This is a genomic window from Serratia sp. N21D137, assembly GCF_047530005.1.
In the GTDB taxonomy this organism is placed as follows: domain Bacteria; phylum Pseudomonadota; class Gammaproteobacteria; order Enterobacterales; family Enterobacteriaceae; genus Chania; species Chania fonticola_B.
In genome coordinates, this window is the sequence record NZ_JBLJAJ010000029.1 from 1 (window position 1) to 57,671 (window position 57,671).

Consider the following 57,671-nt stretch of genomic DNA (forward strand, 5'->3'; position numbering starts at 1 on the left):
GTACGTAATGACATGGCAGATCTCTCATCCCACGGCATAAGCAACTCCACTCAGAAGTACTCATACCTATGTTGTAAGTGTCTACCATGTCCCCGAACAAGTGTTCATGATGTCCCCGGTCTGTACAGGGAGAGGGTTGGGGTGAGGGGGAAAATTAATTGACCCAGTCTTTCAGGGTATACACCAGTTGGTGATCGCTGCCGCTCAGGGTCAGCTGTTGGCCGTTGAGAGAGACTTTTGCACCGTTAGCCAGCAGTGTGCCGATGGTTTGATCCCATTGGTTACGTTGCGGATCCGCGCACATCATGCGGGTCGTAGCGAGGTTTTTCACCGTCAGCACGCCGTTTTCTAACTGGCCCTGGCCGAAGAAACGGTTGCACATAGATCCGGAAATATTCATTTTCTCGCCGAACTCAATGCTCGGGCCGCTGCCTTGTTTCGCCTCAACCGCTACACCATCCACGCTTTGCAACACAAAGTTGTGATGCAGCAGATCGCTTTCTACTACGGTTTGTTGTTTGGTTTGCGCGGAACCACAGCCAGCCAATAGCGCACAGGCCATTGCTAAAGGGATCAGTTTTTTCATCATTGTGAACCTGTTCAGGTTTTGTCGGAAGGATCAGGGGCGCTAAGCGCGCCCCAAAGTATTAGGCATTAAGCTGATTAGGGCAGGCTTCACCCCGCGTAAGCTGTTCAATATTTTTCAACGTGGTTTGCGAGATACTGGTCAACGCCTCTTCCGTCAGGAACGCCTGGTGGCCGGTAAACAGCACGTTATGGCAGGCGGACAGGCGGCGGAAAACGTCGTCCTGGATCACGTCGTTGGATTTGTCTTCAAAGAACAGGTCGCGTTCGTTCTCGTATACGTCCATCCCCAGCGCACCAATCTTCTGCTGTTTGAGGGCATCGATAGCGGCGGAAGAGTCGATCAAGGCACCGCGGCTGGTGTTAATCACCATCACGCCGTCCTTCATCATGGAAAACGCGTCCGCATTCAGCAGGTGATGGTTTTCCGGCGTCAACGGGCAGTGCAGGGTGATCACGTCCGCCTGGGCATACAGCGTCTTAAGATCGACATATTCGGCACCCAGTTCTAACGCCTGCGCGCTTGGGTAGGGATCGTAGGCCAAGAGCTTCATACCAAAGCCTTTCAGAATACGCATGGTGGCTACGCCGATCTTACCGGTGCCAATCACGCCTGCGGTGCGGTTATGCATATTGAAGCCGATCAGCCCTTCCAGCGAGAAGTTGGCATCGCGGGTGCGCTGATAAGCACGATGAATGCGGCGGTTCAGGCACATCATCATGCCCACGGCGTGTTCGGCGACGGCTTCAGGTGAATAAGCCGGAACGCGCACCACCTTGATACCCAGCTCTTTCGCCGCATCCAGATCGACGTTATTGAACCCGGCGCAACGCAGGGCGAGGATCTCGACCCCAAGCGCGGCCAGCTCTTCCAGCACTTCCCGGCTACCGTCGTCATTGACGAAGATGCATACGGCCTTACAGCCGATAGCCGTTTTGGCGGTTTTCTTGCTTAGCAGAAAGTCGAAAAACTCCAGCTCATAACCAAACTGCTGATTTACCAATTCAAGATACTTACGGTCATACTGTTTGGTGCTGTAAATCGCCATTTTCATCGTGGTTTCTCCCGCGTGATTATGTGATCAAATTAACATATTTTGCCAAATACGACAATGGTTTAGCGACCTGCGGCGGCGCAGGCCTTTTAGGGTTTTATGCTGATAATCAGTGTATTAGCCATTTTCTGTATTCACTGGGTAAATATCAAAATTGCGAAACCTGCTCTATAAATGATGAGATGGGTTCACCTTCACCTGCCAGGGGATCCGTGTCATCATTGCGCCTGGCTAATCGATGTTTATCAGGAACTAAACCTGCGCTTAATGACCAAGAGATTAAAAGTATTCGTAGCGATCGTAACGGGCATCATCCTGTTGATCATCGCGCTGTGGCAAACCTTGCCTCGTTGGTTGCCGCGTGCGATAGCGCCTTGGTTACCGCAGGGTAGCCAGCTGGTTTTGCAAGGGCCCTTGCGTTGGCAGCAGGGGGCTTTGCATCTTGATGGGCTGAAGTTCAGCGCCCAAGGCTGCGCCATCGCCAATGTCAGTGAACTGCAACTCGCCTACCAAATGGGAAGTTGGCATTTAAAGGGTGAACGAGCGGACGTGGATACCGCCTGCCTGTCAAAATTGCCCGCCTCCGAGGGGGACAGCACTCCATTGGCGCTAGACCAATTGCAAGCGATGCTGCCGCCGTTTGACCTGAATATCAATCTTCTCACGCTCACCCCATGGCAAGCCTACGCCGGTAAATTGCAACTGTCGTCTGCGGCCACTGGCCAACGGTTGCATTATCAAGGTAAGAACGTCACCGCCGAGGCGCAGTTGGATGAACATCAGCAACTGACGCTAAGCAAGCTTAGCATCACGCCACCCAACAGCACGGTTCCTGTACAACTGACAGGCAAAGTCACCGTACCGCTGGATATGGACAGTTTGCCGATCCAAGGGGCGTTGCAAGGTGAGATACAAACCGCCTATCTGGAAAAACACTTGCTGCTGGATTTGCACTGGCAACAGCAGCAGGGCGTATTGACCCTGACGGAAAAGGGCAGCGACCAACCGTTGGCGACGCTCCCTTGGGCACTAACGCCAAAACAGATCAGCATCGAAAAAGGCGAATGGCGCTGGCCTTATCTGGAGCAACCGCTCAGTGGTGGTTTGAATGTGGCGTTGCATGACTGGAGCCAGGGGTTTGACGAAACCCAAATTACCGCACGTTTGAACGTGATCACTGCCGGGCACAACGGCAAGGGTAACGCGGTGCTGACGTTGGGGCCGGGTAGCCTGAGTCTGACCAACAGCGATCTGGGATTCCAGCTGACCGGGCAGGCAAACCTGGCCAATCTCTCGCTTACGGCGTCAATTCCCGGCATTATCAGCGGCTCGGTCCTTAACCCAACGCTGGTGCTACAGCCGGGGTCTTTACTGCGCGCCTGGGGCCGCCCGGCACCGGACATAAAACTGGAAGAGGCTCGGCTGCCGCTGGCTGGAGTAAAAGTCACCGCTCTTGGGATCAGTGGCCGTTTGCAGGCGATTATCAGCGCCAGCGAAAGTTACTGGGGCCGTTTCAAGCTGCATTTGGACGGCCAGGCACAAGATTTCTGGCCAGATCATGGTCAGTGGCAATGGCGCGCTTGGGGTAACGGCAAGTTACCCCCGCTACAGGCCGCCTGGGATGTTGCAGGCAGTGGGCGTTGGCAGGACACCAGCATCACCCTGGATCGTCTTTCCACCGGTTTTGATCGGTTGAAATACGGCATGGTCACGGTCGCGACGCCGCGCATGACGCTCAGCCAGCCGATCCAGTGGCAGCGGGATAGCAAAGCACCGAGCCTTACCGGCGGTGTGCAACTGGTGGCTGACAAAACCAGTTTTGGTGCAGGCCGTTATTTGCCGCCTTCGGTACTGGATTTGCAGTTGCAAGGTACGGGGCCAGACAGTTTCCAATGGCAAGGCGCGTTGCAGGCCGAGCAGATTGGGCCAATCAAGTTGCGTGGCCGCTGGGATGGTGAACGCCTGCGGGGTGAAGGCTGGTGGCCAAAACAGTCGTTAACGGTATTCCAACCGCTGATTTCACCCGATCTGAACATCAAACTGCGGGCAGGCGAGTTCTATGCACAGTCGGCATTTTCTGCTGCGCGAGTGCAGGGGTTTGAAGCCGGTGGCCACTGGGTGGTGCGCAATGGCGGCATGTGGCTGCAAGATGGCGAATTGAGCGGGCTGGACTTTGTCTTGCCCTATCGGTTTAAGAACCACCTGTGGCAGCTTGGGGCCAAACGGCCGATCATGCTGCGCATCAAATCTATCAAGACGTTGTTTGAGATGCAGAATATTACCGCCGATCTGCAAGGTACCTATCCCTACAGCGAAGCGTATCCGTTGACGTTGAGCAACATCGGTGTGGATATGCTGAACGGTCATATCAGCCTTTCGGCATTACGGATGCCGCAGCATGATGCGGCGGTGCTCAAACTGGAAGAAATCGACCTCAGCGCACTGTTTACCGCGCTCAAACCGAAGCAGTTCGCCATGTCTGGTCGCATCAACGGCGAGTTGCCGCTCTACCTGAACCACCCCAAATGGCTGGTGCAAAATGGCTGGATCGCCAATGCGGGGGTCATGACGCTGCGGCTGGATAAAGATATGGCCGATGCCATTGGCAGCAATAACCTGGCCACCGGTGCCGCCATCGACTGGCTACGCTACATGGAAATCAACCGCTCAAAGGCGCGGGTCGATCTCGATAACCTGGGCGAATTGACGCTAAAGGCGCATATCGATGGCGTAAATCCGCAGAAAAATGCCAAGCGTGAGGTTATCCTTAACTATAGCCATCAGGAAAACGTGTTTCAGCTGTGGCGCAGCCTGCGCTTCGGCGACAATTTACAAGAGTGGCTGGAGCAGACGCTCTCTAAACCCGAGGAACAACAATGAAGAACGCGACAGGGCCATTGCTGGCCGCCGTGTTGGGCGCATCCTTGCTGAGCGGTTGCGTACCGCGCATTGAGGTGGCGACGCCTAAAGATCCCATCACCATCAATATGAACGTCAAAATTGAACATGAGATCCGTATCAAAGTGGATAAGGACGTTGAGAACCTGCTGAAAGACCAAAGCGGTCTGTTCTAGGAGCCAGCATGAAAAAACGTTATCTGTGGTTGATTGCCGCCGGTTGGTTATTCAGTGGGATGGCTCAGGCGTTGACGCTGGATGAAGCCAAACAGCAGGGGCGGGTTGGTGAAACGCTCAGTGGTTATATCGCTCCGGTGAAGCAGGACGCGGAGACTCAGGCGTTGGTGAAAAAAATCAATGCCGGACGCGCCGAGAAATATCAGCAGGTGGCCGCCAGCAATCATATCGCCATCGATGAAGTTGCGCGGATGGCCGGGCAGAAGCTGGTGACACGAGCGCCAGCAGGGGAATATGTCCGTGGCATTAACGGCCAGTGGTTGCAGAAATAAAAAAAGCGCGCCTCTAGGCGCGCAACGGAATTTAAACGACTTATTGTTATGAGGGTAAAACGGATTTTGCAGGTGTGTGACTTACCAGAGCGCAATCTCTGCGCCCTGGCATCGCTAATTAAGCGGCGATCACTTCGGCCAGTAACGCTTTGGCATCGGCCTGGGCTTTGGTCGCAACGTCTGGACCGTAGGCAATCCCTTCGGCAAAGACGAACTCAATCTCGGTAATACCGATAAAGCCCAGGAACAGACGCAGGTAAGGTTCTACCAGGTCGGTTGGGGTGCCTTTATGGATGCCGCCACGGCTGGTCAGAATGATGGCACGTTTGTTTTTTACCAGGCCTTCCGGGCCGTTCTCGGTGTAACGGAAGGTCACGCCGGCACGGGCAATCAGGTCAAAATAATTCTTCAACTGAGTTGGGATGTTGAAGTTGTACATCGGAGCGGCGATAACGATAGTATCGTTGGCTTGCAGCTCGGCAATCAGTTCGTCTGACAGGGCCAGAGCTTCTTTCTGGCGTGGAGTCAGCGGGGCATCTGAAGGACGCATTGCGCCAACCAGTTCGCCATCCAGCACCGGGATTGGCTGTGCAGCCAGGTCACGCACGGTGATGGTATCGTTGCTGTGAGCATTGGCCCACTGCTCAACGAAGAAATCAGCCAATTGGTTAGACTGAGAATAAGTTGCCAGGATGCTGGATTTTAGAACCAATACGTTGCTCATCGATAATTCCTTTCGTGTTGACTGTGACATCAGGGCTGGTCGCCCGTTGCATGAGGTACACTCTATTCATATTGTTCCAACAGGGATAGCGGAATATTTCGAGATCTACGTTCGATTTTATTGAATAAGAAAACCCAGGTTAAATGGATGGATTATGGGGAGAAATGCCATTGTGGTATCCTGCTGCGCTAAGTCAAAAAATCGATAAACCTAATTTAATAAACGCAGTTATTGGCACCGACACGTCAGCTATAACATCAAACCTAGTCCCTGACGTTAAGCAGTAGTTGCGAAGAAACAAGGAACACCGAACGTGAAATCTACGCTCGCGGCATTGTCATCCCAACTGGGAGACTTGATGCTCCGTGATCAGCAGCGCCTGCAACGCCGGTTGCAAGGTGCGCGCAAAGTCAAAAGCCCCGAAGCTCAACAGGCGGTTGCCGCAGAAATAGCGGGTGATATCGAGCAAGCCATGCTGAAGGTGCGCTCCCGCGCGGCCTCGTGCCCGAAAATCACTTACCCGGAAAGCCTGCCTGTCAGCCAGAAGAAGCAGGACATTCTTGCCGCCATCCGCGATCATCAAGTGGTGATCGTGGCGGGTGAAACCGGCTCAGGGAAGACTACACAGCTACCGAAAATCTGCCTGGAGTTAGGGCGCGGCGTCAAAGGCCTGATTGGCCACACGCAACCGCGCCGCCTGGCTGCACGCACCGTTGCCAACCGCATTGCCGATGAGCTGGAAACCCCGCTGGGTGGCAGCGTCGGTTACAAGGTGCGCTTCAACGATCAGGTGGGTGAAAATACCCTGGTCAAACTGATGACCGACGGGATCTTGCTGGCCGAAATCCAGCAGGATCGCCTGCTGATGCAGTACGACACCCTGATCATCGATGAGGCGCACGAGCGCAGCCTGAACATCGATTTCATCTTGGGTTACCTGCGGGAGCTGTTGCCAAAACGCCCGGATCTGAAGGTGATCATCACCTCGGCCACCATCGATCCGCAGCGCTTTTCTCGCCACTTCAACAATGCGCCGATCATCGAGGTTTCTGGACGTACCTATCCGGTCGAGGTGCGTTATCGGCCGGTGGTGGACGACGCCGATGATACCGAACGCGATCAGCTTCAGGCTATCTTCGACGCAGTGGACGAATTGGGGCGTGAAGGGCCAGGCGATATCCTGATCTTTATGAGCGGTGAACGTGAAATCCGTGATACCGCCGATGCGCTGACCAAGCTCAACCTGCCGCATACCGAGGTGCTGCCGCTGTATGCCCGCTTGTCCAACAGTGAACAGAACCGGGTGTTCCAGTCGCACCACGGCCGCCGCATCGTGCTGGCGACCAACGTGGCAGAAACCTCGCTGACCGTGCCGGGTATTAAATACGTTATCGACCCAGGTACGGCGCGTATCAGCCGCTACAGCTTCCGTACCAAAGTGCAGCGTTTGCCGATCGAGCCGGTGTCGCAAGCTTCTGCTAACCAGCGTAAGGGCCGCTGTGGGCGTGTTTCGGACGGTATCTGTATCCGCCTGTTCTCGGAACAGGATTTCCTGTCGCGCCCGGCGTTTACCGATCCGGAAATTCTGCGAACTAACCTGGCCTCGGTCATATTGCAGATGACCTCGCTGGGGTTGGGCGATATTGCCGCCTTCCCGTTTGTCGAAGCGCCGGATAATCGCAATATCCAGGACGGCGTGCGTCTGTTGGAAGAGTTGGGGGCGATCAAAACTGCGGAAAACGGCCACTATCAACTGACCCCACAGGGCCGTCAGTTGGCGCAGTTGCCGATCGATCCACGTTTGGCGCGAATGGTGCTGGAAGCCCAAAAGAGTGGTAGCGTGCGCGAGATGATGATCATCACCTCGGCGTTGTCGATCCAGGATCCGCGCGAGCGGCCGATGGATAAGCAACAGGCCTCCGATGAAAAACACCGCCGTTTTGCCGACAAAGACTCCGATTTTATGGCGTTCGTCAACCTGTGGGATTATCTGAAGGAACAGCAGAAGGAAAACTCTTCCAGCCAGTTCCGCCGCCTGTGCCGCAACGATTTCCTTAACTATCTGCGGGTGCGTGAATGGCAGGATATCTACACCCAATTGCGCCAGGTGGTGAAAGAGTTAGGCTTGCCGGTCAACAGCGTGCCTTCGGACTACCGCAGCGTGCATACCGCGCTGCTGAGCGGCCTGCTTTCGCACATTGGCCAAAAGGATGCGGATAAGCAAGAGTTTACCGGTGCGCGCAACGCCCGTTTCTCCATCTTCCCGGGCTCCGGGCTGTTCAAGAAGCCGCCTAAGTGGACGATGGTGGCAGAACTGGTGGAAACCAGCCGCCTGTGGGGCCGTATTGCCGCGCGTATCGAGCCAGAATGGATTGAGCCGATGGCTCAGCACCTGGTCAAGCATCATTACAGCGAACCGCACTGGTCCAAATCCCAGGGCGCGGTGATGGCCAGTGAAAAGGTCACGCTGTTTGGTCTGCCGATCGTCGCAGCTCGCCCGGTAAATTACAGCACCATCGATCCGCTGCTGTGCCGTGAACTGTTTATCCGCCATGCGCTGGTGGAAGGTGACTGGCAAACGCGGCACCCGTTCTTCGCCGCCAACCTGAAGCTGCGTGCCGAAGTGGAAGAGCTGGAACACAAATCGCGCCGCCGTGACATTCTGGTGGATGACGAAACGCTGTTCAGTTTCTACGATCAGCGCATTCCGAGCGATGTGGTGTCCGGGCGTCATTTTGACCAGTGGTGGAAAACCGCCGGGAAGCAGAACCCTGAGCTGCTCAACTTTGAAAAAGAGATGTTGATCAAGGATGGAGCCAATAAGGTCAGCGCGCTGGATTATCCGAACTACTGGTATCAGGGCAACCTCAAGTTGCGCCTGACCTACCAGTTTGAGCCGGGTACTGACGCCGATGGCGTTACCGTGCACATCCTGTTACCGATCCTCAATCAGGTGGAAGAGGCCGGTTTTGAGTGGCAAATCCCCGGTATCCGCCGTGAACTCGTGATCGCACTGATCAAATCCTTACCCAAGCCGGTACGGCGCAATTTTGTGCCAGCGCCGAACTACGCTGAAGCTTTCCTTGGCCGGGCAACGCCATTGGAGATGCCGCTGCTGGATTCGTTGGAACGCGAGTTACGTCGTATGACAGGTGTGACAGTGTCACGTGATGATTGGCAGTGGGATCAGGTGCCCGATCATCTGAAAATGACCTTCCGCGTGGTGGGTGAGAAACACAAAACCCTGCGCGAAGGCAAAGATCTGGCCGCGCTAAGGGTCCAGCTCAAAGACAAGGTACAAGAGACGCTGTCGGCCGTGGCTGATGATGGTCTGGAACAGAGCAATCTGCATATCTGGAGCTTTGGCAAACTCCCTGAGTTTTATGAGCAGAAGCGTGGTGGTTACTCGGTCAAGGCCTATCCGGCGCTGGTGGACGAAAAAGATAGCGTAGCCATCCGTCTGTTTGACAGCGAACAGGAGCAGCAGCAGGCCATGTGGCAAGGTACGCGCCGTTTGTTGCTGTTGAACATCCCGTCGCCGATCAAATATCTGCATGAGAAGTTGCCGAACAAGGCCAAGCTTGGGCTGTATTTCAACCCGTATGGCAAAGTGCTGGATCTGATCGACGACTGTATCTCCTGCGGCATCGACAAGCTGATTGCCGAACACGGCGGGCCGGTGTGGGCGGAAGAAAACTTTGCCCGGCTGCAAGAGTTGGTGCGGGCCGAGCTGAACGAAACCGTGGTGGGCGTGGCCAAACAGGTGGAACAGATCCTGACGACGGTCTTCAACATCAACAAGCGTCTGAAAGGGCGCGTTGATATCTCGTTGGCGTTGGCGCTGTCCGATATCAAGGCCCAGCTTAATGGCCTGGTTTACCGTGGCTTTGTCACCAATAACGGTTGGAGCCGCCTGCCGGACACCTTGCGTTATCTGCAAGCGATTGAGCGCCGCCTGGAGAAGCTGGCGATCGATCCGCACCGCGATCGCGCTCAGATGATCCGGGTGGAGCAGGTCCAACAGGCGTGGCAGCAGTGGCTGAACAAGCTGCCGCCAAAACGCCAGCAGGATGAAGAGGTGAAGGCGGTACGCTGGATGATTGAGGAGCTGCGCGTTAGCCTATTCGCTCAGCAGTTGGGTACGCCTTACCCGATTTCTGAGAAGCGTATCTTGCAGACCATCGATCAGCTCTCTGCGTAACCTTGAAGCTTTGCTGAACAGGCGAGGCTTAACAGGCTACATCCCAGCAGCGTTAACGGCAGGTGCTGACCCATGGCGGCCAGTGCCAGGCCGCCAGCGATCAGCAGATAATAGAGTAATCCCAATACCGCTCCGGCAGCACCCAGCCGGTTGCGGTAATGCTTCAGTGCCTGGCTGAGAATATTGGGAATGGCCAAGCCAAAGGCAACGGTCACCGCCATGCAGGGCAGCAGGATCATCAGACTTGCCTGCCAATACCATGCAGCAACAGCGGCCAATAGGGCTAACAGACTGGCCATTTGGATCTGCCGGTAATCGCATAATCCTTTTTGCAGAAGATAGCGGTTTGCCGCTGCGCCGCACAGGCTGCCAAAGGCCAAAACAATCCCCGAATACCCAAACTGCTCGCTGGTCAGCCCCAAGGTCTCAAAAATAAACGGGGCCAGGCTGAAGTAGCTGAACGCCATGATGTTAAAACTGGCAACCAGTAACACCGAGCACCAGATTTGCCTATCGCACAGCATCTCCTGCAAACAGGGGAGTAAAGCGATACCGGCGGTTTGCTGACGGGTTTCTGGCAACGCTCGCCAGCACCAGATCAGCAACAACAGCGCCAATCCTGCTTGCGCGGAGAAAATGGCCATGCGACCGCCCCAAAACACCAGCATTCCGCCGCTAAACATCCCCAACACCGGGCTTATCGACAATGCCATACCAATTATCGCAAACATCTTGCCTAACGCCTGCCCCTGATAGACATCGCGCAGCATGGTTTGCGTCACCACAGAACCAACGGCGGCACCAAAGGCGATAATGGCGCGCGAGACGATGAGCAACGTGAAAGAGTTGCTCAGCAACGCCAGCAAGGCTCCTGCCGTATACAGCAGCAAACCGGCGAGCATGGCGGCTCTACGGCCATATTTGTCGCTGATCGTTCCCCAAAACGCCACGCCGAAAGCGAAGGCGAAAAAATAGACCGACAGCGTGTGGCCGGCCTGCGTGGCATCGATATGGTAATCAAAGCGGATAGCGGTTAACGCCGGGCTATAGAGCGTTTCCAGGATTTGTGGTGCCATGATCATCACGATGATCAGTCGCAGAGGCAGATTTTTGACGGACATAGCATTCTCCCAAATAAGTGACAGCAGTATAGGGAGATGGCGATTGTTCGATTACAATCATCAGGACAAAAAACAATGAAAATGGGACTGCGGCATGGCACTGATCCTGCAACATCAGGTTTTTGATCCGGATAGTTACTTCGCTCCGGTGGTGGGAATTAGTGCCGAACTGGCGGAACATGATTCTGGCGTACATCAGCATCAACGGGCCCAGATCCTCTATGCTCCACGTGGTTGTATGACGGTGACGTTAGCCGAACGCTGGCTGATCCTGCCGCCAACGCGCATTATCTGGATACCGAGCGGCGTGAGGCATCGCGTGCAACTGCGCGGGCAGGTGGCTTACCGTTCGCTCTATTTTACGGATGCCGCGATGCTGGCAATGCCGCACAGTGCGGTGTTAGCCGCCAATCCGTTACTGGCCGCGGTGATAGAACGCATCGCACATTGGCCGTTTGACTACGCGCAGCAGCATCCCCAGGCGGAAGATCTGCTGAGAGTCTTGCGCAATGAACTGAGGGTGGCGGAGCAGGAAAATACCAGCTTGATACTGCCGAGCGAACCGCGCATAGCGGCCTGGATTGATAGCTTAAACGGCGTCGATCAGCTCCCTGGGCTGATGGTATTAGCCAAGGCGATCAATCTCCATCCTAAAACGTTAACGCGAATCTTCCAGCGGGAAACCGGGCTGAGCTATCAGCAGTGGTGCCAGCAATGGCGTTTGATGCACGCCATTGAGTTACTGGCGCAATTGCCTTCCGTAAGCGCGGTTGCGCAGCGGTTGGCCTTCTCAAGCGACAGCGCATTTATCGCCTTTTTCCGCCAGTATACCGGCACCACGCCAAAGCGGTTTATGGCGGGTGGGATACGAAGTATTGAGTAATTCCTGCTATTTTTCTTGATTGGCAATACTGCAACGGTGATTAATGTCACAATATTTATATTTTTATAAAATTAGTTAAATGCAATATTGGTCACATTTTAACTATTGACAAATATATAATTTGAAAATTTCAATCAATTTTTTGTGAACCAGATCTTCAATTGCAATGTATTTCACATTAAAAGTGATTTCAATCACGAAATGGCATCGGATTGCGTTTCCCATTATTACTCCATAAGCTGCAAAGCAATTCCCAATCCTCTTGGAATAACGATAGGAAAAACACATGAATGGATTGATAGATTACTTCCCGGAAAATGCATTTACCGTTCACCAGCAAGATTGCGACTGGCAGCAGGCTATTGATTTATCGATGTGCTGTCTGCTGGAAAATAATATCGTTGAGCCACGTTATGTGGCGGCAATAAAGCACAGTACGCAAAATAATGGCGCCTATTATATTCTTACACCGGAAGTGGCTATGCCCCATGCACGTCCGGAAGAAGGGGCTTTGGGCACGGCATTAACCCTAACGGTATTGCCGCAGGGGGTTTATTTCAATGATGACAATCCGCAGGTGAAAGTGTTAATCGGCCTGGCGGCAAAAGATGCCGACAGCCATATCAATGCCATCCAGTTATTGAGTGAAATGTTCTGTGATGACCAGGCAATTGAACAGCTTACTCAGGCAACCAAGGTATCAGAAATAAAAGAAATCATTCTGCGCTTCTGATTTTATACACTCAAGGATCATTATAATGGCCAATAAAACAATGCGAGCCAGAGTGCAAGCTTTTGGCGGGTTCCTGACGGCTATGGTAATCCCTAATATCGGCGCATTTATTGCGTGGGGATTTATTACGGCACTGTTTATTCCCACCGGCTGGATGCCTAACGCACACTTTGGGCAACTGGTCGGTCCGATGATCACCTATTTGCTACCGCTGATGATCGGCTCCACCGGTGGCTACCTGATCGCGGAAAAACGTGGCGCGGTGATGGGGGGGATTGGCACCATCGGCGTGATTGTGGGGGCAGATATTCCTATGTTCATCGGCGCGATGGTGATGGGGCCGCTGGGCGGGGTGATCATCAAATATATCGACACCAAGCTGGATAAGCGTATCCCCGCTGGCTTTGAGATGGTGGTCAATAACTTCTCACTGGGGATTGTCGGCATGTTCTTGTGCCTGTTTGCCTACGAGGTGATTGGCCCAGCGGTACAGCAGGCTAACCATTTGGTACGTGCTGGCATTGAATCTCTGGTAGCCACTGGATACCTGCCGCTGTTGTCGATTATCAACGAACCGGCGAAGGTGTTATTCCTGAATAACGCCATCGACCAGGGGGTGTATTACCCGCTGGGTATGCAGGATACGGCGGTGAACGGCCGCTCGGTGTTCTTTATGGTGGCCTCTAACCCTGGGCCAGGGCTTGGTATCCTGCTGGCGTTTTCGCTATTTGGCCAGGGTATGAGCAAAAAGTCGGCACCGGGCGCGATGATTATCCATTTCCTCGGGGGTATTCACGAACTCTACTTCCCGTATGTGCAGATGAAGCCGCTGATGATTATTGCCATGATTGCTGGCGGGATGGCGGGGATCTACGTGTTTGATCTGATGGGGGCTGGTTTGGTTGCCGGGCCAAGCCCGGGTTCAATCTTTGCCTATCTGGCTCTGACGCCGCGTGGTGGCTTTGCTGGTACCTTGGCAGGCGTCGCCGCCGGGACGCTGGTTTCGTTCCTGATTGCCGCACTGATCCTGAAAACCGAGAAAAAGCAGGTGACCGAAGATAGTTTTGATGACTCACAGCGGCAGGTGAAAGCCTTGAAAGCTGCGGGCAAAGGGCAAACACAACCGATCCGTCACATCGCATTTGTTTGTGATGCAGGCATGGGTTCCAGCGCGATGGGGGCAACCACCTTCCGTAAACGTTTGGAGAAAGCCGGGGTGCCGATCAGCGTGAAGCACTACGCCATTGAAAATATTCCGCCGGAAGCCGACCTGATCGTGACGCACTCTAGCCTGGAAGGGCGAGCCGAACGGGTGAGCGATAAACCCAAAGTATTGATCAGCAATTATCTCGGTGACAGCAATCTCGATCGTTTGTTGGAACAACTGGTTGCCACACACTCAGAAAAGGAAGCCGTATGAAAACCCAAGCCGCCGCTATTTATGGCCAAAACGACGTTCGCCTGCGTGAGTTTGAATTGCCGCCGCTAGGTGATGATGAACTGTTGGTTAAGGTCATTTCTGACAGTGTGTGCCTGTCTACCTGGAAGGCCGCCAAATTGGGGGCTAACCACAAGCGGGTGCCTGATGACGTTGCCGAACACCCGGCGATCACCGGCCATGAATGTGCCGGGATCATTGAGCAGGTGGGTAAAAATCTGCAGCAACGCTACCGGGCTGGGCAACGTTTTGTGCTGCAACCAGCGATGGGATTGCCGAGTGGCTATTCGGCGGGTTATAGCTACGAGTTTTTTGGCGGTAATGCTACTTATATGATTATTCCACAGCAGGCTGTGGAGCTAGGTTGTGTATTACCGTATGAAGGCAGCTATTTTGCGGCGGCCTCTTTGGCAGAGCCGATGTGCTGCATCATAGGTGCCTACCATGCCAATTACCATACGACGCAATATGTTTACGAGCATCGCATGGGGATCAAACCCGGCGGCAACGTGGCGTTATTGGCCAGTGCCGGGCCGATGGGCATTGGTGCGATCGATTATGCCATCAACGGCAACATCCGCCCTGCGCGGGTAGTGGTCGTGGATATCGACGAGGCGCGTTTGGCGCGGGCCAGATTGCTATTGCCGGAAAGCGTAGCGCGTGAAAAAGGCGTAGAACTGGTGTATTTCAACAGCAGCAAGGTTACCGACCCGGTGGCTGCCTTACGTGACCTGACGCAGGGCCACGGCTTTGACGATGTCTTCGTTTATGCTGCGGTGGCCGATGTGCTGGTGCTGGGGGATGATCTGCTGGCTGAAGACGGTTGCCTGAATTTCTTTGCGGGCCCAACCGACAGTGAATTCAAAGTGCCGTTTAACTTTTACAACGTGCATTATGCATCCACACATGTCGTGGGCACTTCGGGGGGCTCGACGGGAGATATGTTGGAGGCGCTGCAACTGACCGCTGAAGGCCGCATTAATCCTTCGGTGATGATCACCCATATAGGTGGGCTGGATGCCGTGCCGGAAACCATCATCAATCTACCTTCGATCCCCGGCGGGAAAAAGCTGATCTATAACTTTGCCACCATGCCGTTAACCGCAATTGCCGACTTCCCAGAACTCGGGAAAACAGACCCATTCTATGCCCGCTTGGCGGAACTGGTGGCTGAAAGCCACGGCGTTTGGAACGAACAGGCCGAGCGTTTCCTGCTGCAACATTTTGGCGTGGAAACAGGGGTATAACTGCCGATGAAATCGCTGGCTTATGACATTGTACGCACCACTCAACAGGCTGCATTGGCTGCCTGGCCGCTGCTGGGCTGTGGTGATAAAAATCAAATCGATGGGGTGGCCGTCGCGGCCATGCGTCAGCAACTGAGTGGTATGGCCATGCAGGGGCAGATTGTGATCGGTGAAGGCGAAATCGATCAGGCTCCCATGCTGTATATCGGTGAGCGGTTGGGGAGCGGGAATGGCCCGGCCGTGGACATTGCTGTTGATCCTATCGAAGGCACGCGGATGGTGGCCATGGGCCAATATAATGCGCTGGCCGTGATCGCCTTTGCCCCACACAATGCTTTGTTGCATGCCCCAGACATGTATATGCGCAAGATGGTGGTGGGGCCAGAAGCTAAAGGGGCTATCGATTTGCGGTTGCCTCTGGAGCAAAATCTGCGGCAAGTAGCGCAGGCATTGGGTAAGCCATTGCATCAACTGCGCATGATCACGCTGGATAAACCGCGCCATGAACTGATCCGCCAACAGGCGCAGGCGCTGGGGGTGAAGATTTTTGCCATTCCTGACGGTGACGTGGCCGCCAGCCTGATGACCTGCCTACCAGGTGGTGAAGCCGACATCATGTATACCTTGGGTGGCGCGCCGGAAGGGGTCATATCGGCCTGTGCGGTGCGTCTGCTGGGCGGAGATATGCAAGCCGAGCTGATCGATTTCTGCCAGGCGAAAGGCGATACGCCAGAGCACAGATTATTGGCGCAGGAAGAACGGCGGCGCTGCAGCAATATGGGAATTGAGATTAACACCATTTTGCCGCTCAATGCCCTGATCGCCAGTGATGAGGTGATTTTTTCGGCAACCGGGATAACCAAAGGTGACATTATCGGCGGAATAAAACAAAAAGAGGGGTACTTGAGCACAGAAACCCTTATGATTAATGGTACCGACGGGTCGTGTAATAGAATTCATACGTTACACTTGCATTGATGGTATCGCAGGACGAATGAAAACGCTGACAGAAGATGAAATAATTGAACAACTGGACGAGCAGGAACAATTGCTCAATTGGTTACAGAAGGCAAATGAGATTTTATTTTCTGCTGTCAAAACCTATTTGCCACAGGTGTTTGTCAATAACGATCCCGACATACTCGAATATGCGGTAAAGCCATTGCTGGCAAAATCCGGCCCTTTGGACAATATAGATGTCTCCCTGCGCTTATTGTATGCACTGGGGAAAATCAAAAAAACCGTTTATGCCGATATCATCTGTCTTTCACAATTTAGCCAGCATGTGCAGGCGGAAAATAGCTCGCTGAGCTTTCATGATGAAATGACCTTTGATTTTATTGCAAACCTGAATGCCATTACGGAAAACGAACAACTTTTCAGTGCGATAAGAAAGATGAAGTTTTCCAGCTTTGAGGTTTTTAATAACGAGCGCTACGGCAACATGATTAAAACCGGATTAACGCTGGCGGTGACTTCGCTGTTAAAGGAACTGACCAATGAAAATAGCGCTAACAGTTAATGGGCTGACGATCGATGCCTTTTTTAACGATGAGGAGGTCGAACAGGTGCACTTACCTTTACTGCGCCTGTTGGCCCAAAAGCAGCAGCAAAAGGGGGCGCGCCTGGTGGTTTTCCTGGCGGCACCTCCTGGCAGCGGTAAATCGACGCTGACGGCCTTCTGGCAGCATTTATCGGCACAGCATGATGAATTACCGGCCTTGCAAACTCTGCCGATGGATGGCTTTCACCGTCCTAACTCCTGGCTTGATGCGCAAGGGTTGCGCAGCAAGAAGGGAATGCCAGAAACCTTTGATCGTCAGCAGCTTGAGTTGGCGCTGGCTTCACTCGATCAACCACGTGTATTGTGGCCTACCTACGATCGCGTGTTGCACGATCCGGTACCCAACGCTATCGAGGTGACTGCACCGGTAACGATCGTAGAAGGTAACTGGTTGTTGCTTGATGAGCCAGGTTGGCGCGATCTGGCCCGTCACAGCGACTTAACGCTATTTATTCAGGCACCAGCACAGCAACTGCGGGCACGGCTGATCGAGCGTAAAATGCGTGGTGGTTCATCACTGGAGCAGGCCGGCACCTTTTATCAGCAAACCGATGGGCCAAACGTTGATAGGGTATTGCAGCACAGTTTGCCCGCCACCATTACCCTCCGGTGGGATAACGGTAGCCTGCGCTGTTCGGAGGAGTTACTTACCGGCGGCTAAGAGATCCAAAGCATCGCGAATGCCGGTAACTGACAGTGCGCGGTTATCAGCCCGGTAGCGGTCTTGTGCTGCGGGTGCAGAGCTCTGGATAGCGATAAGTCGCCAGCCTTCGGCGGTCTTTAATATCAATGGGGAGCCGCTGTCACCGGGTAAGGTGTCGCACTGGTGTGATAACACGCCTTGTTGTGCCCAACCGGTGACTTTACAATTTTGATGGCTGTACAGATCGTCCAGATGATCTTCTGGATAACCGGCCTGGGTGACCAGGCGCTTTGCCAACTTTAAGGTTTGCGTTAACGCTTTTCCGTCACCTTGCCATAATGGCAACGGTTTAATCGCCAGCGGTTTGTTATCTTTTAGCCTGATCAACGCAAAATCATATGCGGCCGCCGCTGGTGGCACGATCCAGCCGTCGCCATCCGCCTTCAGCTTTTTACCTAATGACTTATCGACCAGCGTTTCGATATTTTCCGTCTGGTATTGCCAGCCTTTGCTACCGGAAATAAAGCGCAGCGCCACGGCCTTATCAAGATTGCCAGGAGGGGCCAGTACGCAGTGGCCTGCGGTTAGCGCCAGATGGGGAGAGATCAGCGTAGCGGTACACAGGTTACCACTCGCGGTTTCTACCTGACCAATAGCCTGCCATGGCCAACCGCTGGTTTCGGTGACTTTAATACGGTTATCTTTGCCAAAAAACAGACGGGTTTGATCGGCCGCAGACGCCTCGGAAGGGCTATCAGCATGCGCAGAATGGGATAAAGCCAAAGGAAATGAGCACAACAACAGTAAAACAGAGATGCGCATAGGTTTCTTGCCTGACAAATTCGGATCATCCATAGACACACTGAATGCTAACTATAGACTGATTTAGCCGCGGTGTAGATGGTCGGTGATTGATTTTCCGATAATTTCCTGAGAAAAATCGGAGATTACAGATAAAAAAAGCTGGCGATGAGCCCGCAAACGATCAGGGTGCCAAGGATGATTTCGAACCGATAGCGACGCAGCATAGACAACCCCCGATGAAAAAACACCCGGCGAACCGGGTGTTGGACAACGCTTACCAGAACAGGTGAGGGGTGCCTCACGCCGGTTGACTATCAGGCTGCCGGAGTTGCTGCTTTGTTGCTGGATTTTTTGTGATGCTTTTTAGCAGCCTGTGCCTTCTGGGCCGGGGCTTTTTTACCGTTGGCATTGTGATGCTTCTTGGCTGCCTGAGCTTTCTGCTCGATCGTTTTCTTGGCGTGATGTTTTTTCACGTGGGTGGTTTTCGCTGGTGCGGCTTGGGTAGTGGCGGCTGGTGCAGCAGCAGGAGCGGCGGCCTCAGCGGCGAAAGCGATAGATGACAAGCCCATTGCAGCGGCAACAACCAGAGCTAATACTTTTTTCATCGGTAGATCCTCAACTATCTGTTGGTTTGTAACCCCACTGCGGGGCCGTTGAAACAATCTTATGCAAACAGAAGAATACTTTCCGTGAGTGATTGGTTTCGGCGTGTAACCTAATGTACGAGTGCTGAACTTGTGTAACGGTAGGTCAGGAGGATTTTATTGGTCTTCTTTATCTCTTTTTAGTTACAACATACATTATGGGTGTTATAAGCCAGCAACCTGCAGCCCCGGTGCTCTGGGGAAGGGCGTGCACTATGGAACATCGTTGGCTGTTAAGGGCTAATTCAGCAACATTGCCAATTTGTCACCAGTTTGATGAATATCTTTTTTTGCGTAGTGGTACGCATATAAATGAGAATGATTTCTATTCATATTGACGAGCAAAAAGAGGCGCCATAAGGTGGATAAGGCCGTATTTATATACGGTTGATATCACTGAAATCCGTCTATTATTTGAAAAGGAAATTTAATGATGGCTCGATATGAAGATACAACACAGTACGAACGCGATGTTTTGACTTCAATGGGGTATTACTGGAATGGTCATGGCTGGCAGCGTGGGTTTGATCTGTCAGATGGCAACATGGTGGTTGAAGCATGGTCTGGTAATCGCTTACCGGAGAGGCAAAAAGAAATTAGTAACATTACGCATCTGTGGGATCAGAAGATTTCCGATATCAATAAACCGATAAGCGCTTTTGATCCGGAAGATGATGATGTTGTCCCATTCAGTAATGAAGCCAAAGAAAGTTTCCGCCAAGACTCCGATAAGGCTATTGAGTTTGCGGCGAACAAGGTCAAAGACCTTGATAATCAAATTAAGGAAATGCAACAGGATATTGATGAGTTAAACGGCCAGTTAGCGAAAAACAATCAGACGATATTAGAAAAAGCTAACCTTAACGCCATTATCAGTAAACTTAAAGTTAGTAAGGAACGCTTAACCGTGCTGCGCCATGAAGCTAACAAAAGGCGAGTGCAACAAGAATACTTGAAACGGAATAATGAAGATTGGTTCTATTCTAGAGAGAAGCCTACTCCGTGGGTTAGGGAACAGCAATCCTTGAACAGAAAGGAAATGGGAAAAACGCTGGAACAGGTGAAAACTATTCAAGCGGATATCGATGCGGCAAAACAAAAATTAGAGCAACTGGAACATGAACAGCGTCAAAAAGAAAATGAAGTCAATCGCCTCAAAGATTTAGATCTTACTACCGAAGCGGGTCTGTTACGTACTGAAAATGATGCGCATCAAAATGAACAAACCGCCCAAAATGCGCTGAATGATGCGAATGGTCGTATTAATCAGGCCGCTAATGATAAAGCGATTGCTGAAAATAGTGCCCGTGACTATGAGTTTAAAGCGGCTCAGGCCGAAGCTAAAAGGAAAAAACATGATGATTTGCTGGATAACTTTGTTAAATGGAACACCGAGGTTGATTACGGAAAACAGGCGTGGTGGACCGAGTTTAATGGCGCGATGGATTTGATCTCAAATTTGACGAGAGAACGTGATACTGCAATAAATCAGATGAATGCCGCGAGAGAATCGGCAAATCGTGCGGCAAACCGCCTTGAACAGGCAAAAAAGGATAAAGCCAACGCGGAGAACGTACTCAATAACGCCAGAAAAACGCTGTCTGATGTACAAACCCAGAAGCAGGCTAACACTAAAGCTAAACAAGAGGCAGAAACCAAGGCCGAAGAAGACCGTGTTAAGGATGCAGTCAAGTACACGGCTAATTTTTATACGGAATTAACCGGTAGATTTGGTGAGCAGTCGGCTAAAATTGCACAAGAGTTGGCGGACGCGGCTAAAGGCAAGCAGATCCGCAGTGCAGATGAAGCACTGAGAGCCTTTAATAAGTATAAGGATGTACTAAATAAAAAATTCAGTGTTAAAGATCGTGAGGCGATAGCCAAAGCGCTTGAATCGCTTAATCGTGATCAGATGGCCAAAAGCTTAGCCAAGTTTAGTAAGGCTTTTAACTATGTTGGTTGGACAATAGTTGGTTACGATACCGTGAAAGAAATAGAGAATGCGCTTGATAGTAATAATTGGCGACCAGTTTTTGTTCAGTTGGAATCTTTAGCCGCAGGAAGGGCTGCAACGGCGCTAACTGCTTTTGCTTTTAGTGTTATTCTTGGCTCTCCATTAGGAGTGTTAGGCTATGCCATTATAATGACATTGGTTAGTGCTTTTATCGATGATTCTTTAATGGAAAAAGTGAATAAATTAATTGGCATTTAAAATGCGAAGCTCTAAGGTTTATGCCTTAGAGCTTTGAATATATGCATACGTAAGTAAAGGGCTGCTAAAGGTATGGAAAAAATAAGACAGACTAAATCATAGATCACTTGCACACTCCCGCCGACAGAGCTTACAAAAAAATCCTGTTGCCAAAATTCTTTAGTGGAATATCTCAATACTACTATTTCAATCAACTTTTTTGCGAATGGGGTAAGGACGCAGCTAATAACGGATAGAATGAGGATGAGGGTTAATCTCTCGCTTTCTGGGTTTTTGTACCATGCACCGTATACGGCACTTGTATAAAACAATCCCCACAATATATTTTTTAAATAGTAACTCCATGTCATAATTACTCCTCCTTAGTATTCGCCGCCTAACTCACCTCTGATACAGTGTATCATCGGAGTTTTAATCAATCATTAACGGTTCGGATAGTAAAGAGGAATTACGCCTTTCCGATTCTAGCTAGAGGATTACTCTAACGTGATCCTATCCCCCGTCGCCGGGCTAATCGTATTAGGCAACCACAGCTGCCCCCAAGGGCCGGTGCAATGGCAACCCATCACTTTCTCGGGTTTGATTTGTTTGAGAAAACGCTGTACCTGCAATAATCGCAGAGGCGAGGCATATCTCAGGTGAAAGCCGCCAATCAGCGCGTGGATCTTATCGATACCGGTGATCTTCTGGCAGTGCCGTACAATATTGATTATTCCCCGGTGGCCGCAGCCAGTGATGATTATCAGGCCTCGATCGGATTTATAAATCAGCACACCTTCATCGGCGATGTAATCAGGGGATTGTTGCGCATTTTCAATAATGCCGTAGGCTTTGGGGGTAGGCACCTCGATTTCACCGGACCAAAGGAACCGCTCACTGATTTGCACTGGGGCTCTGGTCAGCTCCATGGCGTGGCGCGAGTAATCCACTTCCGGCGATAACCGTTTGATTTTCTTTATCCGGCCCAGAAGATTAACGGCGGCATAGCGCACGTCTTGCACGCCGGGGTGGCAAATGATTCTGCTGTTATCGGGCAACCAGGGGACACCACCGCTGTGATCGTAATGGCCATGAGAGAGCACGGTAGCGGTCAGGTCGTTGAGGCTAATCCCCATTTGAGCCGCATTTTTTAAAAAACTGCCGTCCGGACCGGTATCAAAAAGTACGCTGTCCGATTCATCCTGAACTAGCAGGCTCAACCCGGCTTTGGCGATTAACGCTTTATCCGCCCCGGCAGCCAGGCGATTTTCAAGTAACACATTGATGGTTAAAGTCATGTGGACTCTATTTTGCAAATCCGTACGTTAAGTTATACCAGCAACACCTTAACGTACGGAGGGGGCGGAGATTACAGGTAACGGCTTTCCAGATGCCGGCGGAAATAGCTTGGGTCTAACGTCTTACCCGTGGCGTTGGTGATCAACGTATCGGTAGGGTAACGGCTGGCGTGACGCCAGATATTTTGCTGTAACCAATGGAATAGCTCGGTTAAATTACCGGCAGCAATATCTTCGCTCAGTTTTGGCATTGCGCTGCGTGCACTGTCAAACAGTTGGGCCGCATACATGGCACCCAAGGTGTAAGTTGGGAAGTAACCAAAGGCACCGTCCGTCCAGTGGATGTCCTGCATACAGCCGTTGCGATAATCGCCCACGGTATCCAAGCCAAGGTAGCTGTGCATCTTCTCATTCCACAGCGCTGGAATGTCCTCTACCTCGATCTCCCCCTCAATTAATGCACGCTCGATTTCATAGCGTAATATCACATGGGCAGGGTAGCTGACCTCGTCGGCATCGACGCGGATTAGCCCCGGCTTCACCCGCTGATTAAGGCGAATAAAGTTGCTCTCTTCCAGGGCCGCTTGTTCACCAAACTGATTGACGATCAGCGGCCGCAGGACTTTCAGAAAGTCACTACCGCGAGCCAGCTGCATTTCAAAGAACAGGCTTTGTGATTCGTGGATCGCCGTCGACCGAGCTTGCGCTACTGGCTGGCCCAGCCACTCACGGGGCAGGTTTTGTTCATAACGGGCGTGGCCGGTTTCATGCACGATGCCAAGCAGCGCGGTAAGGAACTCTTTCTCGTTGTAGCGAGTGGTGATACGCACGTCCTCCGGCACGCCGCCGCAGAACGGATGAGCACTAACGTCAACCCGGCCGCCGTCGAAGTCAAAGCCGAGCAGTTTCATCACGCTCAGGCTCAGCTTACGCTGGGTGTCGACATCGAACGGACCTTGCGGGATCAGGCAAGTCTCCTGTTGCTGTTTGGCGACCACCTTTTGCAATAGGTCGGGCAACCAGGTTTTCAGATCGCCAAAGATACGGTCCAGATCGCTGCTGCGCATGCCAGGCTCATACAGATTGAGCAACGCATCGTAACGGCTGACGCCCGCTGCCTGTGCGCGGATCTGCGCCTCTTCACGGCTTAGCTTGACCACCTGGCGTAGGTTATCGCTAAAACCTTCCCAGTCGTTGGCCGGGCGTTGTGCTCGCCAGGCATGTTCGCAGCGCGCACCTGCAAGGGATTTGGCTTCGACCAGCGCTTCTGGCACCAGCATGGCATTGTCATACTGGCGGCGCATTTCGAGCAGGTTGGCACGGTCAAATTCATCTAGCGCTTCTTGTTGCGCGCGGTCGAGCAGTTCACCCGTTTTCTGTGCCGTCAGGATTTGATGCTTCAACACGCTCAATTCCGCAAGGGCTTCGGAACGCGCCTTGTTGCCCCCCGGCGGCATCATGGTTTGCATATCCCAGCCGCTGATGGCCGAGAGGTGGTCAAAACGCGAAAGGCGGATGAATAGGGCGCGAAGTTGGCCGTAGGCCGTAGTGGATGATGCAGATGTCATTTGTTCAACTCCATAGTGGATCCGTTGAGCCAACGGGGCCGGATCGTTATGCCGGCTCTGTTTTGGTATCTAAAGGGGGTTTAATCGGCCAGCAGAAGCGGAAACTGGCGCCGCCCAAAGAGCTGGCCTCCACAAAGACCTGGCCTTGATAAGCCACGGCGATGGAATGCACGATCGCCAACCCAAGCCCGCAGCCGCCGGTAGCGCGATCGCGGCTGGGATCGAGGCGGACGAAGGGCTCGAATACCCGTTCGCGCTCTTCTGGCGGAATTCCTGGGCCATCGTCTTCCACCTGCAAGCATGCGGCATCACCGTCAAACCACAGGCCGACGCGTAAACGCCGTTCGCTATAGCGCAGGCCATTGTTGACCAGGTTGTCCAACACGCGCTCCATCAGCCGCAGATCGACACCGCCAAAGTCACCGACATGCGGGATGTTCAGCTCAATGTCGCGCTTTGGGTGGATCAACTGGATATCGGCCACCTTATCCTGTAGCCAGCCGGGCAAATCGATAGGCTCGATATTTAGCGCGACCTGAGGCCGATCCAGACGCGCATAGGTCAGTAGCTCGTCGATCAGGGATTCCAACTGGCCGATATCCCGATTCAATGCCTGCTGCTCGCCGTCGGTCAGGTTATCGCTCATGGCCAATCGGTAGCGCAGGCGTACCAGCGGAGTCCGTAGCTCATGGGCAATACCGTCAATCAGCTGTTTTTTACTGACAATCAGCGTGTTGACGTTATCGGCCATCTGATTAAAGGCAACGCCAAGCCGGTAAAGGCTCGAGGTGGGTACAAAGTGTGTACGCTCATCGAGATGCCCGGCCCCCAGGCGTTGGGCGGCATTTTCCAGTTTCAGCAAGTCCTGCCAATGCGGGCGCATCCACAGGAACACCGGCAGGGCCAGCGACAAGCCGATAAAAATCAGCAGCACCAAATCCAGGATGCGCATCTGGTGCAGATAAAACAGATAAGGGATGGGGCCAACGACCAGCACGTAGTGGCTACGGGGAATGCGCTGCATAAAGGTGTAGCGATCGTCCAGTGCAATAATCTCTCCCATGTGCAGACGCTTGGTGAGATCTTCATTCAGGTTCTGCTTACCGAGCGGCTCGATATGCAGTTTGAACGATAAGTTTAGATCCAGGGTGGCGATGGTTTTGTTCCAGTCTTTTAGCGGGATCTCCCGCAGTTCGCTGCGCATCAGATACAGCGAACTCTTCATCAGGTCGTCCATCGATTGGCGCCCGGCGCGTTCGGCGGTGACCTTGTAAACCAGGCCAACCAGCATCGCCATTACCAGAAAGCAGACGAACAGCAGTAAAAAGAACTGCACGAACAATTTTCTCATTGTTGCACCGATGCCCAGGCGTTGGGGGCAAACAGATAGCCCTTGTTGCGCACGGTCTTGATGCGAAACGGCTCCAGGGCATTATCATACAGTTTGCGGCGCAGGCGTGAGATGGCCACATCGATGCTGCGATCCATACCGTCGTAGCTGACACCGCGCAGGTTTTGCAGCAACGCTTCACGGGCCATGATTTGCCCTGCATGGGTCGCCAACTCCCACAGCAGATCGAAATCTGAGGTAGAAAGAGTGACGATCTCTTCCCCCAGCGTCACCTCGCGGTTGACCGGATCGATGCACAGTAAACCAAAATGCACGGCATTATGTTGGGTGATGTTCTGGGTTTGCTCTTCTTTTGGCTGGTTGCCACCGTGTTGGCGCAGGTGTAAACGCAGGCGTGCCAGCAGCACCGCAGGCGGCGTGGTTTTCAGGATGTAGTCATGCGCACCCATTTCCAATGACAGGATGTGATTCATATCGCTGTCCAGCGAGGTGAGCAACACGATCGGGCCGGGATAAACCGGGCGCAGATCGCGGCACAGCGTCATGCCGTCCTTGCCGGGCAGCATGATATCCAACAGCACCAGGTCTGGTTGTTCCCGCTCAATACAGGCCTGTGCCGTATCGCCACGGGGTTCGATGATGACGTCGATGTCATGTTTGCCCAGATAGGCGGCAATCAGTTTGCCAACCTCAGGATCGTCTTCTACAAAAACAATTTTAGTCATAATAGGGTGGTTTTATAGGAAAAACGGCATCCAGCATAGCGCGCTGCTCGGTGTTGCGCCATGCCCATTATTCAGCGCAGCGGTCGTCCGCCATCCACGCCGTGAGTGCGCCCGGTAACGTAGCGGCTGCCCATCAGATAATCCACCAGATTGACCACTTCGCTTTCCCCTGGGGCAATCTGCATCAGGGATTTTCTCAATGCCTGCTGACGATAGGCTTCATCGTCACCGGTGTTGAACATGATCAGCGCCGGGGCAATAGCATTCACTTTGACTTCGGGGGCCAGTTTACGGGCAAAGGAACGGGTCATATTATCCAGCGCGGCCTTACTGGCGGCATAGGCAATGTGCTTGTCGCTGCCTTTCTCCACCACATAATCCGTCAGGTGGATGATATCGGCACCGGCTTGCCCTTGGCCAAGCAGGCAGGGTTCCAGCAGTTGGTTTAACAGGTAGGGTGTGTAAACGTGGATCTGGAGCATCGAAGCCATTACCTGTTCCGGCGGAGTCTCCGGTGATTCTGCCAACCAGGCACTGGCGTTATGGATCACGGCACGCAGCTTTGGGGCGACCTGTTTTACCTGATCGGCAAAATGATAGATCCCTTCGTGGGCAGAGAAATCGCCCTGCAGGCAGATCGCGCCAAGGTCTTGGAGTTCGGCTAACGCCGGGTATTCACTGCGATAGGCAATAATGACCGGAACGCCCCGTTGTAAGAACGACTTGGCCAGAGCCAGCCCAATTCTGCGGGCACCGCCGGTGATCAGCACAGGGGCCGAGTTGTGAGAGACCATCGAGTAAAGCTCCTGAGCAAACTGGCAAACATTAAGGTAATTATGCCATTATACGTCAGAAAGCGGATAACGCTTGCCATCGATGACATTTCAGCACTGGCCACCAGAAGGGTAACGAAGATGAACAACGATCATCTTGCATTCGTCGCGCGCAGTGAGAGAGTCTGTTTTGACTACACCCACTTTTTATCTGCCTCCTGCAAAAAGCAGTGGCGCTTTATCGATGCAATCTATGGCGTGATGCCTATTTTTGGCATGGTAGTGAAATCGCGCGTGGCAGACTCACGCTCGCGTCAGGATCAGTTGAAAGAGTTGGCATTACAGGTGGTTTCGACGCAGGTCAGCGATGAGGTCAATATTATTCGCCTGATCGATCTGGCCCGGCAGCAGCAGTTGGTGGTGTTTGATATTCAACTGCCGTATCCGCTGGCGGCGGAGCAGTTGGACGCCATTGAGAAAAAGTGCGGCGAATCAGTGCTAGTGACGCAGGTGGGTGAGAGGATCACCATTAACGCCCAACCGGTACCTGGCAATTAACCGGGTGAGGTCACCCGGTTAATGGAGTCGATCAATGCAACATAAACCATCCGGCAGGGAGGGTTGCAGCCAACAGCAGCATAACGGTGCCTTTCTCTAGTCGGTTGAGCAATTTCACCTCCTGATGTCCACTGCGGGCATACATAAACACCAGCAAGCCAGGTGCATACAGCAGCACCGACATCAACAGGTGCATAAGGCCTGAAGCATAGAGTAGCCACAGCCCATACAGGCAGGCACCGCTCGCGGCGAAAATCAGCCGCTTATCCTGCCGCTGACGGGCTACCTTGAACAGGAAGGCTCCCACCAGGAAATACGGCACCAGGATCATCTCGGAAGCGATGGTCAGCAGCGAATTGTAGTTGCTGCCGGTCAGCCAGATAATCACCAGCGCAATTTGCACTGCACCATTGGTCAACCACAAGGAGGCTGACGGAGCGTGGTTCTGGTTTTGATTGCGGAAAATTTTAGGGAATGCGCCGTGTTGAGCGGCAAGCAGAGGCACTTCGGCCGCCATGATAGTCCAACTGAGGTAAGCCCCGCACACCGAAACGATCAGGCCAGTGGCGATGATCACATCACCCCAAGGGCCGATCAGGTCAACCATCAGCACCGCCATTGATGGGTTACGCATTTCAGCCAGCTCACTGCGTGGCACCACGCCGAGCGACAGCAGGGTGATCACCAGATACACCGCCAAAGCGGAAATCACGGCCAGCATGGTGGCGCGGCCAACGTCCTTTTTCTGCCTGGCGCGGGCGGAAACTACCACAGCACCTTCAACACCGATAAACACCCACAGGGTGATCAGCATGGTGTCTTTAACCTGCTGCCAAACTGGCGTACCAAGAGCAACGCCGTGGAAATCCAGCGTGAAGGTATCCATGCGGAACGCGATAGCGGCCAGCACGGCAAACAGGCCGAGCGGCAGCAACTTGGCGAGGGTGGCCACCAGATTGATACTGGCCGCCGTTTGCACGCCGCGCAATACCAAGGCGTGGACGATCCACAGCAACAAGGATTCGGCGATCAACGCCTGCCAGGTGTTGCCATCGCCCAGGATCACCGTGCCGCTGCGGTCTGTAAACAGACTTAGTGCAGCAAACACGATCACCAGATAAGAAACGTTGGCGATCACCGCACATAGCCAGTAACCCCACGCCGAGCAGAAGCCCACCAGTTCGCCAAAGCCTTCTTTGGCGTAGGTGAAGATGCCACCGTCCAGGTCGGGGCGCAGGCGTGTCAGCAGCAACATGGCAAAGGCCAGGAACAGGATGCCGACGCCGGTGATGGCCCAACCAATCAGCAAGGCCGCCGGGCTGGCAACCTCGGCCATATTCTGCGGCAGGCTAAAGACGCCTGCGCCCAGCATTGAGCTGAGCACCAAGGCGGTTAACGCGGTAAGACCAAGTTTTCTTTCCAATGATGGATCCCGAGACAGAATAAACAACTATGCGTTCCGTGCAGGCCAGCCATAACGTCATGGCAATTACCGCAAGGGCAGGTAATGAAGCTAAAAATTGGCGCAAATTCTAAGGGGAGATGCTTGCAGATGCAATGATTGGTTATGCGCAATGGATAAAAACTTATTCAGCAGCGGCATAAAAAAAGGCTGCACGGTGGCAGCCCTTCGATCAAGGTGACAGCGGGGATTATTTGAACAGATCGGCGCTGACGGTCAGGTTGCCGCCGCTCTTGTTCTGCCACTGGCGCGTCACATGGTAGTACTTGGCGCCTTTCTCTGCGGCACGTTTCGCCACTTCGGTAGAGACGTCGGTCATGCTGTTGAAGTGGCCGGTAAAGGTCACGGAATCAAACGGCACCATCTGCGCGGCGGTGACGTTATTCACTTCCTGAATTTTGGTTCCGTTCGGCAAGGTTACAGTGTAACGCTGGCCGGTAGAGGTCTGAGTTTCGAAGAAGCGGCCAACGTCGCGGGCTGGTGAGCCGGAAGAGGCAACGCCAGGGATCTCGACCTTGGCGGCTTCTGCACCACCAGCAGCCAACATGGCTTTACCGGCTTCAGAATCGGCAGGTACGGCATCCGGGCTCTGCACCACACGCTTCGGCGCATCGGCTTTATAGATGTAAGCGGTGATGAACTGGTTGCCGCCCTGGTTGGCATCCACCTGACGCACGATAAAGAACGAGGCAGCGCCTTTCTTCTGTGCGGCTTTGGAGATGGCGTCGTTGATGTCTGGCTGGCTGCGGTAGAAGCCGCTGACGGTGACGGTATCGTAAGGCTCAAGCAGGAAGGCTTCGTCTTTCGGCAGTTCTTTCACGCCGTTAATCACGCGGTATTTGGTCTCTTTGCTGACTTCTGGGGCATCTTTATGATAGACGTCTGCGGTGACGCGCCAGTTGCCGCCATTGTTGCTGTTGTTGATGTCCTGGATATAGAAGGCATCGGCCCCCATTTTATCTGCACGGCGGGATACGGCATCGGCAGCTTCGTTGATGGCAATAAAACGGCCGGTAATGGTGATGCGATCAAACGGCTTGATGGCCGCTGCTTTCTCAGGAGTTAACTCTTGCGCGGCATGCACAGACAGCGCAGTAAGTGATAACAAGGCTGATGCGATGATCGTGGTCTTCAGCTTCATAAAAAATCCTTTCGCCAAGCGCAGTAACGTTTATAACGTGCTGAACAGTTTAGGTGTAATTCAGCCGCAGATTATGCCATGTAACCTTGGCAGGTGTCTCAGCATTTTATGTGATGCGATGCGACAAAGCCGAGCCACACTAGATGAACCACGTTGAGCCAACAGGTTATAAGTTTCAATAATAAAGCGTTTAATCTCATTAATGTTAATTATTCACAATTTTATAACTTTTATGCTCGCTGTCCGCGGCTGACAGGAAATGGCTTAGGGCGGGTTCTGCACAATAGTGCGTTGAAAAGGGCCTTCCGGGCAGTTTTTGCATCCAGATTTGAGATTTGTCATAGCCTTAGCTGCATTTTTATGTAAAAACTGACGGGTAAACGTAAGCAATTATGGATCATCGATCACATTTTCAGTAGGTTATAGGTGGCACCTTAATTTGCTGACAGGCAAGGCTGATAAAAAACTTGCCAGCCGGTGCTATCGCTATGGGTAACACGATAATAAACATCATCAGAACAGGTGAGAAGGGAACATTATGCGTATTGGTGTACCAAGAGAACGGTTGGCCAATGAAGCCCGAGTTGCAGCAACGCCGAAAACGGTAGAACAACTGCTGAAACTGGGCTTTACCGTCGCGATCGAAAGCGCGGCGGGAAAACTGGCAAGCTTTGAAGATGCAGCTTATCAAGCCGCAGGGGCGACAATTACCGATACAGCCGATGTGTGGCAATCGGATCTGATCCTGAAGGTTAACGCACCTCTTGAGGAAGAAATTGCGTTAATGCGTGAAGGCAGTACGTTAGTCAGCTTTATCTGGCCGGCACAAAACCCAGAATTGATGGCGAAGCTGGCGGCCCGCAACGTGACCGCTATGGCCATGGATTCCGTGCCACGTATTTCACGTGCGCAGTCCATGGATGCTCTGAGCTCAATGGCCAATATCGCCGGTTATCGCGCTATCGTTGAGGCGGCGCACGAATTCGGGCGTTTCTTCACCGGCCAGATCACCGCCGCCGGTAAAGTTCCCCCGGCCAAAGTGATGATCATTGGTGCTGGGGTTGCTGGCTTGGCCGCTATCGGTGCGGCTGGTAGCCTGGGGGCGATCGTTCGCGCCTTCGACACCCGCCCGGAAGTGAAAGAGCAAGTGCAGAGTATGGGCGCAGAATTCCTCGAGCTGGACTTTGAGGAAGAAGCAGGCAGCGGCGATGGCTATGCCAAAGTGATGTCTGAAGCCTTTATCAAAGCGGAAATGGCGCTGTTTGCCGCTCAGGCAGAGGAAGTAGACATTATCGTGACCACGGCGCTGATCCCTGGCCGCCCGGCACCAAAGCTTATTACCAAAGAGATGGTGGCTTCCATGAAGCCGGGCAGCGTGATTGTCGATCTGGCCGCGCAAACCGGTGGCAACTGTGAGCTGACCGTGGCCGATCAGGTGACCGTTACCGAAAACGGCGTGAAGATTATCGGTTATACCGATCTGCCAAGCCGCTTGCCGACGCAGTCCTCACAGCTATACGGCACCAACCTGGTGAACCTGCTGAAGCTGTTGTCGAAAGAGAAAAACGGCGAAATCAATATCGATTTCGAAGACACCGTGATCCGCGGCGTGACCGTAGTTCGCGATGGCGAAGTTACCTGGCCAGCACCGCCGATCCAGGTCTCCGCCCAGCCTAAGCAGGCTGCCGCCGCGCCAATCGAGAAAGTTGAAAAGAAACCAACCTCACCAATAGTGAAATACGGTCTGATCGCACTGGCGATCATCCTGTTCGGTTGGTTTGCCAATTCGGCACCGAAAGAATTCCTGTCTCACTTTACCGTGTTTGCGCTGGCCTGCGTGGTAGGTTACTACGTGGTCTGGAACGTCAGCCATGCATTGCATACCCCGTTGATGTCGGTCACTAACGCGATCTCAGGGATTATCGTGGTCGGTGCGTTGTTGCAGATTGGTCATGGCGGCTGGGTGAGTTTCCTCTCCTTTGTCGCGGTACTGATCGCCAGCATCAACATTTTTGGTGGATTCACCGTCACTCAGCGCATGCTGAAGATGTTCCGCAAAAACTAAGGGGTAGCAAAAATGTCTGGTGGATTAGTTACAGCTGCATACATTGTTGCCGCTATTCTGTTTATTTTCAGCCTGGCCGGTCTTTCGCGCCATGAAACGTCCAAGCAGGGTAACCTGTTCGGCGTGGCCGGGATGGCGATCGCGTTGATCGCCACCATCCTCGGGCCGGATTCCGGTAACGTGGGCTGGATCATTATCGCGATGATCATCGGTGGTTCCATTGGCGTATATCTGGCCAAGAAGGTCGAAATGACCGAAATGCCAGAGCTGGTGGCGGTGCTGCACAGCTTCGTGGGTCTGGCTGCGGTGCTGGTCAGCTTCAACAGCTACCTGGATCACGGTACGGTCGCCATGGAGCCGGTGATGGAAAATATCCATCTTACCGAAGTGTTCCTCGGCATCTTCATCGGTGCGGTGACCTTTACCGGCTCTATCGTGGCCTTTGGCAAACTGCGCGGCATCATCTCTTCCAAGCCGCTGATGCTGCCTAATCGTCACAAGCTGAACCTGGCTGCTCTGGTGGTTTCCTTCCTGCTGATGGTGCTGTTCGTGCGTACCAACAGCGTTGGTTGGGAAGTGTTCGCACTGCTGATCATGACCGTGATTGCTCTTGGCTTCGGCTGGCATCTGGTGGCGTCAATCGGTGGGGCAGACATGCCGGTGGTGGTATCGATGCTGAACTCCTACTCCGGTTGGGCAGCGGCGGCGGCAGGCTTTATGCTGAGCAACGATCTGCTGATCGTGACCGGTGCGCTGGTCGGTTCTTCCGGTGCGATCCTGTCGTACATCATGTGTAAAGCGATGAACCGCTCGTTTATCAGCGTGATTGCCGGTGGTTTTGGTACCGATGGTTCCTCAACCGGCGACGCAGAAGAAATGGGCGAATACCGCGAAACCACGGCGGAAGAAGTGGCCGAACAGCTGCGTAACTCCACCTCGGTGATCATCACCCCAGGCTACGGCATGGCGGTGGCGCAGGCACAGTATCCGGTTGCGGAAATCACCGAGAAGCTGCGCGCGCGTGGCATCAAGGTGCGTTTTGGCATTCACCCGGTGGCGGGTCGTTTACCGGGCCACATGAACGTGCTGCTGGCGGAAGCCCGTGTGCCGTACGATGTGGTGCTGGAAATGGACGAGATCAACGATGACTTCCCGGACACCGATACCGTCCTGGTCATTGGTGCCAACGACACGGTGAACCCGGCGGCGTTGGAAGATCCGCGCAGCCCAATTGCTGGTATGCCGGTGCTGGAAGTGTGGAAAGCGCAAAACGTTATCGCGTTCAAACGCTCGATGAATACCGGCTATGCCGGTGTGCAGAACCCGCTGTTCTTTAAAGAGAACACCCAGATGCTGTTTGGCGATGCCAAGGCCAGCGTGGAAGCGATCCTGCGCGCGCTGTAATATCACTGTAGGAAAAACACAATGCCAGCCACTTCTCAGTGGCTGGCATTTTTTTATCGAACTGACCCCTCACCCTAACCCTCTCCCACAGGGAGAGGGGACCGATCGAGTTGGGCTGAAAGTGTAGTAACTCACTTTGAATGAGGACCGATCGAGTGTGTTTGAAACTGTAGTCATTCACTTTGAAGGAGGAGCGATCGAGTTTGCTGAGATGACCTCTTTACTTCCAAAAGCGCAGGGGCTAACAGCTCCCTCTCCCTGTGGGAGAGGGTTGGGGTGAGGGGATGCTATTGGCCGTAATAGGCGTTCTTGCCGTGCTTACGTAGGTAATGCTTATCCAACAGCACCTGCTGCATGTTGCCAATCTCCGGCGTCAACTGCCGCGAAAAAATCCCCATATAAGCAATTTCTTCCAGTACGACCGCGTTGTGCACTGCGTCATGCGCATCCTTACCCCAGGCAAACGGCCCATGGGCATTGACCAGCACCGCCGGAATGGCGCTTGGGCTGATGCCGCGCTGGCGGAAGGTTTCAATAATCACCTTGCCGGTATCCAGTTCATAATCGTGCTCGATCTCGTCTGCGGTCATCAACCGGGTGCAAGGGATCGCGCCGTAGAAATAGTCGGCATGAGTGGTGCCCCAGGCAGGGATATCCAACCCGGCCTGTGCCCAGATAGTGGCATGGCGTGAATGGGTATGCACGATGCCGCCGATGTCGGCAAACTCGCGGTACAGCGCCAAATGGGTAGCGGTATCTGAAGAAGGCTTCTTGTTACCCTCAACTCGTTGTCCATCGGCCAGATTGACTACCACCATATCCTCCACCTGCATATGCGCATATTCCACGCCGGAAGGCTTGATCACCACCAATCCGCGTTCACGGTCAACGGCACTGACGTTGCCCCAGGTAAAGGTCACCAGCTTGTGGCGCGGAAGGTCGAGGTTGGCCTCCAATACCTGCTGTTTAAGCTGTGGCAGAGTTAGCATGTCATTCCTCCTTGCTGCATTTGTTGTTCAATCCAACGGCGGGCTTGCACGATCTCGGCAACCGGTTCGTCGGCCTTTTCGGTCCACATCTCAATCAGGAAAGCGCCGCGATAGTTGAGCTGCTTCAACGTGCGGAACAGGGCGACAAAATCCACACAGCCTTCACCGAATGGCACATCGCGGAACTGACCCGGTGACGTCTCAGTGACCGGGAAGGTGTCTTTGAGGTGAATGGCAGCGATGCGGTCAATGCCGAGCTGCAATTCTTGCGCGACGTCGTTACCCCAGGCGCTAAGGTTGCCAACGTCTGGATATACCGTGAACCAAGGGGAAGCCAGTAGGGAGTCCCAGCTTTTCCACTTGCTGATGGAACTCATGAATTCGGTATCCATGATTTCGACCGCCAGCATCACCTGTGCGGCAGCGGCACGTTCCACCGCCCATTGCATACCCTCGGTAAAGCGGGCGAGAGTTCCTTCGTCCTGCTGCTCGTAATACACGTCATAACCCGCCAACTGAATGGTGCGAATGCCAACGTCTTTGGCCAGTTGGATAGCCTGTTCCATGATCAGATAAGCCTGTTGCCGCGTGGCTTCGTCATGGCTGCCGAACGGGAAACGACGATGGCCGGAAAGGCACATCGAGGGGATGCTGATGCCGGTTTCCAACATGGCGCTGACGAGCGAAAGACGCTGCTCTTTGCTCCAGCTCAGACGTGCCAGCCGCTCATCACTTTCATCGACCGACATCTCGACAAAATCAAAGCCGCAGGCCTTGGCCAATGCCAGCCGCTCTGGCCAGCTCAGGTGTTTCGGCAGCGCTTTTTCGTAAATTCCCAACGGATGCTGGCGCATATCAAGATCTCCAAATGTCATCAATGGCGGTATGAAACTGACGTGCGGCTACCACCGGATCGGCAGCCTCGGCCAGCGCACGCCCGGCAATAAACGCCGTCACGGCGATGTCTTTAAACAGCGGCAAATCGGCAGGGACGATCCCGCCGGTAACCGAAAGCTCAATCCCCAGATCGGACAGCGCCTTCATGGTGTCCAGATCCTGTTGGCCCCAGGTTTGCCCGCTGGCCTGAGCATCGCGGCCACGGTGGTAAATCGCCTGTTTGATACCCAGATCGCGCCAGGCATTGGCATCTTCCAGCGTCCAGCGGCCAAACAGTTCGATCTGGATTTCACCCCGGTAGCGCTCGGCCACCTCCAGCGCGCTAGCCATGGTGGCCAGGGGAGCTGCACATATCACGGTCATCCAGTCGGCGCCCTGCGAAAAAGCCTGTTCGGCCAGGGTCGCTCCTGCATCGGCCACCTTCAGATCGGCGACCAGCGTATGTTGCGGGCAACGTTCACGCAGGGCGCTCACGGCCTGGATCCCTGAGCTGATGCATAAAATGGTGCCTGCCTCAATGATGTCGACGTACGGATGCAGACGGTCGACCGTTTGCAGAGCGGCATCCAGCCGGGTGTGATCGAGCGCCAGTTGCAGGCGCGGTTTGATGGTCATACAGCCTCCTTGAAATCGCCGTGTTGCAACGTTTGTAGCGTGGCAACCAGCGCCTGATAACGTTGGTACTTACGGTGGTAAGCATCCTGGGCGGTGGGATCTGGCAGAACGGTTTCGATGCGTGGAGCCAATGCCCGCTGCGCGGCGGCAAAGTCGCTAAAAGCGCCGGTGCCCACCATGGCGGCCATCGCCGCGCCCAGACAGCCGGTTTCTTCCACCTGCGGCAGCTCGACCGGTAAGCCGCTGACGTCGGCAAACATCTGCATCCAGGGGGCCGATTTAGCTGGCCCCCCGGTGACGCGCAGTGCCTTGGTCTGGGGGAAACGTTGCCGCATACGGTTCAGGTGGGTCATATGGCAGAACACCACGCCCTCGAAAATCGCCTGGACCAGATGTTCGCGCTGATGGAAGGCCTGGATGCCGTAGAAGCTGGCACTCAATCCCAGCCCGGCGTTGGAGCCATAAAGGAAGGGGGCAAACAGCAACTGGCTGCCAGCCTTGGGCAGGTCTGTCACCCAGCGGTTGAGCTGCGCGTAGTCGTGCAGGTCCCATTGCTGGCAAAACCACTCCAGATTGGCAGCGGAGGTAGGGCTGGCTTCGTGGACGATGTATTTGCCTTGCTCGGCGTGGCGGCCATAAACGAACGGATAGCCGGAGTCGGAAGCGATCGTTGCGGTTATCCCACTGGTGACCGACCAGGTGCCCATCACCGCGTTGAGTCGGGTTTCATCCTGCAGCCCGGCACAGAGTGCGGTGGATACCACGTCAAACAAACCGCCCACCACCGGGGTACCGATTGGCAAGCCGGTGAGCGCCGCGGCTTCAGCACTAACGCGCCCGGCGACCTCGGCAGAACCGACAATTGGCGGTAGGGCTGTCACGATCTCGTCGATGCCAAGCAACTGTGCCAGTGCCGGGTCATAACAGCCGCGCTCCATCTGATACAGGTTGGATTCGGAGATATTGGTTTCTTCACAGGCCAGTTCGCCCGTCAGGCAGTAGCGCAGGTAGTCATGCGCCATCAGCACGCTGCCGATCTGGGCGTAGCGCTCGGGTTGATGCTGCTTGATCCAGCGCAGCAACGAAACCGGATGGCCGGTCCATAGCGTCTGACGAGTTTGCTCGTACAGGGTTTGCGGCATGCCCGCTTTTTGCCAGGCCATCACCTGTGCCAGTGCCCGCTGATCGGAAGACAGAATGGCGTTACCCAGCGGTTTTCCCTGTTTATCCAACAGGAACACGCCTTTGCCCTGGGCCGAAATCCCCAGCCCCTGAACGGCTGGCGCGGCGACACCGTTATGTTCCAACACCTCGCGGATCACGCTGGCGGCGGTTTGCCATAGCGCGGGCATATCCCGTTCCGCCCAGCCAGGCTGTGGGGCGACGATCGCCAAATTACGGCGAGCAATACCCAGTTCTTTACCTTCGGCGTTATACAATCCGGCCTTGATAAAGGTGCCGCCGCAATCGAGCCCGAGCCAGTATTTCATTGCTCGCTCCCGGCGACCTGGTCGCATTTGTTGGGTAACATCAGTGCCAGCATTGCGGCGATCGCCAGTGAGGCTGCCAGGCTATAGACGCCAACGTCCTTGTTGAACAGAGTAATCAGCACGCCAACCATATAAGGGCCGCAGAAACCGCCGAGGTTGCCCAAGGCATTGATCACACCGCGTGCGCCACCGGCCACTTCGGCGTTGAATAATTTGGGGGGAATAGTCCAGAACACGCCTGCGGCCGCCTGAATAAACACGCCGCAACCGACTAACGCGGCATAAGACCACCAGATGTGATCTTTCATCAGTACGGAAAGCGCCATGCAAATAGCAAAGCAGGCCAGCGGCAGGGCAACGAACACTTTGCGTTTACCGGTGCGATCGGACAAGGTGGAAACGATCAGCATGCCGAAAATGGCGCCAATGTAGGGCAGCACGGCAAGCCAGCCCACCTGTTCCATATTGCCGTTGGTCAGGCCCTTCAGAATGGTGGGCAGCCACAGGGTGTAGCCGTAGATCCCGGTTTGGTAGAAGAAGTTAACCAGGATCAGTTGCCACATGATCCGGTCGCCCAGCACGCGCCGCAGCGAAGCATTGCGCACCGTTTTGCCTTTGATCAGCAACTGTTCGTCATGCAGGGTTTTGATCAGGTAGTCTTTTTCAGCCTGTGAGATCCACTTGGCTTCCTGTGGGCGGTTGCTGATGGTGAAACACCATAACGCCATCACCACCAGTGATAGACCGCCTTCTACCAGGAACAGCATGCGCCAGTCCCAGGCGGTGATGATCCAGCCGGAGAGCGGGGCGGTGAGGATACCGGCGATCGGCACGAACATGATCACGATGGCATTGGCGCGGCCACGTTCCTTGTCCGGGAACCAGTTGCTGATCATGGTCAGCACTACCGGTAGCATACCGCCTTCTGAAACACCCAGGGCAAAGCGCAGGAACAGCAGTTGGTATTGATTGGTCACCAAACCGGTCAGCACCGAGATCACCGCCCAGGCAAGCAGCGACCAGCCAATAAACTTTTTGCCGTTACCGTTAACCGCCAGCTTGCCGCCGGGCACTTGCAGAAACAGATAACCGATGAAGAAGATGCCGCCTGCCAAGCCGGCCATGGAGGCGGTGATCCCCAATTCGGCGTCCATGCCGCCAGGCATGGCGAAGGCGATATTAACGCGGTCCATATAAGAAATAATGCAGGTGATCAGAATAGGCGGCACAATTCTCAGCCAGCGTAATTTGGGTATGGCCTGACTTTGGCTAACAGCAACAGAAGCAGTATTCATGTTATTGATACCTTCGCATATGTAGGGGCTCGGAATAAATCCGTATTATTGTTTACCGTTTTATGGGTATTATGTGATGTTCTATCTTATTGGTGTCGTAATTAGGCCGCTGCTTAACGCCAAGGCGTTGATACCATCCTTGATAATAGCGATCCGTTGTTCAATACTTTCTTGTGCCGAGGTGGACAGTAATTTGATACCGGCATAGTTTAATTCTGCCAACGGAGCCTGATTAAATAATTGCCGAGCACTGTCCAGCGTCATTAAGGATTCATGGCAAACATAATGGCTCCCATCGAATGGGGCAAAGGGCGCATGCGTATCCTCCCATTCGCCATAAGCACCGTGGCTGGCGGTGCCGGAGAACATCAGGGCGCTCAATAACCCTGCCTGTTGACACTGTTTCACCTGTTGTAAAGGCAGGAGGTCATTATGCCCCTCAATAGCAGAGCGGCCCCAGTTGATGGCCAGGGTTAGCGTATCGCCAAAGTGGCGGTTAATCGCCTGTGCCGCGATGATCTCATCTTCCAGCGTCAGGAAACCCTTGCGTGGCTTGGGCCCGGTCAGTGCATCGCAGTGCTCAATCACCAAATCGCATTCCCAGTGCCAACCGGCAATGTCTTCCAATGAGGCAATGAAGGCCTGCCGCGCCGCGGCACTGTCTTTTTCCAGCAGGTTGGGGGCCGATTGAAGCTCCAGGGCTACCACCTGTTGGCGACCGGCGCGATCGTTGGTGCGCTTAACTTTGTCATGTATTGAACGGATATAATCCACCGCTGCCTGGCGCTCCTCCTCATTACGGGCGGCGAGGCCAAAATCCCGCCCGCTGCCGCGTCGTTGCATGGTCCCCATTACTGCTGTAAGCACCAGTTGCCAGTGGCTGGGGATCTGCTTAAGCAAGAAATCGTCACCATAAGGATGCAGTTCGTCCAGGCAAGGCTGCTCCAGCCCACGGATCAGCGGCAGTTCAGCCAGCCGATCCCAGAATTGAACTTCCTTCTCACGTTCGAGCTGATGAAATGAAGGGGCGCAAGGATAAGCACCAATAATAAAGCCCGGCGTTGTGTTTTCCATATTTTTCACCTGATATTATCGCAATCAATGAAACGGCTAAATTCACGTTATGAGATAGTCTTTAATTCATCGTGCTGGAAAGTAATGTTATCGGTATTTTCACTACCACCTTTCTGATATCGCAGGACGTTTGATTAATACAGGCAGGGCGATGGACATCCTGCGGATAAAATACCGCAAAATTACCGGGCTGCATGGTTAACCAGGATTCGTCTTCTACGTCCTGATAGAAAATAATGTCACGCTGCGCTAATAATTCCTGATGAATAACGTTATTTCCTCTGTCTGCCGCAACGCCTATTAATTCAGTGCCGCTTACCAGGAACTGCACGTCGATATTTTTACGGTGTACTTCAGGGCGCAACTCATCTTTATGTTGCGTGTGAAGATCCAGCACCTGCACTACATAACCGGTTTGCGGATCCTCATAACGCCCGGCAGACAGAATGGTAAAGTCGGTGTTCTGCAAATAGGCCACGGCTTTGGCAATCGCCGGGGGGTAGTGTTCTGCTGCCGTATGGGCAATATGGCCGAAGATCATAAACAGCTCCTTAAAGTGCCTGAATGCGGGCCCAGACGCGATCGTCTACCGGGATGCCATCGCGTTGATTTTCGGCGCGGACGTGCGGGAAGCGGTGGCCTGGCAAGCGAATGGCGACTTCTGGGTTATCACGCTCGGCGCTGGTAACGTAATCCATTATGCGCTGCAGCTTTTCATCACGGGTTTTGCCGTCGATCAGGCGGTCGATCTCAATGGCGATAAACACCTGCGAAATGCCGTATTCATCACGGATATCTTCGGTAACTTCTGCGACTGATGAACCGCCAGAGAGCAGGGTAGCGATCATATCCAGCACTATCGACAGCGCAGACCCCTTCCAATAGCCCATTGGCAAGATACGCCGATTTTCCTCAATGGTGGCCGGATCGCGCGTCAGGTTGCCGTCGTTATCGAATCCGCCGTCTACCGCCAGTTTTTTGCCCGCCAGGCGATTCATTTCCAGCGCGCCGTAGGAGAACATCGACATCGACATATCTACCATGGTGATCGGGTTACTTGGCACGGCGACGATCAACGGGTTAGTGCCGATACGGCACTCTTTAGCCCCCCAAGGCGGCATGACGGCGATCGAGTTAGTCCAGCAAATGCCGATATAGCCTTGTTCTGCAGCTTGCCAACCGTAACCTCCACCACGCATCCAGTGGTTGGCATTACGCAACGCCACCAGGCCAATTCCGTGTTGATCCGCCAATAGCATGGCACGATCCATCATCTTACGGGCGGTGAGGTTGCCAATGCCCTGATGGGCATCCCATTGTTCGATGGCGCCTAACGACAGTAGCTTGCTCGGTTCGGCGTCAGGCACGATATCACCTGCGTCCAACTGCTGAATGAAGCGTGGGAAGCGGTTGACCCCGTGGGAATAGACGCCGCTTTCGGTGGTATCCGCAAACAGAGTAGCACACTCATCTGCCGTGGTTTCCGCCACTCCCCGTGCCAGCAACACGCGTTTGAATTGCTGTTTTAACTCGGTATAGCTCACTCTCATACTGCTTCTCCCTTATGGTGAACTGCGTGTTTTATGTTCTTTTAATTTCAATATGCGAAATTGCATTTCAAATAAATGCTATACCCCTGTCGGGATGAAGTCAAAGCCAGAGTGAAGTAAATTTTTATTGAAAAACAGTCAGTTAAATTAACCTGGTGATTATGTGATCGGCAACACAGTTTGAGGGTACTGACGTGCTACAGACGTGACAAAGCAGGGAGAGGTGAACTCCCCCTGCGTGATGACCAGCCCATGATTACCCGTGGGTATTCAGGACAATGCGGTACAGCGATGTGGTGGCGGTAATGTAGAGCTCATTGCCTTCCGGCCCGCCGAAGGTACAGTTGGAAACGCACTCCGGCACCGGGATTTTGCCAATTTGTTCCCCTTGAGGATTAAAGATAATCACGCCATCGGCACAACTGCAAAACAGATTACCGGCGCTATCCAGGCAGAAGCCGTCCGGGATCCCCGGTGCGACCTGGGCAAAATGCCTGCCAGCCTTCAACTCCCGTCCTTCCACCTGATACACCCGCAGTTCGCGACGTCCAAGAGTAGGGAAGTCAATAATCGACATATCCGCCACGTACAGCAGGCTTTCATCCGGAGAGAAGGCCAGGCCGTTGGGCCGCTGCAGATCGCTGGCGGCAATGTTCAGCGAGCCATCACGGGGATCGAAGCAATACAGATAGCAGCCGATCACCTGGCTTTCGGACTTGTAGCCCTCTTCATCGCCGATGATGCCGTACGGCGGATCGGTAAACCATAATGTGCCGTCGGAGCGCACCACGATGTCGTTTGGTGAGTTGAAGCGTTTGCCGTCCACCCGGTCGACCAGCAGTTGTACACTGCCGTCGTGCTCGGTGCGGCTGATACCCCGTCGCCCATGTTCACAGCTGATGACACGCCCCTCGGCATCACGGGCGTTACCGTTGGCATAGTTGGATGCCGCTCGCCATACGCTGAGCTCGCCATTACGGGCCCAGCGGAACATGCGGTTGCCTTTTACATCGCTGAATACCACCGCATCCTGCTGTGGTAGCCATACCGGGCCTTCGGCCCAAACGGCGGGGGAACACAAACGTTCCAGTCGTTGTTCGATCATCTCAGTCTCCTGATTACTTCACACCCCAAATCGTTTTGTAATGCCCCTGATAGTCATTTTGTGGGTCATACATGTTATTTGGGCCACCGTCATTGGCGATGTTCTCGCGGGTGACCAGATGGGCCGGAGTCACGTAACCGGAAGGTGCCTGCTTGGCGAAGGCACGGTTAAACTCATCCAGCAACTGCCAGCCGTGCAGTTTCAGCGGCTCGGGCACGGTGGCCGACTGGCTGTCACCGGAACGAATGCGTTGATAGGCAGAAATGGAGCCGTCACCGGCCGAGATATTAAACAGCGCATTGCTGCCGCCTTTACCGGCAGTTTTCAGCGCCGGAGCCATAAAATCGAAATACAAATCGTTGATTGCCAGCGCGTACTGGAACTTGTCACCGTATTTCTGCAACAGGCTGAAGGTCATGGCTGGCATGCGGCTGGCGGTGTCTGCCAGCGGGGTGTCGATAAACTCCACCAGCTTACAGCCGCTGCATTTGGCCACTTCTTCTTTCATTACGTTGGCCTTGTCCAGCGCGATTTGGTACAGCGAATCGGTAAAGATCAGCACGCTGGCCTGCCCACCGGATTTCACGACCGCGTACTGTGCGGCGATGCGCGCTACCTCATTGGAATCGGAAGTGACGTTATAGAACACATCGTATTTGGCGATGGGGCCGGGCTCCGGCACCGCGTGCCAGGCCGTCAGAACGATCCCCTGAGCCACCGCCTTTTTCAGCGGGATTTTAGCCACGTTAGGGTTCCAGCCGCCGATCACGATCCCGTCCGGCTTTTGGGCAATGGCCTGATTCAGCGACGACAGTTGATCCTTCACGGATCCACCGCCGTCCAGCGTTTCCAACTGCCAGCCCGCCACCTTGGCTGCTTCGCTCAGCCCTTGTTGCACTCCTTGCACGCCGCCGTTTTTCATGTCAGAGGCAATAAAGATGATTTTCTTGTTCGCCTGCAATTGCGGCCCGCTGGTAGGGCCATCCCATTGGGTACTGCTGGCAGTGGCTTTGGCTACCGCCGCCGTGGCCTGATCGAGATAGGCATCTGCCCAGGCCGGTGAGGTGGCCAACAGCAGAGTGGTGATCCCGGGCAAAATCCAACAATGTTTCATGGCTGTGCTCCTGATTAAGGATTGATCGCTTTTTGGTTGTTGTTGTCGGCAGATGCCGCCTGACTGCGTTGTACTGCTTTCTGATTAAGTAACCGACGGCGTTGGGCATAGCCCGCCAGCGTGATGGACAGCAGCAGCGTCGCGCCGTTGAATAACGGTTCGACCCAGAACTCCCCACCAAACTGCTGGATCCCCGCGATGCCGATCGCCAGAATGGCAATGCCGACCACGGTGCCCCAGACGTTCACTCGGCCTGGACGAATGGTGGTACTGCCGAGAAATGCCCCCACCAAGGCGGGTAACAGGTAATCCATCCCGACGCTGGCCTGGCCCACCCCCTGTTCAGCAGCGATCAGCACGCCGCTAAAACCGGTGAGCACGCTCGAGGCGATAAAGGCGCCAATGGTGAAGCGATTGACCGAAATACCGTTGAGCCGCGCCGCAGCCGGATTGCCGCCTACCGCATACATGCACCGGCCCAGCGGGGTATGTTCGGTGATCAGCCACAGGATGACGGCGACGATCAGCACATAGAAGGCCACAATCGGGATCCCGGCGATTTCGGTGTGATGCAGGGCGATAAAGGCGTCGGGCAGGTCGCCGACAATCTGCCGCCCGCCGGAGTGCCATAGCGCCAGCGCATACAGCACGGTGCCTGAACCCAGGGTGGCCACGAAGCTGTCGATATCCGCCAGCGCTACCAGGATGCCGTTAAGCAGGCCGTACAGCGCGGAAATGACCAACACGGTCAGCACCGCCATCTGCCAGGAGAAGCCATATTCCACCTGTAAGGTGATCGCCAGAATGTGCCACAGCACGATACCGAAACCGACGTTCAGGTCGATCTTGCCGACGATCATCGGAATGGTGGCCGCCAGCGCCAGCAGGGCGATCTTGGCCTTGCTGGAGAGGATCGCCTGTACCGTCAGCATCGAGGCGAACGACGGCGTGGTGAGCGAGAAGACGATCACCAACGCAATACACAGCAGCAGCAGGCCATAACGGGTAATGATTTGCATCAACCATGGGCCAACGCCGTCCTGTCCCAGGCTGACGCGCTGTTCCAGCGCCGTTGATTTGACGGACGTTTTATTCGACATGGTATTCCTCCACAACGGCTTCCCCGGCGCTGGCCGAGGCCAGCTCCAATAAATTAGCGAACGAGACTTGTTGGTTCTTCAATTCGCCCACCACTTTCCCCCGGTTAAACACCAGGGCGCGGTTACAGATATGCGCGATCTCTTCAAAATCGTTGGAGATCACCAATACCGCCACGCCGGCTGCCAGGGATTTATTTAACAGATGATAGATTTCGGCGCGGGCGCCCACGTCAACCCCGGCAGTAGGGTCTTCCAGGATCAGCAACGGTGCCGCAAGATGCATCCAGCGGGCCATCACCACTTTTTGCTGATTGCCGCCGGACAGGGCGCTGATATCGATATTGACGTCTTTGGGCCGCACGTCGAACAGCTGCACCTTCCACCAACTGGCACCGATTTCGGCTCGGCGGCTATAGCGCGAGAACAGCTTATGGCCGCTGGCGCAGGGGTTGATAAACAGGTTTTCCCGTACGCTCATCGACATCACCAGGCTTTCGCCGGTGCGATCGCCAGCGACAAGCGACACTCCACAGGCCATAGCCTGCTGCGGCGTGGTGGCTGAGTAAGGTTTATCGCGAAACTGGATTTCTCCGCTGTCCCGTTGGCGCAGGCCAAACAGCAGGCGGCCAATCTCCTCCTGGCCAGCGCCGCGTAGCCCGGCAAGAGCGAGCATTTCACCCGGCTGCAATTCAAAGCTGACCGGGCCGATATCCCCGACGGTGATGTTATGCAGTTGCAATATCGGCGGCTGGTGCTGCGGCAGCGGTTCACGCTGATCTTCCGCCATCGCTTCACCCACGATCATCTGCACCAGATCGCGCAGGGAATAATCGGCGGTATTGCCCCCGGCAACGTAGCGCCCGTCACGCATCACGCAAACCCGATCGGCAATTTCAATCACTTCATCCAGGCGATGGGTGACGTAAATCATGCCGACCTTTTTGGCACGCAGCCGGTTGATCACCGCAAACAGGTGGCGTACGTCGTTGGCGGGTAGGGAAGCGGTAGGTTCATCCAGCACCAGCAGTTCGGCATTCACCGCCACCGCCCTGGCAATGGCCAGCAATGACTTTTCCGTGCGGGAAAGCTCAAATACACGTGCGTCTGGGTCCAGGGCAATCCCCACATCCTGCAAGGCTTCCAGCGCACGGCGGCGAATGGCTCGCCAGTCGATCAGCCCGAAACGGCGGGGAAACCCCATCACCAGCGCCATGTTTTCCGCAACCGTCATCCATTCAATCAGGCCCAGATCCTGATGGATAAAGGCAATCGGCTGGCGGCTATCACTTTTAATCGCCGCCGCCGAGGCAATGCTGTTACCTTGAAAGTGGATATCGCCGCCATCGCGGGGATACACTCCAGCCAGGACTTTGATCAACGTGGATTTACCCGCGCCGTTTTCCCCTAGCAGCGCCAGCACTTCGCCGGGCATCACCTGCAGGCTGACGTCGTTAACCGCGATGTTGCCGCCAAAACGCTTGACGATATGGCTGAGCGTAAGAATGGGTTGATCCGCATTGCCTTGAGTCATGTGATGCGCCCCTGTGTCGGTTCGCGCCATCAGCGCGATGCCAATAAATGAAGTCCTGCTGTTTTAATCAACCTTAAATTTCAATATGCGAAATCAGATTTCAAAAATGATATGCCTAACGTCGAGCTAAAGCAAAGCCGGGACGGTTTTAATTTTCCTTAATAAACAACGGATTATTTTTAATTTTGTCAATTTGTGACGCACAACTCACTTATAAGGTTGCCGGAATGTTGCGGGTTTTAACCTCACTACTGAAAATGATACGGCGTTCCAACTTCACCTGATGCGGCCCTTGGAGTAACATTCTCCCCCTGTAGGTCCGCTTCTTACGCCGTGGCAACGGCTGGCGGCTCAACAATGGAGAGACTTCGCTATGAGCCTGAAAGCTGTTGACGAAAAAGATGACAAAAAAGACAAACCCCTGGGCAGCCAAAGCCTGTTTCGTGGTTTGCAGCTGATTGAAATATTGAGCAATTTCCCTAATGGTTGCCCGCTGGCGCACCTGTCCGAGCTGGCCGAGATGAACAAAAGCACCGTGCACCGCCTGTTACAAGGGCTGCATACCAGTGGCTATGTCACGCAGGCGCCTTCCCCAGGCAGTTACCGCCTGACCACCAAATTTATTTCTATTGGTCAAAAGGCGCTTTCCTCATTGAACATCATCCACGTGGCTGCGCCGCATTTGGAGCAGTTGAACCTGGAAGTGGGGGAAACGGTCAACTTCTCCAGCCGGGAAGACGATCATGTGATCCTGATCTACAAGTTGGAACCGACCACCGGCATGATGCGTACCCGTGCCTATATCGGCCAGCATATGCCGCTGTACTGTTCGGCGATGGGTAAAATTTTTATGGCCTATGGCAAGAGCGACTATCCGGATCACTATTGGCAAACCCATCAGCAGGAGATCCAGGTACTGACGCGTAATACCATTACCGAATTGCCGAAGATGTATGAGGAGTTGGCGGATATCCGCAAGCAGGGCGTGGCGATGGATCGCGAAGAAAACGAGCTGGGCGTGTCCTGTATTGCTGCCCCGGTGTTCGATATTCAGCAACGGGTGCCTTATTCCGTTTCGGTTTCGCTGCCTACGGCCAAGCTGCAACAGGTTGGCGTAGAGTCGTTGATGAAACCGCTGCTGGAGACCACGCGGCGCATCTCTCAGGAATTGGGGTTTGTGACGCAGGAGTGATTTTGCTAAACAAGGCAGATCCCTGACGGAATTTGTGCTTAATTTAACAAGATTTGCGCAACATTTGTGCAATCTAACACATCAGATCACAAAAAAGGGACACAATGAGTTATCTTATGTCCCGATTTCATCCCTTTAACGGATCCTAGACCCATATGATTATCAAACCTAAGGTTCGCGGCTTTATCTGCACCACCACTCATCCGGTCGGTTGTGAAGCCAATGTTCGTCGTCAGATTGCCTACACCAAGGCACAGGGCAAGATTGCCAATGGCCCTAAACGTGTGCTGGTGATCGGTGCATCTACCGGTTATGGTCTGGCTTCCCGTATTGCCACCGCTTTTGGCAGCGACGCCGCCACCATTGGCGTATTCTTCGAGAAAGCGGGCAGCGAAAGCAAAACCGCCACCGCTGGCTGGTACAACTCGGCCGCTTTCGATAAAGCCGCTAAAGAAGCTGGCCTGTACGCGAAAAGCGTTAATGGCGATGCCTTCTCCAACGAATGCCGTGCCAAGGTGATTGAGCTGATCAAAGCTGACCTGGGCCAAATTGATTTGGTGGTTTACTCACTGGCTTCGCCGGTGCGTAAAATGCCAGATACCGGCGAAGTAGTGCGTTCCGCACTGAAGCCAATCGGTGAGGTTTATACCACCACCGCTATCGACACCAACAAAGACCAAATCATCACCGCTACGGTTGAACCGGCGAGCGAAGAAGAGATCCAGAACACCATCACCGTGATGGGCGGCCAGGATTGGGAACTGTGGATGTCGGCTTTGGAAGAAGCGGGCGTGCTGGCCGAAGGTGCCAAGTCCGTTGCTTACTCGTATATCGGTACCGACCTGACCTGGCCAATCTACTGGCACGGTACGCTGGGCCGCGCCAAAGAAGATTTGGATCGCGCAGCTACCGCTATTCGTGGCGATCTGGCTGCCAAGGGCGGCACCGCACACGTTGCCGTGCTGAAGTCCGTGGTCACTCAAGCTTCTTCGGCCATTCCGGTAATGCCGCTGTATATCTCCATGGCCTTCAAGATCATGAAAGAGAAGGGCATTCACGAAGGCTGCATGGAACAGGTTTCCCGTTTGATGCACACCCGTCTGTACGGCGAAGAGATGCCGCTGGACGATCATGCCCGTATCCGTATGGATGACTGGGAACTGCGTGATGATGTGCAGCAGGCCTGCCGCGATCTGTGGCCGTCAATCACTTCGGAAAACCTGAGTGAACTGACCGATTACACCGGCTACAAGCAGGAGTTCCTGCGCCTGTTCGGTTTTGGTCTGGAAGAAGTGGACTATGACGCGGACGTTAATCCAGACGTACGTTTCGATGTGGTAGAGCTTTAATTTCCTACCCCAGAAAGTTAAACAGGGCCCGATTGGGCCCTGTTTGTTTTATAACGCACCGAAATCAATCCTCATCGTCGTGCTCGTCGTCTTCATCCATCACGATCGGGCAGTCGAAGTCATCCGGCTTGAGCACCAGCAGGTCACATTTCAGATGGTCGATCACCTGTTCCGCGGTATTGCCGATAAACGCGGCAGAAATACCGGTGCGGCCCAAGCTACCTAACACCACCACGCCCGCTTGCAAATGCTCGGCCAAATCCGGGATCACCTCCTCCGGCAGGCCTTTCTCCACGTGGGTGAACTCTTCGTTGATGTGGAATTTTTGCCTTAACGCCTTCATGGCGATCAGGTGCTGCCCGCGGATTGCATCGTTATAGATGCTGGGGTCAAAATCGGGCAGTTCGATGGCGATATTGATCGGAGTAACCGGGTAGGCACCCACCAGGTGTACTTCGGTTTGATCGACGTTTTGCGCCAGTTCGAGCGTTTCTTGCACCAGCCGGATATTGAGTGGGTCATGATAAGGCTCTTCGCTGGAGAGGTTGACCGCCACCAGCGCTTTACCCCCTTCAGGCCAGGGTTGGTCTTTCACCATCCACACCGGGCAAGGGCATTTGCGCAGCAGATGCCAGTCCGTCGGGGTGAAAATCACCGATTCCAGCCTGTCGTGCTGATGGGCCATTTTCAACAGTAAATCGTGCTTGCCGCTCAGCACTTCCTGAATGATCGCCTCATAGGGACGATTGTGCCACACCACTTTGATTTCAATGGGGACACCGTCTTCAAGATAGAAGCGGCATTGCTCTTTAATCCACGCCGCCCGTTGGCTAATCACCCCTTGCCGCATCGCCGTTCTTTCGTCAGGGGAAAGCAGGGTGGTCATTTCGTAAGAGAAATCATAGATAGGAAGGAAGGCCTTAATCCGCCCGCCGTTCCGCTTGATCAGGTAAACTGCCCGGCGCAGCGCCGGTTGATCGTCCTGATTGGGGTCAATAGCCACCAGTAGATTCTGATACTTCGCCATAGGGCCTCCTTACAGCTGTAGATCAACAGTCTGTTCACATACAGAGTAACCCAACATTGAAAAACAGAACAGCGGCAGAGGGGGGCTGGGCCAACAATTTCAGCGAATTATTGGCCCAGTAGGGGATCAGGCGCTTACGGAGACGTTGATGCGTGCGGCACCCGCCAGTTGTGACAGGGCGTCTGCGTTTTCGATGGTGATGTATTTGCCTTTCACGCTGAGGATTTCGCTTTTCTGGAAACGCCCCAACAGGCGGCTGATGGTTTCCACCGTCAGGCCCAGATAGTTGCCGATATCGCCACGGGTCATGGTCAAACGGAACTCACGCGGTGAGAAGCCACGTTCGGCAAAGCGGTGCGACAGGTTATAGACGAAAGCGGCCAGGCGCTCTTCGGCGTTCTTCTTCGACAGCAGCAGGATCATATCCTGGTCGCCTTTGATCTCACCGCTCATCAAACGCATGATTTGCTGGCGCAGATTAGGCATTTTGCCCGAGAGATCGTCCAGCGTTTCAAACGGGATTTCACAGACCATGGAGGTTTCCAGCGCCTGAGCGAAGCTTGGGTGCTTCAGGCCACCGATGGCGTCAAAGCCCACCAGATCGCCCGCCAGGTGGAAGCCGGTAATTTGTTCGTCACCCTGTTCGGTGATGGTGTAGCTTTTGATGGTCCCGGAGCGGATGGCGTACAGTGATTTCAGTTCGTCACCGGCTTTAAACAGCGTTTGGCCTTTCTGGATCGGCTTTTTCCTCTCGATGATGTTGTCGAGTTGGTCCAGCTCATGCGTATTCAGCGTAAAAGGAATACACAATTGGCTGATGCTACAGTCTTGGCAATGGATCGCACAACCACCAGACTGGATACGACGAATCACGCGTTTTTCCGGGATCATAGATTAAGCTCACGCAATAATTGATATGAGTCAATTTTAACATCTTTTGCGGCAGGTGATAAGTACAGCAAGAACAACAATGGCGACATTTTGTGTGATTTTTAAACAGGTCTATTGCTCATCATTCCGTAGCATACTGATGTTTAGTGATTTATTGACTTCGGAAAAGGCTGGCTGATATTGACTAAAACCATATGAAAAACGAATAAATCTCGCATTATCATCGGCTTTCTGCGATTAGTCTTATCGATTGTAGGGGTATGGGTGGGCAGATAGCTTTCATCCGTGATGGTAACGTAGGTTAACGAGTAAATATTTTTACACAAATCCGTGCGGTGAATGAGCCCGCCAGTGATGACCGTACTGTGCAGGAGCGAACGGGCGCAGCATGCTGCGCCCAGCTTTAAAGTCAGGCGCTATTTTTAGCCAAAGCATCATTAGCCGGAACATAGCGCGGGACGTTGTTATGTCCTGGCTGGTCGACTTTGACGATCAGCGTCAACACCGCCGCCACCAGATACAAACCGGTATACACCCACACTACGCCTTCGATATCAAAGAAGGGCAGCACTATAGAAGCGATGGCCGGGGCCGCGAAGTTGCTCAGGCCAGCGGAAAGGTTATAGATCGATATAGCTGCACCTTTGTGGTTGGGTTCCAGTACCGGAAACACTGCGGTCATAGGGACGAAGGCCGCAACGGTGATCCCAAGCATCACTGCGGGCACCAGCGCGATCCAGAAGTTATGGCCAAAATGCACCGGCAGGTAGTAAAACGCCAGGCTGGAGATGGCGCAACCGATGCAGCCAAACCAGCGCACCTGGCGCAGCCAACCGATTTTCTCCCCCAGAATGCCCCACATAATGTTGGTGAAGATGGTGACAAAGAAGAACACCGCCCAAATTTGCAGCCACTCGGACATGCTAAAGCCCAGCCGGCCTACGTACAGCATCGGCATAATCACCGCAAAGCCAAACAACGACAGCGTGTTGATGATGCGGATCAGGCAGGAGAGGAAGATATTGCGGTTGGTGAACAGGATAGTCACCGCGCGGGAAAGCTCTTTGAGTTTCTCCTGCGGTGAAAGGTCGGCCTTGGGGCTGGCTTCACCCACGTTGCGCAGCAGGAACATCGCCATCAAGCCACCGGCAGCCACCCAGACAATGGCAAACCACAGAGTGCCGGTTTCGCCCATCAACGGAATGGTAAAGCTGGGCAGATAGCTGCCGACACAGCCGATGCCGATCGAGTACATAGCCCAGAACCAGCCCATCGCGGAAGAGAGCTGCTGTTTAGGGACGTTCTGTACCACCAACATCACAAACGAATAGATAAACAGCGGATAGGCCAGGCCACGAATGCCGTAAAACAGCAACATCAACGGGTAGTTACGCATCCCCAAGCCAAACAGCATAAACAGCACGTGCATTACCAGCCACAGGATAAAGCCGATGCGCATGGCTTTTTGTGGCGTGATGATTTCGGCCACCACGCCGGAGCTCCAGGCCGCCAGCGCCGCTGCCAGACCATACACGGTAAACACCAGCGCCGACTGTGCCGGTGTGAACCCCATATCGGTGATGTGTTTAGACAGAAAGGCCATCTCAAAGCCGTCGCCGCTCATGAAAATGGCAATGGCGATGTAGCCCCAGAACAGGTTCATCGGTAGGCCGAACCAGTGTTTATGTGTTTGTGGCATAACAAACTCCAGGATAGGTGTAAGGGTACAGTCTTATTATTTTTTACCGCGCCGGGATCATGCCCGGCGCAGGGCCATTTGTTGTTGATAGAGCTGACGGTAGGTGGCCAGACGTTCCGCGAGCAGAGGTTGGCGTTCGCCGTCCGGCAGGAAGCGCCGATCGATGGCGGGTTTGTGGCAAACCTGCTCCACCGTTCCACCCGCCGCCAGCCATCCCAACCGCGCCGCGCCCAAAGCGCCGCCGGCTTCACCGCCAAGATGGGTGACCACCGGCAGATCGAGCACGTCGGCCATCAGTTGCGCCCAATGTTCGCTGCGAGCGCCACCGCCAATCAGTGAACATTGTTCCAGCCGAGTTCCGGCTTGCGAAAGAACGTCCAGGCCGTCCGCCATACCGAATGCCACGCCTTCCAGCACCGCATAGCCCATTGATGCACGCTGATGGCTGTGTGTCAGACCGTGGAACGCGCCGGTCGCCAGCGGATCGTTGTGTGGCGTCCGTTCACCGGACAGGTAGGGTAAAAATACCGGGGCCAAGCGCTGTTCCGCCAGGTTCATCTGGGCGATTTCGGCCAACAGCGTGGGTTCATTGCTGCCCACCAGTTGGCAGAACCAGCGCAGGGCACTGGCGGCAGTAAGCATCACGCTCATCTGATGCCAGCGCTCAGGCAAGGCATGGCAAAACGCATGGACGGCGGATTGTGGATTGGGGCGGAAGCGATCGTTCACGGCGAACAGCACGCCGGAGGTCCCCAGCGAGATAAATGCATCGCCTGGATTAACCGCGCCAATGCCCACCGCGCTGGCTGCGTTATCTCCACCGCCACCGGCAATGATAATATTGTCAGCAAGGCCCCAGGAGCGCGCAATATCGCCTTTCAACTGGCCGGAGACTTCGCTGCCTTCTACCAGACGCGGCATCTGATCGCGGTTGAGGCCACAGGCAGCGAGCAAGGAATCTGACCAATCCCGCTTGCCCACGTCGAGCCACAGCGTGCCAGCCGCGTCCGACATATCCGAAACCTTGTCGCCACTCATCATCCAGCGCAGGAAGTCCTTGGGCAGCAGCACGGTGGATATTTGCGAGAAGATTTCCGGTTCATGCCTGGCAACCCATAACAGCTTGGGCGCGGTGAATCCCGGCATCGCCAGGTTACCGGCAATGTCATGCAACTCCGGTGCGTTCTGCGTCAACTGCTTGCATTGTTCGGCGCTGCGAGTGTCATTCCATAAAATCGCCGGGCGCAAAACCTGATTATCACGGTTGAGCAGCACCGCTCCGTGCATTTGACCGGAAAGCCCCAGCGAGCGGATCTGCGGCCACTGTTGCGGAATTTTGGCGCGCAAACGGCTCACTACCGCCTGCGTTGCTCGCCACCAATCGGCCGGGTCCTGCTCTGCCCAGTGGGGATGCGGACGCTGTACTTCCAGCGGCTCACCGGCGCTGGCGATCAGGGTGCCGTTGTCATCAATCACCACGGCTTTGATTTCTGAGGTGCCTAAATCCAGTCCTAGATACATGGTTCGCTCCCTTTATTGCGCCAGCCAGTGATTAACCCGATCGATGGATTGGCGCAGCAGTTGGCTAAAGGCACGGCTGTGGGCCAAGGTGCTGAACAATTTCTCATCTGAGGCAAATACCGCCACCGGATCGGCCGCTGCGAACATCTGGTGGACAGCGGCGGCGTCCAGAATACCGTCCTGATATTCATAAGGCAGTTGGCCTTGGTGCCAGCGCTGCATAAAGACAAAGAACAGGGCAGGCAGCATGGCCGTGGCTTTCGGCTCCTGGCCGCGCTGATAACACTCTTGCAGCGTTGGGGTAATGAAACCGGGGATTTTGGAAAAACCGTCGGCGGCAACGCGCTGGTTGGTATCGCGAATATAGGGGTTGCTAAAGCGTTCCAGAACCACGTCACGGTAGGCGGCCAAGTCGAGCGGGCTCGGCGTCAGGGAAGGGATCACGTCCTGGGTCACATAATCATAAGCCAACTGGTGGATGGCCGGGGTGCCGGTGCTTTCATGAATAAAGCTTTGGCCAATCAGCGTACCAGCCCAGGCAATGCAGCTATGGCTGGCGTTGAGGATGCGGATCTTGGCTTCTTCATAGGGCAGCACGGATTCAACCATTTCGACGCCGACGTTCTCCAACGCTGGCCGCCCGTTGATGAAATCATCTTCGATCACCCATTGGATAAAGGCTTCCCCCATTACAGGCGCACGATCCTGGAAGCCGGTGGCTTCGGCAACGCGCTCGGCAACCTCCGGCGCTGGCCGTGGTGTGATGCGATCAACCATGGTGTTGGGGCAGCGGGTGTGGCTATCGATCCAGGCGATCAGCTCTGGTTCTTTACGCAGTTGCAGGAACTGCATCAGGCCGTGACGGAAGCGTTCACCGTTATGGCGCAGGTTATCGCAGTTCAATAACGTGACAGGGTCACCATTAAGCTGCTTTCTGCGTGCCAAGAGCTGTGCCATGGTGCCGTAAATGGTGCGGCAGGCGCCCAGCAGATCGGCCTGAATATCGGCGTTAGCGCGATCCAGATTGAACTGGTTATCCAGATAATAACCACCTTCGGTAACGGTGAAGGAAATGACTCGGGTTTCTGGTTTGGCCCCTTGCGCTGTCAACGCAGCCAGTTCGTTATCCCAGGGAATGACCTTGCTGATGGAGGTAATGGTTTCGTACTGGCGAACGCCCTGTGGGGTGACGGTTTCCAGCACGTATTGGCCTTGTTGCTCAGCCAGCGTATCCAGTAACGGCGTGGCGTCATCGCGAATGTTGGCAAGCGCAATCGACCAGCGGCTATCGCCCGCTGCAATCAGGCGATGTAGATACCAGGCCTGATGAGCACGATGGAAAGATCCGGCGCCAATATGCAGCCAAATGGCCTGGGAAGAGTTCACTGGTTTGCTCATAACGTTCTCCACTAAAGGTTATTTTAGGGCATCCGCCCTTACATTGGGCATTTGCTCCATTGATAGCGATAGATTAAATAAACTTTTGCCCTTTAAATGGGCTTTAGCTCACAAATGTGCAAATCGGCCTCTGCGGGCAGGTGGAATGCCGGTAAAATGACGCCATCAGGGGTAGCGGGTGAAACAACATGGTCAAACACGATAAGAAGCTGGATCAGGCGGCGCGCGCCGCCTGGATGTATTACGTGGCCGGACAGACTCAGAATGAAATTGCCGAGGCGTTGGGCGTATCGCGCCAGGTTGCACAGCGGCTGGTGGCATTGGCGATCGACAGCGGTCTGATCAGCGTCAACATTTCCCACCCGGTAGGGCGCTGCATGGAATTATCGGCCCGTCTTAGCGCACGCTATGGCTTAACGCTGTGCCAGGTGGTGCCCAGTCAGGGAATGGAGAGTGCCGGAATAAACCGCGCAGTGGCGGTAGCCGGGGCTGAAGTGATGGCGCAGTTTTTGCGTAGTGAACAGCCATTGAACATTGGGGTGGGTTCAGGCCGCAGCCTGAAGGCGGCGATCGATGAGCTGCCGGAATTGGAGCGGCCACAGCATAGCTGCGTTTCGCTGATCGGGGCGATCGCGGCTGATGGCTCCTGTACCCGCTATGACGTACCGCTGTGGATGGCAGAGAAAACCCAGGGCCGCTACTTTATCCTGCCCGCACCGCTGTTTGCCGATAGCGAACAGGATCGCGCCCTGTGGTGCAACCACCGCATTTACCGCACGGTGAACGACAAGGCCAGCCAGGCCGATGTGACCTTTATTGGCATTGGCACCATCGAATACCACTGCCCACTGCACAAGGATGGGTTTATCACCGCAGAAGATGTCGATCGTCTTTGTGAGTCTAACGCAGTGGCAGAAATGCTCGGCCATTTTATCGATCCGCAGGGCCAGCGGGTGGCCAGCGAACTCGATCGGCGGCTAACCAGCGTTAATCTGCACCAACGGCCGGAAAAACCGGTGATTGCTCTGGCAGGTGGTGCGGAAAAACATCAGGCCATTCGTGCGGCCTTACTAGGCCGCTGGATCAACGGCCTGGTGACGGATGAGGAAAGCGCGTTGGCGCTGCTGGCCGATTAAATCAGATCCTGGGGCAGGAAACCTTCATGTTTCAGCAGCCATTGTTTGCGCTGGACCCCTCCGGCGTAACCGGTCAGCGCTCCCTGAGAGCCGATCACTCGGTGGCAGGGCACTACGATACTGATTGGGTTAGTGCCGTTAGCCATGCCAACTGCGCGTGATGCGGTTGGCCTGCCAATGCGCTTGGCCAATTCCCCGTAGGTGATGATCTCCCCACAGGGAATTTGCCGGAGTTGCTGCCAAACGGTGCGTTGGAACTCGGTGCCCGCAGTCATCACCGGCACAGTGTCGATGACTGCCAACTCGCCAGCAAAATAGCGCTGCATCACTTCCGTCAGGCCGCCGGGGTTGGCTTGCTCCTGTATCACGAAGGGAGAGGCTCGATAATGGCTGTTGAGCAGCTTCATCAGGCGTGCCTCGTGATCGGTCCAGTCCAGCGCGCGCATCCGTCCTTGCTCATCGCCGATCAACACCAGTTCACCGACCGGCGTCGGCATACGATCAATAAAAAAGGTCAGCATGTTGTTCACTCCTTGCGTTTGATAGGGCGATTATTACATGAAAGAGCCGGATGTGATGGCGGATTTCGGACATGCTGATGGGGCGGGGGCTATAGGGAAAAACAGGGTACACCCAAGTAGGTATACCCCGAGAGGTGAAACGCCAAAATGTTAGTAAAAACACAAAGTCATTTTCGATGACTAATTGTATGACATAATTCCGTCGATTAGGATTAATTGTAAATTAACGTAATTCGTTGTAGAGAAGGGTCATTAAACACTGATTCACGAATGGGTTTTCCCATTAATTCCGAACCCATATTATCCAATGGCATTTGGATAAATTCATTGGTGTTGAAGGCGGTTTCACGATAGCAACTGGATATGTATTGACCATCATTGCGCGAAATCTCGCAGGTTGGGGCGCTGATTTTGCCGGAAAACTGGATGCTCCCGGAGATGGCGTTGTGGCTAACCTCTTGTTTTGAATGAGATGAAACGGGTAATGCTGCCAGCATGGCCAAAGCCGTAATAATAGATTTCATAAGCTATTCCTATTAGCATAAAGTAAAACCATCCATTAACAAAAAAGTCGATTATTGTCTAAAAAACAA

General features: G+C 54.1%; 51 protein-coding genes. 18 read left to right on the plus strand and 33 right to left on the minus strand.

Translation table 11 applies throughout. The features are described from left to right. Positions 1-154 precede the first annotated feature (154 nt). Both hslJ and ACMV5H_RS19750 read right to left on the minus strand, forming a co-directional pair. The gene (gene hslJ / locus ACMV5H_RS19745; protein WP_024486551.1) at positions 155-586 is read right to left on the minus strand and encodes a heat shock protein HslJ; all 432 of its coding nucleotides are present in this window, start codon (positions 584-586) and stop codon (positions 155-157) included. Positions 587-647: 61 nt separating this feature from the next. Next, entirely contained in the window at positions 648-1,640 is a 993-nt protein-coding gene (locus tag ACMV5H_RS19750; protein ID WP_021806523.1) for a 2-hydroxyacid dehydrogenase, read from the minus strand. A gap of 267 nt (positions 1,641-1,907) precedes the next feature. Here ACMV5H_RS19750 and ACMV5H_RS19755 point away from each other — a divergent pair, with 267 nt between their 5' ends. From ACMV5H_RS19755 to ACMV5H_RS19765, 3 genes are read left to right on the plus strand one after another with little or no spacing between them, the layout of a single operon-like run. Continuing rightward, positions 1,908-4,520, plus strand: coding sequence for a YdbH family protein (locus ACMV5H_RS19755; RefSeq protein WP_414822315.1), 2,613 nt, complete (start codon positions 1,908-1,910; stop codon positions 4,518-4,520). Beyond that, positions 4,517-4,714 carry a YnbE family lipoprotein gene (locus ACMV5H_RS19760; protein WP_021177849.1) on the plus strand — a complete coding sequence of 66 codons (198 nt, stop codon included), beginning with the start codon at positions 4,517-4,519 and terminating at the stop codon, positions 4,712-4,714. The genes ACMV5H_RS19755 and ACMV5H_RS19760 overlap by 4 nt, the downstream gene beginning before the upstream one ends. Before the next feature lie 8 nt (positions 4,715-4,722). Then, entirely contained in the window at positions 4,723-5,046 is a 324-nt protein-coding gene (locus ACMV5H_RS19765) for a YdbL family protein (protein ID WP_021806521.1), read from the plus strand. 118 nt (positions 5,047-5,164) lie between these two features. On the opposite strand, the gene ACMV5H_RS19770 is transcribed toward ACMV5H_RS19765, so the two are convergent. After that, positions 5,165-5,770 carry an FMN-dependent NADH-azoreductase gene (locus ACMV5H_RS19770; RefSeq protein ID WP_414822316.1) on the minus strand — a complete coding sequence of 202 codons (606 nt, stop codon included), beginning with the start codon at positions 5,768-5,770 and terminating at the stop codon, positions 5,165-5,167. Between the two features lie 313 nt (positions 5,771-6,083). Between ACMV5H_RS19770 and hrpA the strand changes: the two genes are divergently transcribed. Further along, positions 6,084-9,971, plus strand: coding sequence for an ATP-dependent RNA helicase HrpA (gene hrpA, locus ACMV5H_RS19775; protein ID WP_414822317.1), 3,888 nt, complete (start codon positions 6,084-6,086; stop codon positions 9,969-9,971). Here hrpA and ACMV5H_RS19780 read toward each other — a convergent pair. Continuing rightward, positions 9,956-11,092 carry an MFS transporter gene (locus ACMV5H_RS19780; protein ID WP_414822318.1) on the minus strand — a complete coding sequence of 379 codons (1,137 nt, stop codon included), beginning with the start codon at positions 11,090-11,092 and terminating at the stop codon, positions 9,956-9,958. The two genes, hrpA and ACMV5H_RS19780, sit on opposite strands and share 16 nt — an antisense overlap. A gap of 94 nt (positions 11,093-11,186) precedes the next feature. On the opposite strand from ACMV5H_RS19780, the gene ACMV5H_RS19785 reads away from it, so the two are divergent. From ACMV5H_RS19785 to ACMV5H_RS19815, 7 genes are all read left to right on the plus strand, one after another. Further along, on the plus strand, positions 11,187-11,975 hold the full coding sequence (locus tag ACMV5H_RS19785; protein WP_115158892.1) for an AraC family transcriptional regulator: 789 nt from the start codon (positions 11,187-11,189) through the stop codon (positions 11,973-11,975). Positions 11,976-12,261: 286 nt separating this feature from the next. Continuing rightward, complete coding sequence (locus ACMV5H_RS19790) at positions 12,262-12,708, plus strand: PTS sugar transporter subunit IIA (protein WP_209522883.1); 447 nt, start codon at positions 12,262-12,264, stop codon at positions 12,706-12,708. Positions 12,709-12,733: 25 nt separating this feature from the next. After that, entirely contained in the window at positions 12,734-14,128 is a 1,395-nt protein-coding gene (locus ACMV5H_RS19795; protein WP_414822319.1) for a PTS mannitol transporter subunit IICB, read from the plus strand. Continuing rightward, entirely contained in the window at positions 14,125-15,393 is a 1,269-nt protein-coding gene (locus ACMV5H_RS19800) for a zinc-binding dehydrogenase (RefSeq protein ID WP_166732632.1), read from the plus strand. Before ACMV5H_RS19795 ends, ACMV5H_RS19800 begins: the two co-directional genes overlap by 4 nt. Positions 15,394-15,399: 6 nt before the next feature. Beyond that, the gene (gene glpX, locus ACMV5H_RS19805; protein WP_414822320.1) at positions 15,400-16,371 is read left to right on the plus strand and encodes a class II fructose-bisphosphatase; all 972 of its coding nucleotides are present in this window, start codon (positions 15,400-15,402) and stop codon (positions 16,369-16,371) included. 16 nt (positions 16,372-16,387) lie between these two features. Continuing rightward, positions 16,388-16,915, plus strand: a complete 528-nt coding sequence (locus ACMV5H_RS19810; protein WP_414822321.1) for an MltR family transcriptional regulator — start codon at positions 16,388-16,390, stop codon at positions 16,913-16,915. Continuing rightward, positions 16,893-17,618: a nucleoside/nucleotide kinase family protein gene (locus ACMV5H_RS19815; RefSeq protein ID WP_414822322.1), complete on the plus strand. Its 726-nt coding sequence runs from the start codon at positions 16,893-16,895 to the stop codon at positions 17,616-17,618. The genes ACMV5H_RS19810 and ACMV5H_RS19815 overlap by 23 nt, the downstream gene beginning before the upstream one ends. On the opposite strand, the gene ACMV5H_RS19820 is transcribed toward ACMV5H_RS19815, so the two are convergent. Both ACMV5H_RS19820 and asr read right to left on the minus strand, forming a co-directional pair. Then, entirely contained in the window at positions 17,601-18,422 is an 822-nt protein-coding gene (locus ACMV5H_RS19820) for a trypsin-like serine peptidase (RefSeq protein WP_021806511.1), read from the minus strand. The two genes, ACMV5H_RS19815 and ACMV5H_RS19820, sit on opposite strands and share 18 nt — an antisense overlap. 296 nt (positions 18,423-18,718) lie before the next feature. Further along, positions 18,719-19,009: an acid resistance repetitive basic protein Asr gene (gene asr, locus ACMV5H_RS19825; RefSeq protein ID WP_414822323.1), complete on the minus strand. Its 291-nt coding sequence runs from the start codon at positions 19,007-19,009 to the stop codon at positions 18,719-18,721. A 469-nt stretch (positions 19,010-19,478) separates the two neighbouring features. On the opposite strand from asr, the gene ACMV5H_RS19830 reads away from it, so the two are divergent. Then, positions 19,479-21,260 carry a colicin-like pore-forming protein gene (locus ACMV5H_RS19830; RefSeq protein ID WP_414822324.1) on the plus strand — a complete coding sequence of 594 codons (1,782 nt, stop codon included), beginning with the start codon at positions 19,479-19,481 and terminating at the stop codon, positions 21,258-21,260. A gap of 11 nt (positions 21,261-21,271) precedes the next feature. Here ACMV5H_RS19830 and ACMV5H_RS19835 read toward each other — a convergent pair whose 3' ends face one another. From ACMV5H_RS19835 to folM, 6 genes are all read right to left on the minus strand, one after another. Further along, on the minus strand, positions 21,272-21,610 hold the full coding sequence (locus tag ACMV5H_RS19835) for a colicin E1 family microcin immunity protein (RefSeq protein WP_414822325.1): 339 nt from the start codon (positions 21,608-21,610) through the stop codon (positions 21,272-21,274). Positions 21,611-21,736: 126 nt separating this feature from the next. Further along, a complete protein-coding gene (locus ACMV5H_RS19840; RefSeq protein WP_414822326.1) occupies positions 21,737-22,537 on the minus strand; it encodes an MBL fold metallo-hydrolase in 801 nt (266 codons plus the stop codon). A gap of 71 nt (positions 22,538-22,608) precedes the next feature. After that, the gene (locus ACMV5H_RS19845) at positions 22,609-24,105 is read right to left on the minus strand and encodes a carboxypeptidase M32 (protein WP_414822327.1); all 1,497 of its coding nucleotides are present in this window, start codon (positions 24,103-24,105) and stop codon (positions 22,609-22,611) included. 46 nt (positions 24,106-24,151) lie between these two features. Next, complete coding sequence (gene rstB / locus ACMV5H_RS19850; protein ID WP_414822328.1) at positions 24,152-25,456, minus strand: two-component system sensor histidine kinase RstB; 1,305 nt, start codon at positions 25,454-25,456, stop codon at positions 24,152-24,154. Next, a complete protein-coding gene (gene rstA, locus ACMV5H_RS19855) occupies positions 25,453-26,181 on the minus strand; it encodes a two-component system response regulator RstA (RefSeq protein WP_071683461.1) in 729 nt (242 codons plus the stop codon). The genes rstB and rstA overlap by 4 nt, the downstream gene beginning before the upstream one ends. 71 nt (positions 26,182-26,252) lie before the next feature. After that, a complete protein-coding gene (gene folM / locus ACMV5H_RS19860; RefSeq protein WP_209527183.1) occupies positions 26,253-26,975 on the minus strand; it encodes a dihydromonapterin reductase in 723 nt (240 codons plus the stop codon). Between the two features lie 120 nt (positions 26,976-27,095). Between folM and ACMV5H_RS19865 the strand changes: the two genes are divergently transcribed. Next, on the plus strand, positions 27,096-27,512 hold the full coding sequence (locus tag ACMV5H_RS19865) for a hypothetical protein (RefSeq protein ID WP_115158903.1): 417 nt from the start codon (positions 27,096-27,098) through the stop codon (positions 27,510-27,512). Positions 27,513-27,543: 31 nt separating this feature from the next. Here the strand turns inward: ACMV5H_RS19865 and ACMV5H_RS19870 are convergent, their stop codons facing one another. Together ACMV5H_RS19870 and ydgH are read right to left on the minus strand one after the other, a co-directional pair. Continuing rightward, the gene (locus ACMV5H_RS19870; protein ID WP_414822329.1) at positions 27,544-28,935 is read right to left on the minus strand and encodes an amino acid permease; all 1,392 of its coding nucleotides are present in this window, start codon (positions 28,933-28,935) and stop codon (positions 27,544-27,546) included. A 229-nt stretch (positions 28,936-29,164) separates the two neighbouring features. Beyond that, on the minus strand, positions 29,165-30,115 hold the full coding sequence (ydgH, locus tag ACMV5H_RS19875) for a DUF1471 family protein YdgH (protein ID WP_021177865.1): 951 nt from the start codon (positions 30,113-30,115) through the stop codon (positions 29,165-29,167). A gap of 538 nt (positions 30,116-30,653) precedes the next feature. Between ydgH and pntA the strand changes: the two genes are divergently transcribed. Both pntA and pntB read left to right on the plus strand, forming a co-directional pair. Then, positions 30,654-32,180, plus strand: a complete 1,527-nt coding sequence (gene pntA, locus ACMV5H_RS19880; protein ID WP_071683463.1) for a Re/Si-specific NAD(P)(+) transhydrogenase subunit alpha — start codon at positions 30,654-30,656, stop codon at positions 32,178-32,180. A gap of 12 nt (positions 32,181-32,192) precedes the next feature. Continuing rightward, positions 32,193-33,584, plus strand: coding sequence for a Re/Si-specific NAD(P)(+) transhydrogenase subunit beta (gene pntB / locus ACMV5H_RS19885; protein ID WP_414822330.1), 1,392 nt, complete (start codon positions 32,193-32,195; stop codon positions 33,582-33,584). A gap of 287 nt (positions 33,585-33,871) precedes the next feature. On the opposite strand, the gene araD is transcribed toward pntB, so the two are convergent. The 12 genes from araD to ACMV5H_RS19945 form a co-directional block, all read right to left on the minus strand. Further along, positions 33,872-34,573, minus strand: coding sequence for an L-ribulose-5-phosphate 4-epimerase (gene araD / locus ACMV5H_RS19890; protein ID WP_115158906.1), 702 nt, complete (start codon positions 34,571-34,573; stop codon positions 33,872-33,874). Further along, positions 34,567-35,427, minus strand: a complete 861-nt coding sequence (locus ACMV5H_RS19895; protein WP_414822331.1) for an L-ribulose-5-phosphate 3-epimerase — start codon at positions 35,425-35,427, stop codon at positions 34,567-34,569. Before ACMV5H_RS19895 ends, araD begins: the two co-directional genes overlap by 7 nt. 1 nt (position 35,428) lies before the next feature. After that, entirely contained in the window at positions 35,429-36,085 is a 657-nt protein-coding gene (gene ulaD / locus ACMV5H_RS19900; protein ID WP_414822332.1) for a 3-keto-L-gulonate-6-phosphate decarboxylase UlaD, read from the minus strand. Next, the gene (locus ACMV5H_RS19905; protein WP_414822333.1) at positions 36,082-37,575 is read right to left on the minus strand and encodes an FGGY-family carbohydrate kinase; all 1,494 of its coding nucleotides are present in this window, start codon (positions 37,573-37,575) and stop codon (positions 36,082-36,084) included. The genes ulaD and ACMV5H_RS19905 overlap by 4 nt, the downstream gene beginning before the upstream one ends. Then, positions 37,572-38,870, minus strand: a complete 1,299-nt coding sequence (locus ACMV5H_RS19910; protein ID WP_021806493.1) for an MFS transporter — start codon at positions 38,868-38,870, stop codon at positions 37,572-37,574. The genes ACMV5H_RS19905 and ACMV5H_RS19910 overlap by 4 nt, the downstream gene beginning before the upstream one ends. An 81-nt stretch (positions 38,871-38,951) precedes the next feature. Then, entirely contained in the window at positions 38,952-39,944 is a 993-nt protein-coding gene (locus tag ACMV5H_RS19915; protein WP_179251631.1) for a DUF4862 family protein, read from the minus strand. 61 nt (positions 39,945-40,005) lie between these two features. Further along, positions 40,006-40,485 carry a YhcH/YjgK/YiaL family protein gene (locus ACMV5H_RS19920; RefSeq protein WP_059200897.1) on the minus strand — a complete coding sequence of 160 codons (480 nt, stop codon included), beginning with the start codon at positions 40,483-40,485 and terminating at the stop codon, positions 40,006-40,008. A 10-nt stretch (positions 40,486-40,495) separates the two neighbouring features. Next, positions 40,496-41,494 carry a 3-dehydro-L-gulonate 2-dehydrogenase gene (gene yiaK / locus ACMV5H_RS19925; RefSeq protein WP_414822334.1) on the minus strand — a complete coding sequence of 333 codons (999 nt, stop codon included), beginning with the start codon at positions 41,492-41,494 and terminating at the stop codon, positions 40,496-40,498. A 256-nt stretch (positions 41,495-41,750) separates the two neighbouring features. Further along, positions 41,751-42,599 (minus strand): SMP-30/gluconolactonase/LRE family protein, encoded by an 849-nt coding sequence (locus ACMV5H_RS19930; protein WP_059200895.1) that lies wholly within the window; start codon positions 42,597-42,599, stop codon positions 41,751-41,753. Between the two features lie 13 nt (positions 42,600-42,612). Continuing rightward, positions 42,613-43,713 (minus strand): substrate-binding domain-containing protein, encoded by a 1,101-nt coding sequence (locus ACMV5H_RS19935; RefSeq protein ID WP_414822335.1) that lies wholly within the window; start codon positions 43,711-43,713, stop codon positions 42,613-42,615. A 14-nt stretch (positions 43,714-43,727) separates the two neighbouring features. Continuing rightward, on the minus strand, positions 43,728-44,813 hold the full coding sequence (locus tag ACMV5H_RS19940; protein WP_059200894.1) for an ABC transporter permease: 1,086 nt from the start codon (positions 44,811-44,813) through the stop codon (positions 43,728-43,730). Continuing rightward, positions 44,803-46,344, minus strand: a complete 1,542-nt coding sequence (locus ACMV5H_RS19945) for a sugar ABC transporter ATP-binding protein (protein WP_115158914.1) — start codon at positions 46,342-46,344, stop codon at positions 44,803-44,805. The genes ACMV5H_RS19940 and ACMV5H_RS19945 overlap by 11 nt, the downstream gene beginning before the upstream one ends. 373 nt (positions 46,345-46,717) lie before the next feature. On the opposite strand from ACMV5H_RS19945, the gene ACMV5H_RS19950 reads away from it, so the two are divergent. Together ACMV5H_RS19950 and fabV are read left to right on the plus strand one after the other, a co-directional pair. Further along, on the plus strand, positions 46,718-47,536 hold the full coding sequence (locus ACMV5H_RS19950) for an IclR family transcriptional regulator (protein ID WP_021806485.1): 819 nt from the start codon (positions 46,718-46,720) through the stop codon (positions 47,534-47,536). A gap of 155 nt (positions 47,537-47,691) precedes the next feature. Then, positions 47,692-48,885, plus strand: a complete 1,194-nt coding sequence (gene fabV, locus ACMV5H_RS19955) for an enoyl-ACP reductase FabV (RefSeq protein WP_021177880.1) — start codon at positions 47,692-47,694, stop codon at positions 48,883-48,885. Between the two features lie 64 nt (positions 48,886-48,949). Here fabV and uspE read toward each other — a convergent pair whose 3' ends face one another. The 5 genes from uspE to dalD all read right to left on the minus strand — a co-directional run bounded on the left by uspE (position 48,950) and on the right by dalD (position 55,421). Further along, on the minus strand, positions 48,950-49,912 hold the full coding sequence (gene uspE / locus ACMV5H_RS19960; protein WP_021806484.1) for a universal stress protein UspE: 963 nt from the start codon (positions 49,910-49,912) through the stop codon (positions 48,950-48,952). Positions 49,913-50,038: 126 nt separating this feature from the next. Next, on the minus strand, positions 50,039-50,803 hold the full coding sequence (locus ACMV5H_RS19965; protein WP_021177882.1) for an FNR family transcription factor: 765 nt from the start codon (positions 50,801-50,803) through the stop codon (positions 50,039-50,041). Positions 50,804-51,212: 409 nt separating this feature from the next. Next, a complete protein-coding gene (locus tag ACMV5H_RS19970) occupies positions 51,213-52,502 on the minus strand; it encodes an MFS transporter (RefSeq protein ID WP_186629223.1) in 1,290 nt (429 codons plus the stop codon). 57 nt (positions 52,503-52,559) lie between these two features. Next, complete coding sequence (gene xylB, locus ACMV5H_RS19975) at positions 52,560-54,023, minus strand: xylulokinase (RefSeq protein WP_179247512.1); 1,464 nt, start codon at positions 54,021-54,023, stop codon at positions 52,560-52,562. A gap of 12 nt (positions 54,024-54,035) precedes the next feature. Next, a complete protein-coding gene (gene dalD, locus ACMV5H_RS19980) occupies positions 54,036-55,421 on the minus strand; it encodes a D-arabinitol 4-dehydrogenase (RefSeq protein ID WP_179247511.1) in 1,386 nt (461 codons plus the stop codon). Positions 55,422-55,609: 188 nt separating this feature from the next. Between dalD and ACMV5H_RS19985 the strand changes: the two genes are divergently transcribed. Next, positions 55,610-56,557, plus strand: coding sequence for a sugar-binding transcriptional regulator (locus tag ACMV5H_RS19985; protein WP_021177886.1), 948 nt, complete (start codon positions 55,610-55,612; stop codon positions 56,555-56,557). Here ACMV5H_RS19985 and ogt read toward each other — a convergent pair. Next, on the minus strand, positions 56,554-57,078 hold the full coding sequence (ogt, locus tag ACMV5H_RS19990) for a methylated-DNA--[protein]-cysteine S-methyltransferase (protein ID WP_021806480.1): 525 nt from the start codon (positions 57,076-57,078) through the stop codon (positions 56,554-56,556). The two genes, ACMV5H_RS19985 and ogt, sit on opposite strands and share 4 nt — an antisense overlap. A 212-nt stretch (positions 57,079-57,290) precedes the next feature. Beyond that, positions 57,291-57,602: a hypothetical protein gene (locus ACMV5H_RS19995; protein ID WP_414822336.1), complete on the minus strand. Its 312-nt coding sequence runs from the start codon at positions 57,600-57,602 to the stop codon at positions 57,291-57,293. Positions 57,603-57,671 lie beyond the last annotated feature (69 nt).

What these genes read in the sequence shown, in the direction of transcription:
- asr (WP_414822323.1), bottom strand. Translation starts at nt 19,009, where the DNA reads ATGAAAAAAGTATTAGCTCTGGTTGTTGCCGCTGCAATGGGCTTGTCA.
- rstB (WP_414822328.1), bottom strand. Translation starts at nt 25,456, where the DNA reads ATGAGAAAATTGTTCGTGCAGTTCTTTTTACTGCTGTTCGTCTGCTTT.
- ACMV5H_RS19950 (WP_021806485.1), top strand. Translation starts at nt 46,718, where the DNA reads ATGAGCCTGAAAGCTGTTGACGAAAAAGATGACAAAAAAGACAAACCC.
- araD (WP_115158906.1), bottom strand. Translation starts at nt 34,573, where the DNA reads ATGCTAACTCTGCCACAGCTTAAACAGCAGGTATTGGAGGCCAACCTC.
- ACMV5H_RS19965 (WP_021177882.1), bottom strand. Translation starts at nt 50,803, where the DNA reads ATGATCCCGGAAAAACGCGTGATTCGTCGTATCCAGTCTGGTGGTTGT.
- hslJ (WP_024486551.1), bottom strand. Translation starts at nt 586, where the DNA reads ATGAAAAAACTGATCCCTTTAGCAATGGCCTGTGCGCTATTGGCTGGC.
- ACMV5H_RS19810 (WP_414822321.1), top strand. Translation starts at nt 16,388, where the DNA reads ATGAAAACGCTGACAGAAGATGAAATAATTGAACAACTGGACGAGCAG.
- ACMV5H_RS19995 (WP_414822336.1), bottom strand. Translation starts at nt 57,602, where the DNA reads ATGAAATCTATTATTACGGCTTTGGCCATGCTGGCAGCATTACCCGTT.
- ogt (WP_021806480.1), bottom strand. Translation starts at nt 57,078, where the DNA reads ATGCTGACCTTTTTTATTGATCGTATGCCGACGCCGGTCGGTGAACTG.
- xylB (WP_179247512.1), bottom strand. Translation starts at nt 54,023, where the DNA reads ATGTATCTAGGACTGGATTTAGGCACCTCAGAAATCAAAGCCGTGGTG.
- ACMV5H_RS19865 (WP_115158903.1), top strand. Translation starts at nt 27,096, where the DNA reads ATGAACAACGATCATCTTGCATTCGTCGCGCGCAGTGAGAGAGTCTGT.
- ACMV5H_RS19915 (WP_179251631.1), bottom strand. Translation starts at nt 39,944, where the DNA reads ATGGAAAACACAACGCCGGGCTTTATTATTGGTGCTTATCCTTGCGCC.
- pntB (WP_414822330.1), top strand. Translation starts at nt 32,193, where the DNA reads ATGTCTGGTGGATTAGTTACAGCTGCATACATTGTTGCCGCTATTCTG.
- yiaK (WP_414822334.1), bottom strand. Translation starts at nt 41,494, where the DNA reads ATGAGAGTGAGCTATACCGAGTTAAAACAGCAATTCAAACGCGTGTTG.
- ACMV5H_RS19770 (WP_414822316.1), bottom strand. Translation starts at nt 5,770, where the DNA reads ATGAGCAACGTATTGGTTCTAAAATCCAGCATCCTGGCAACTTATTCT.
- ydgH (WP_021177865.1), bottom strand. Translation starts at nt 30,115, where the DNA reads ATGAAGCTGAAGACCACGATCATCGCATCAGCCTTGTTATCACTTACT.
- ACMV5H_RS19830 (WP_414822324.1), top strand. Translation starts at nt 19,479, where the DNA reads ATGATGGCTCGATATGAAGATACAACACAGTACGAACGCGATGTTTTG.
- uspE (WP_021806484.1), bottom strand. Translation starts at nt 49,912, where the DNA reads ATGGCGAAGTATCAGAATCTACTGGTGGCTATTGACCCCAATCAGGAC.
- ACMV5H_RS19790 (WP_209522883.1), top strand. Translation starts at nt 12,262, where the DNA reads ATGAATGGATTGATAGATTACTTCCCGGAAAATGCATTTACCGTTCAC.
- ACMV5H_RS19760 (WP_021177849.1), top strand. Translation starts at nt 4,517, where the DNA reads ATGAAGAACGCGACAGGGCCATTGCTGGCCGCCGTGTTGGGCGCATCC.
- ACMV5H_RS19815 (WP_414822322.1), top strand. Translation starts at nt 16,893, where the DNA reads ATGAAAATAGCGCTAACAGTTAATGGGCTGACGATCGATGCCTTTTTT.
- ACMV5H_RS19945 (WP_115158914.1), bottom strand. Translation starts at nt 46,344, where the DNA reads ATGACTCAAGGCAATGCGGATCAACCCATTCTTACGCTCAGCCATATC.
- ACMV5H_RS19795 (WP_414822319.1), top strand. Translation starts at nt 12,734, where the DNA reads ATGGCCAATAAAACAATGCGAGCCAGAGTGCAAGCTTTTGGCGGGTTC.
- ACMV5H_RS19765 (WP_021806521.1), top strand. Translation starts at nt 4,723, where the DNA reads ATGAAAAAACGTTATCTGTGGTTGATTGCCGCCGGTTGGTTATTCAGT.
- folM (WP_209527183.1), bottom strand. Translation starts at nt 26,975, where the DNA reads ATGGTCTCTCACAACTCGGCCCCTGTGCTGATCACCGGCGGTGCCCGC.
- rstA (WP_071683461.1), bottom strand. Translation starts at nt 26,181, where the DNA reads ATGACTAAAATTGTTTTTGTAGAAGACGATCCTGAGGTTGGCAAACTG.
- glpX (WP_414822320.1), top strand. Translation starts at nt 15,400, where the DNA reads ATGAAATCGCTGGCTTATGACATTGTACGCACCACTCAACAGGCTGCA.
- ACMV5H_RS19920 (WP_059200897.1), bottom strand. Translation starts at nt 40,485, where the DNA reads ATGATCTTCGGCCATATTGCCCATACGGCAGCAGAACACTACCCCCCG.
- pntA (WP_071683463.1), top strand. Translation starts at nt 30,654, where the DNA reads ATGCGTATTGGTGTACCAAGAGAACGGTTGGCCAATGAAGCCCGAGTT.
- ACMV5H_RS19780 (WP_414822318.1), bottom strand. Translation starts at nt 11,092, where the DNA reads ATGTCCGTCAAAAATCTGCCTCTGCGACTGATCATCGTGATGATCATG.
- ACMV5H_RS19820 (WP_021806511.1), bottom strand. Translation starts at nt 18,422, where the DNA reads ATGCGCATCTCTGTTTTACTGTTGTTGTGCTCATTTCCTTTGGCTTTA.
- ACMV5H_RS19930 (WP_059200895.1), bottom strand. Translation starts at nt 42,599, where the DNA reads ATGATCGAACAACGACTGGAACGTTTGTGTTCCCCCGCCGTTTGGGCC.
- ACMV5H_RS19750 (WP_021806523.1), bottom strand. Translation starts at nt 1,640, where the DNA reads ATGAAAATGGCGATTTACAGCACCAAACAGTATGACCGTAAGTATCTT.
- ulaD (WP_414822332.1), bottom strand. Translation starts at nt 36,085, where the DNA reads ATGACCATCAAACCGCGCCTGCAACTGGCGCTCGATCACACCCGGCTG.
- ACMV5H_RS19985 (WP_021177886.1), top strand. Translation starts at nt 55,610, where the DNA reads ATGGTCAAACACGATAAGAAGCTGGATCAGGCGGCGCGCGCCGCCTGG.
- dalD (WP_179247511.1), bottom strand. Translation starts at nt 55,421, where the DNA reads ATGAGCAAACCAGTGAACTCTTCCCAGGCCATTTGGCTGCATATTGGC.
- fabV (WP_021177880.1), top strand. Translation starts at nt 47,692, where the DNA reads ATGATTATCAAACCTAAGGTTCGCGGCTTTATCTGCACCACCACTCAT.
- ACMV5H_RS19840 (WP_414822326.1), bottom strand. Translation starts at nt 22,537, where the DNA reads ATGACTTTAACCATCAATGTGTTACTTGAAAATCGCCTGGCTGCCGGG.
- ACMV5H_RS19935 (WP_414822335.1), bottom strand. Translation starts at nt 43,713, where the DNA reads ATGAAACATTGTTGGATTTTGCCCGGGATCACCACTCTGCTGTTGGCC.
- ACMV5H_RS19800 (WP_166732632.1), top strand. Translation starts at nt 14,125, where the DNA reads ATGAAAACCCAAGCCGCCGCTATTTATGGCCAAAACGACGTTCGCCTG.
- ACMV5H_RS19895 (WP_414822331.1), bottom strand. Translation starts at nt 35,427, where the DNA reads ATGCGCCAGCATCCGTTGGGAATTTACGAAAAAGCGCTGCCGAAACAC.
- ACMV5H_RS19835 (WP_414822325.1), bottom strand. Translation starts at nt 21,610, where the DNA reads ATGACATGGAGTTACTATTTAAAAAATATATTGTGGGGATTGTTTTAT.
- ACMV5H_RS19785 (WP_115158892.1), top strand. Translation starts at nt 11,187, where the DNA reads ATGGCACTGATCCTGCAACATCAGGTTTTTGATCCGGATAGTTACTTC.
- ACMV5H_RS19940 (WP_059200894.1), bottom strand. Translation starts at nt 44,813, where the DNA reads ATGTCGAATAAAACGTCCGTCAAATCAACGGCGCTGGAACAGCGCGTC.
- ACMV5H_RS19755 (WP_414822315.1), top strand. Translation starts at nt 1,908, where the DNA reads ATGACCAAGAGATTAAAAGTATTCGTAGCGATCGTAACGGGCATCATC.
- ACMV5H_RS19845 (WP_414822327.1), bottom strand. Translation starts at nt 24,105, where the DNA reads ATGACATCTGCATCATCCACTACGGCCTACGGCCAACTTCGCGCCCTA.
- ACMV5H_RS19910 (WP_021806493.1), bottom strand. Translation starts at nt 38,870, where the DNA reads ATGAATACTGCTTCTGTTGCTGTTAGCCAAAGTCAGGCCATACCCAAA.
- ACMV5H_RS19905 (WP_414822333.1), bottom strand. Translation starts at nt 37,575, where the DNA reads ATGAAATACTGGCTCGGGCTCGATTGCGGCGGCACCTTTATCAAGGCC.
- ACMV5H_RS19970 (WP_186629223.1), bottom strand. Translation starts at nt 52,502, where the DNA reads ATGCCACAAACACATAAACACTGGTTCGGCCTACCGATGAACCTGTTC.